General features: G+C 37.7%; 54 protein-coding genes and 1 pseudogene (1 of these 55 cut by a window edge). 27 read left to right on the top strand and 28 right to left on the bottom strand.

All coding sequences use genetic code 11. The features are described 5' to 3' along the window. Positions 1-13: 13 nt before the first annotated feature. Both KGF86_RS14975 and KGF86_RS14970 read right to left on the bottom strand, forming a co-directional pair. Positions 14-1477, bottom strand: coding sequence for an ABC transporter permease (locus tag KGF86_RS14975; protein WP_211742348.1), 1464 nt, complete (start codon positions 1475-1477; stop codon positions 14-16). A 366-nt stretch (positions 1478-1843) separates the two neighbouring features. Then, entirely contained in the window at positions 1844-2329 is a 486-nt protein-coding gene (locus KGF86_RS14970; protein WP_211742347.1) for a DUF456 domain-containing protein, read from the bottom strand. 245 nt (positions 2330-2574) lie between these two features. Here KGF86_RS14970 and KGF86_RS14965 point away from each other — a divergent pair, with 245 nt between their 5' ends. Together KGF86_RS14965 and KGF86_RS14960 are read left to right on the top strand one after the other, a co-directional pair. Next, positions 2575-3147, top strand: a complete 573-nt coding sequence (locus KGF86_RS14965; protein ID WP_186869637.1) for a M15 family metallopeptidase — start codon at positions 2575-2577, stop codon at positions 3145-3147. A gap of 100 nt (positions 3148-3247) precedes the next feature. Then, positions 3248-4219 carry a ring-cleaving dioxygenase gene (locus tag KGF86_RS14960; protein ID WP_211742346.1) on the top strand — a complete coding sequence of 324 codons (972 nt, stop codon included), beginning with the start codon at positions 3248-3250 and terminating at the stop codon, positions 4217-4219. Between the two features lie 298 nt (positions 4220-4517). Here KGF86_RS14960 and ytzI read toward each other — a convergent pair whose 3' ends face one another. Continuing rightward, positions 4518-4694 (bottom strand): YtzI protein, encoded by a 177-nt coding sequence (gene ytzI, locus KGF86_RS14955; RefSeq protein WP_186869635.1) that lies wholly within the window; start codon positions 4692-4694, stop codon positions 4518-4520. Positions 4695-5057: 363 nt separating this feature from the next. Between ytzI and ehuB the strand changes: the two genes are divergently transcribed. The 4 genes from ehuB to ehuA are packed head-to-tail and all read left to right on the top strand — an operon-like array spanning position 5058 to position 8189. Next, entirely contained in the window at positions 5058-5918 is an 861-nt protein-coding gene (gene ehuB, locus KGF86_RS14950) for an ectoine/hydroxyectoine ABC transporter substrate-binding protein EhuB (protein ID WP_211742345.1), read from the top strand. 50 nt (positions 5919-5968) lie between these two features. After that, positions 5969-6661 (top strand): ectoine/hydroxyectoine ABC transporter permease subunit EhuC, encoded by a 693-nt coding sequence (ehuC, locus tag KGF86_RS14945; protein WP_186869633.1) that lies wholly within the window; start codon positions 5969-5971, stop codon positions 6659-6661. Next, positions 6658-7371 carry an ectoine/hydroxyectoine ABC transporter permease subunit EhuD gene (gene ehuD / locus KGF86_RS14940; RefSeq protein WP_211742344.1) on the top strand — a complete coding sequence of 238 codons (714 nt, stop codon included), beginning with the start codon at positions 6658-6660 and terminating at the stop codon, positions 7369-7371. Before ehuC ends, ehuD begins: the two co-directional genes overlap by 4 nt. After that, a complete protein-coding gene (ehuA, locus tag KGF86_RS14935) occupies positions 7371-8189 on the top strand; it encodes an ectoine/hydroxyectoine ABC transporter ATP-binding protein EhuA (RefSeq protein ID WP_246521598.1) in 819 nt (272 codons plus the stop codon). The genes ehuD and ehuA overlap by 1 nt, the downstream gene beginning before the upstream one ends. A gap of 49 nt (positions 8190-8238) precedes the next feature. Here ehuA and murB read toward each other — a convergent pair whose 3' ends face one another. From murB to KGF86_RS14920, 3 genes are all read right to left on the bottom strand, one after another. Beyond that, the gene (gene murB / locus KGF86_RS14930; RefSeq protein WP_425516497.1) at positions 8239-9153 is read right to left on the bottom strand and encodes a UDP-N-acetylmuramate dehydrogenase; all 915 of its coding nucleotides are present in this window, start codon (positions 9151-9153) and stop codon (positions 8239-8241) included. A 227-nt stretch (positions 9154-9380) separates the two neighbouring features. Then, positions 9381-9746 (bottom strand): YbaN family protein, encoded by a 366-nt coding sequence (locus KGF86_RS14925; RefSeq protein WP_186869630.1) that lies wholly within the window; start codon positions 9744-9746, stop codon positions 9381-9383. A gap of 72 nt (positions 9747-9818) precedes the next feature. Then, positions 9819-10637 carry a histidinol-phosphatase HisJ family protein gene (locus KGF86_RS14920; RefSeq protein ID WP_211742342.1) on the bottom strand — a complete coding sequence of 273 codons (819 nt, stop codon included), beginning with the start codon at positions 10635-10637 and terminating at the stop codon, positions 9819-9821. Between the two features lie 115 nt (positions 10638-10752). Between KGF86_RS14920 and hisZ the strand changes: the two are divergent. The 10 genes and pseudogenes from hisZ to KGF86_RS14865 all read left to right on the top strand — a co-directional run bounded on the left by hisZ (position 10753) and on the right by KGF86_RS14865 (position 24134). Then, positions 10753-11979 (top strand): annotated as a pseudogene (gene hisZ, locus KGF86_RS19395) (ATP phosphoribosyltransferase regulatory subunit). After that, the gene (gene hisG, locus KGF86_RS14905; protein ID WP_186869627.1) at positions 11967-12593 is read left to right on the top strand and encodes an ATP phosphoribosyltransferase; all 627 of its coding nucleotides are present in this window, start codon (positions 11967-11969) and stop codon (positions 12591-12593) included. The pseudogene hisZ and the gene hisG overlap by 13 nt, the downstream one beginning before the upstream one ends. A gap of 1 nt (position 12594) precedes the next feature. Beyond that, a complete protein-coding gene (gene hisD / locus KGF86_RS14900) occupies positions 12595-13878 on the top strand; it encodes a histidinol dehydrogenase (protein ID WP_211742339.1) in 1284 nt (427 codons plus the stop codon). Further along, a complete protein-coding gene (gene hisB, locus KGF86_RS14895) occupies positions 13875-14459 on the top strand; it encodes an imidazoleglycerol-phosphate dehydratase HisB (RefSeq protein WP_186869625.1) in 585 nt (194 codons plus the stop codon). Before hisD ends, hisB begins: the two co-directional genes overlap by 4 nt. A gap of 14 nt (positions 14460-14473) precedes the next feature. Beyond that, positions 14474-15079: an imidazole glycerol phosphate synthase subunit HisH gene (gene hisH, locus KGF86_RS14890; RefSeq protein WP_211742338.1), complete on the top strand. Its 606-nt coding sequence runs from the start codon at positions 14474-14476 to the stop codon at positions 15077-15079. Further along, a complete protein-coding gene (gene hisA / locus KGF86_RS14885) occupies positions 15076-15798 on the top strand; it encodes a 1-(5-phosphoribosyl)-5-[(5-phosphoribosylamino)methylideneamino]imidazole-4-carboxamide isomerase (RefSeq protein ID WP_186869623.1) in 723 nt (240 codons plus the stop codon). The genes hisH and hisA overlap by 4 nt, the downstream gene beginning before the upstream one ends. Continuing rightward, on the top strand, positions 15788-16552 hold the full coding sequence (gene hisF, locus KGF86_RS14880) for an imidazole glycerol phosphate synthase subunit HisF (protein WP_211742337.1): 765 nt from the start codon (positions 15788-15790) through the stop codon (positions 16550-16552). The genes hisA and hisF overlap by 11 nt, the downstream gene beginning before the upstream one ends. Then, the gene (gene hisIE / locus KGF86_RS14875) at positions 16552-17184 is read left to right on the top strand and encodes a bifunctional phosphoribosyl-AMP cyclohydrolase/phosphoribosyl-ATP diphosphatase HisIE (protein ID WP_186869621.1); all 633 of its coding nucleotides are present in this window, start codon (positions 16552-16554) and stop codon (positions 17182-17184) included. Before hisF ends, hisIE begins: the two co-directional genes overlap by 1 nt. Before the next feature lies 1 nt (position 17185). After that, positions 17186-18259 carry a histidinol-phosphate transaminase gene (gene hisC, locus KGF86_RS14870; protein WP_211742336.1) on the top strand — a complete coding sequence of 358 codons (1074 nt, stop codon included), beginning with the start codon at positions 17186-17188 and terminating at the stop codon, positions 18257-18259. A gap of 400 nt (positions 18260-18659) precedes the next feature. Next, on the top strand, positions 18660-24134 hold the full coding sequence (locus KGF86_RS14865; RefSeq protein WP_211742335.1) for a DUF8202 domain-containing protein: 5475 nt from the start codon (positions 18660-18662) through the stop codon (positions 24132-24134). 314 nt (positions 24135-24448) lie between these two features. Here KGF86_RS14865 and KGF86_RS14860 read toward each other — a convergent pair whose 3' ends face one another. The 8 genes from KGF86_RS14860 to fni form a co-directional block, all read right to left on the bottom strand. Next, positions 24449-25135, bottom strand: a complete 687-nt coding sequence (locus tag KGF86_RS14860; RefSeq protein WP_211742334.1) for a SurA N-terminal domain-containing protein — start codon at positions 25133-25135, stop codon at positions 24449-24451. A 166-nt stretch (positions 25136-25301) separates the two neighbouring features. Then, entirely contained in the window at positions 25302-26243 is a 942-nt protein-coding gene (locus KGF86_RS14855; RefSeq protein WP_186869617.1) for a siderophore ABC transporter substrate-binding protein, read from the bottom strand. A gap of 380 nt (positions 26244-26623) precedes the next feature. After that, the gene (locus tag KGF86_RS14850) at positions 26624-27379 is read right to left on the bottom strand and encodes an iron ABC transporter ATP-binding protein (RefSeq protein ID WP_186869616.1); all 756 of its coding nucleotides are present in this window, start codon (positions 27377-27379) and stop codon (positions 26624-26626) included. Then, positions 27373-28323 (bottom strand): iron chelate uptake ABC transporter family permease subunit, encoded by a 951-nt coding sequence (locus KGF86_RS14845; protein WP_211742333.1) that lies wholly within the window; start codon positions 28321-28323, stop codon positions 27373-27375. The genes KGF86_RS14850 and KGF86_RS14845 overlap by 7 nt, the downstream gene beginning before the upstream one ends. Next, positions 28313-29266: an ABC transporter permease gene (locus KGF86_RS14840; protein ID WP_186869614.1), complete on the bottom strand. Its 954-nt coding sequence runs from the start codon at positions 29264-29266 to the stop codon at positions 28313-28315. The genes KGF86_RS14845 and KGF86_RS14840 overlap by 11 nt, the downstream gene beginning before the upstream one ends. 193 nt (positions 29267-29459) lie before the next feature. Continuing rightward, positions 29460-30179, bottom strand: a complete 720-nt coding sequence (locus KGF86_RS14835; RefSeq protein ID WP_211742332.1) for a DsbA family oxidoreductase — start codon at positions 30177-30179, stop codon at positions 29460-29462. 77 nt (positions 30180-30256) lie between these two features. Further along, positions 30257-31099: an MBL fold metallo-hydrolase gene (locus KGF86_RS14830; RefSeq protein WP_186869612.1), complete on the bottom strand. Its 843-nt coding sequence runs from the start codon at positions 31097-31099 to the stop codon at positions 30257-30259. A gap of 233 nt (positions 31100-31332) precedes the next feature. Beyond that, positions 31333-32391 carry a type 2 isopentenyl-diphosphate Delta-isomerase gene (gene fni, locus KGF86_RS14825; RefSeq protein ID WP_186869611.1) on the bottom strand — a complete coding sequence of 353 codons (1059 nt, stop codon included), beginning with the start codon at positions 32389-32391 and terminating at the stop codon, positions 31333-31335. A 139-nt stretch (positions 32392-32530) separates the two neighbouring features. Between fni and KGF86_RS14820 the strand changes: the two genes are divergently transcribed. Together KGF86_RS14820 and KGF86_RS14815 are read left to right on the top strand one after the other, a co-directional pair. Continuing rightward, entirely contained in the window at positions 32531-33070 is a 540-nt protein-coding gene (locus tag KGF86_RS14820) for an HD domain-containing protein (RefSeq protein ID WP_211742331.1), read from the top strand. Positions 33071-33172: 102 nt separating this feature from the next. Beyond that, positions 33173-33796, top strand: a complete 624-nt coding sequence (locus KGF86_RS14815; RefSeq protein WP_186869609.1) for a hypothetical protein — start codon at positions 33173-33175, stop codon at positions 33794-33796. A gap of 49 nt (positions 33797-33845) precedes the next feature. Here KGF86_RS14815 and rsgA read toward each other — a convergent pair whose 3' ends face one another. Further along, positions 33846-34904 carry a ribosome small subunit-dependent GTPase A gene (rsgA, locus tag KGF86_RS14810; RefSeq protein ID WP_186869608.1) on the bottom strand — a complete coding sequence of 353 codons (1059 nt, stop codon included), beginning with the start codon at positions 34902-34904 and terminating at the stop codon, positions 33846-33848. Between the two features lie 340 nt (positions 34905-35244). After that, complete coding sequence (locus tag KGF86_RS14805) at positions 35245-36069, bottom strand: aldo/keto reductase (RefSeq protein ID WP_186869607.1); 825 nt, start codon at positions 36067-36069, stop codon at positions 35245-35247. A gap of 147 nt (positions 36070-36216) precedes the next feature. On the opposite strand from KGF86_RS14805, the gene KGF86_RS14800 reads away from it, so the two are divergent. The 3 genes from KGF86_RS14800 to KGF86_RS14790 all read left to right on the top strand — a co-directional run bounded on the left by KGF86_RS14800 (position 36217) and on the right by KGF86_RS14790 (position 39478). Beyond that, entirely contained in the window at positions 36217-37002 is a 786-nt protein-coding gene (locus KGF86_RS14800) for a helix-turn-helix domain-containing protein (RefSeq protein ID WP_211742330.1), read from the top strand. Between the two features lie 99 nt (positions 37003-37101). Continuing rightward, positions 37102-38001 (top strand): DUF899 family protein, encoded by a 900-nt coding sequence (locus KGF86_RS14795; protein ID WP_211742329.1) that lies wholly within the window; start codon positions 37102-37104, stop codon positions 37999-38001. Positions 38002-38041: 40 nt separating this feature from the next. Continuing rightward, entirely contained in the window at positions 38042-39478 is a 1437-nt protein-coding gene (locus tag KGF86_RS14790; RefSeq protein WP_211742328.1) for an amidase, read from the top strand. A 549-nt stretch (positions 39479-40027) separates the two neighbouring features. Here KGF86_RS14790 and KGF86_RS14785 read toward each other — a convergent pair. After that, the gene (locus KGF86_RS14785) at positions 40028-40537 is read right to left on the bottom strand and encodes a GNAT family N-acetyltransferase (RefSeq protein WP_186869602.1); all 510 of its coding nucleotides are present in this window, start codon (positions 40535-40537) and stop codon (positions 40028-40030) included. A 310-nt stretch (positions 40538-40847) separates the two neighbouring features. On the opposite strand from KGF86_RS14785, the gene KGF86_RS14780 reads away from it, so the two are divergent. Beyond that, on the top strand, positions 40848-42629 hold the full coding sequence (locus KGF86_RS14780; RefSeq protein WP_211742327.1) for a methyl-accepting chemotaxis protein: 1782 nt from the start codon (positions 40848-40850) through the stop codon (positions 42627-42629). 43 nt (positions 42630-42672) lie between these two features. On the opposite strand, the gene KGF86_RS14775 is transcribed toward KGF86_RS14780, so the two are convergent. Then, complete coding sequence (locus tag KGF86_RS14775) at positions 42673-43245, bottom strand: DNA-3-methyladenine glycosylase I (RefSeq protein ID WP_186869708.1); 573 nt, start codon at positions 43243-43245, stop codon at positions 42673-42675. Beyond that, a complete protein-coding gene (locus KGF86_RS14770) occupies positions 43229-44080 on the bottom strand; it encodes a sulfurtransferase (RefSeq protein WP_211742326.1) in 852 nt (283 codons plus the stop codon). Before KGF86_RS14770 ends, KGF86_RS14775 begins: the two co-directional genes overlap by 17 nt. Positions 44081-44234: 154 nt before the next feature. Between KGF86_RS14770 and pepT the strand changes: the two genes are divergently transcribed. Continuing rightward, on the top strand, positions 44235-45464 hold the full coding sequence (pepT, locus tag KGF86_RS14765) for a peptidase T (RefSeq protein ID WP_186869599.1): 1230 nt from the start codon (positions 44235-44237) through the stop codon (positions 45462-45464). 543 nt (positions 45465-46007) lie between these two features. Here pepT and KGF86_RS14760 read toward each other — a convergent pair. Continuing rightward, complete coding sequence (locus KGF86_RS14760; protein ID WP_186869598.1) at positions 46008-47192, bottom strand: MFS transporter; 1185 nt, start codon at positions 47190-47192, stop codon at positions 46008-46010. 63 nt (positions 47193-47255) lie between these two features. Next, positions 47256-48272 (bottom strand): serine hydrolase domain-containing protein, encoded by a 1017-nt coding sequence (locus tag KGF86_RS14755; protein WP_211742325.1) that lies wholly within the window; start codon positions 48270-48272, stop codon positions 47256-47258. 181 nt (positions 48273-48453) lie between these two features. Between KGF86_RS14755 and KGF86_RS14750 the strand changes: the two genes are divergently transcribed. Then, positions 48454-49521: a D-alanyl-D-alanine carboxypeptidase family protein gene (locus tag KGF86_RS14750; RefSeq protein WP_211742324.1), complete on the top strand. Its 1068-nt coding sequence runs from the start codon at positions 48454-48456 to the stop codon at positions 49519-49521. Between the two features lie 46 nt (positions 49522-49567). Here the strand turns inward: KGF86_RS14750 and KGF86_RS14745 are convergent, their stop codons facing one another. The 3 genes from KGF86_RS14745 to KGF86_RS14735 all read right to left on the bottom strand — a co-directional run bounded on the left by KGF86_RS14745 (position 49568) and on the right by KGF86_RS14735 (position 51229). Next, positions 49568-50110, bottom strand: a complete 543-nt coding sequence (locus tag KGF86_RS14745; RefSeq protein WP_186869595.1) for a histidine phosphatase family protein — start codon at positions 50108-50110, stop codon at positions 49568-49570. A 14-nt stretch (positions 50111-50124) separates the two neighbouring features. Beyond that, the gene (locus KGF86_RS14740) at positions 50125-50586 is read right to left on the bottom strand and encodes an SRPBCC family protein (protein WP_211742323.1); all 462 of its coding nucleotides are present in this window, start codon (positions 50584-50586) and stop codon (positions 50125-50127) included. A 190-nt stretch (positions 50587-50776) separates the two neighbouring features. Then, positions 50777-51229 carry a DUF2269 family protein gene (locus KGF86_RS14735; RefSeq protein ID WP_211742322.1) on the bottom strand — a complete coding sequence of 151 codons (453 nt, stop codon included), beginning with the start codon at positions 51227-51229 and terminating at the stop codon, positions 50777-50779. A gap of 194 nt (positions 51230-51423) precedes the next feature. Between KGF86_RS14735 and KGF86_RS14730 the strand changes: the two genes are divergently transcribed. Beyond that, positions 51424-51987: a nitroreductase family protein gene (locus KGF86_RS14730; RefSeq protein ID WP_211742372.1), complete on the top strand. Its 564-nt coding sequence runs from the start codon at positions 51424-51426 to the stop codon at positions 51985-51987. A 259-nt stretch (positions 51988-52246) separates the two neighbouring features. On the opposite strand, the gene ddlA is transcribed toward KGF86_RS14730, so the two are convergent. Next, entirely contained in the window at positions 52247-53347 is a 1101-nt protein-coding gene (gene ddlA / locus KGF86_RS14725) for a D-alanine--D-alanine ligase (protein ID WP_186869591.1), read from the bottom strand. Positions 53348-53543: 196 nt separating this feature from the next. Between ddlA and KGF86_RS14720 the strand changes: the two genes are divergently transcribed. Next, positions 53544-54107 carry a hypothetical protein gene (locus KGF86_RS14720; RefSeq protein WP_186869590.1) on the top strand — a complete coding sequence of 188 codons (564 nt, stop codon included), beginning with the start codon at positions 53544-53546 and terminating at the stop codon, positions 54105-54107. Here KGF86_RS14720 and KGF86_RS14715 read toward each other — a convergent pair. Further along, positions 54083-55177, bottom strand: a complete 1095-nt coding sequence (locus KGF86_RS14715) for a D-alanyl-D-alanine carboxypeptidase family protein (protein ID WP_246521594.1) — start codon at positions 55175-55177, stop codon at positions 54083-54085. The genes KGF86_RS14720 and KGF86_RS14715 overlap by 25 nt on opposite strands. Positions 55178-55569: 392 nt before the next feature. On the opposite strand from KGF86_RS14715, the gene KGF86_RS14710 reads away from it, so the two are divergent. Continuing rightward, the gene (locus KGF86_RS14710; protein ID WP_186869589.1) at positions 55570-56094 is read left to right on the top strand and encodes a CotY/CotZ family spore coat protein; all 525 of its coding nucleotides are present in this window, start codon (positions 55570-55572) and stop codon (positions 56092-56094) included. A gap of 93 nt (positions 56095-56187) precedes the next feature. Here KGF86_RS14710 and KGF86_RS14705 read toward each other — a convergent pair whose 3' ends face one another. Both KGF86_RS14705 and KGF86_RS14700 read right to left on the bottom strand, forming a co-directional pair. Further along, positions 56188-57519 carry an ABC transporter permease gene (locus KGF86_RS14705; protein WP_186869588.1) on the bottom strand — a complete coding sequence of 444 codons (1332 nt, stop codon included), beginning with the start codon at positions 57517-57519 and terminating at the stop codon, positions 56188-56190. After that, positions 57516-57671, bottom strand: partial view of an ABC transporter ATP-binding protein gene (locus KGF86_RS14700; RefSeq protein WP_211742321.1) — the 3' end only. The gene runs 537 nt beyond the window's last position; 156 of the gene's 693 nt are visible here — the last part of the coding sequence; the start codon falls outside the window, past its right edge — the gene reads right to left on this strand; its stop codon occupies positions 57516-57518. Before KGF86_RS14700 ends, KGF86_RS14705 begins: the two co-directional genes overlap by 4 nt.

The raw sequence follows: 57671 nt of genomic DNA, 5'->3' as shown, positions 1-57671 counted from the left end.
TCTCACCCCTCTATTACATCAGTATTTTCTTCGGATTAAGTCTAACAATATATATTAACGGGATAACTGTTGAAATTAAAATCGTCAATAGGCCGATTCCATAGAATGCTAGAATGTAGCTGGAATTAAGGGTAACCTCATAAGAGGCTAACACATCATCTGTTGTCAAATCCGATTCAAACATGCCACCATAATAAATATAATCGTTATAATGATCATCAGTATCTGCTTTCACCATCGCATCGGATACTTGTGCAGCTAAGAAGTTTCCGCTGAATAAGGATATCGTAATACCAATGACCGCAACAACCATTACTTCAATTAGAATTTGCCCAACTACACGGCCCCGTCGTTCTCCTAACGATAAGTAAATACCTAACTCGCGCTTTCGGTCTCTTAAGAATAGTAGGACTACTAAACCTGTGATAAGCACCGTTGCAACTACTGCAGCTATTAGAACATATTTTGATAGATTGGACATGGACTTCACTGGACCTGCAATGCTGTCATAGTGATCCGTAGCACTGACTATAGTATAAAATTCTGGCAGTAAAGGAAGGGCCTCTTCCTCAAATGCCTCCTTATCTTCAGGACTGTTTAAAACAAATAGTGGTGTATAATATTCGAAGACTTCCTCTTCCCCTTGCATCATTTCTGCATACTCTTCATCCGTTTTCAAATACTCTTCCCACTGGTAGACCATTTCACTACGGACAATCTCATTTGGAACATACACGGTATTTTGATAGTCGATATCCATCCAGTCGAACATACCATCTGAATCTACCTCTACATCTTCTTTAACAGATTGAGATTCAAATAATCCAATTATTTCTAATACGACATCACGAGAAGTAACTAACTCCTCCACACCTGTCTCATCATCATATGTATAGACCGCATTAGATAACGTAAAGGTATCTCCGACATGAAGATTATTTTTTTCTGCTAATTTTGTTGATATAATGGCAACAGCTGTACCTTTATCCACTTCTTCTTGGGTAAAGACACGACCATCAACTAACTTGCCCTTCTGCTCTTCAAAATCAAGGACAGGGGCATAGTTAATTCCTTTCAGCGTAAAATCCATGCTAGGTCCATATTGGACAAGTTCCTCTTCCATATCTCCCTTATAACTTTCTATACTTTCAGATCCTAGCATGGTTGACATACTATAATCATAATATTTTACATAGGATAACTCCCCAATTTGTTTAATCAAATCAACGCCTATGTTTTCCATCTCTACATTCATCATTTCTTCTTCGCTTAGCTTGTCATATTCTTCCCAATCATATTCAATTGTAGCAGAAGCTCCAAGCCTATCTTTAATGTTATTCTCGACATTACCAGTAGCTTGTTGAATAGAAATTGCACCAGATATTAGGTTTCCTAAAATAAATATAACGGCTAATAAAATTAATGATTTACCTTTCTTTCTCGTAATACCTAAAAATCCACGTTTAATAAAATTCATTACAAACCCCCTCACAAAAAAATATACTTTTGATTTTTATAGATTCTATTACACTATTAATATTATTTAGAATGGTTACCTTCTATCCAAGCGCATCCCTGGATAAAACCTCTCACCTCATTTTTTAATGATGTAGTATTTTTGTAACATAATTGTATTATATTGGTAACAAGTCAGAAAAACAACAAAAATTTTGTGAAATTCCCGTAATTCACCCAACTAAATAGAGCCATGAAAAAATAGGCTATCTCAGATAATCTCCTCTAAAATAGCCCACTGTCTATTTAACTATTTCCCTTTCTTAATGCCGCTACAATATTATCCTTCTTTATTTTAGAAGTTGACTAAATCAATGCAGCTTATCCACTAAAAAATAATCGTAAAAACAAATATAATAATCATCACCATCTGGATAATTACTTTTGCAACTGTTCCGCCTAAGAAGCCAAGCAAGGAGCCAATGGAAGCCATAAATGCCTCTTTCAGCGTTCTTTTTTGCATCATTTCAATCACAAGAACTGCGATAAATGGAATAATAATAATTCCAAATGGAGGTATAATAAAAGACCCTACAATAACAGCTATCGCAGCAGCACGTTCCCCCCATTTACTGCCTCCAAACTTCTTGACAAAGTAACTATTGGCAACAATATCTGCTACAAATAATAGAACGGTTAATATTGCTACTGCAATCCAGAAAAGCCATCCTAATTCATCACTATTGATTCCGAACTGATACAATAAAAACCCAATCCAAATTAATAGTACAGAAGGAATAATCGGATAAATAACACCAATAAAGCTAACGATGAATAATACCACTATTAAAATCCAAAGAATCACATCTAACATGGACTATCCCCCTACCATTATTTTTCTTTCATTCTAAGCATGTTGGAAAGCTTTTTTCTTTATTCGTATGAATACGTTTATAGTTTCCCTAATGGTTCCAAACACTTACTATAGAAGTAGTACTACACCATCAATACAATAAGTCCAAAACATAGATCAACTAGTGAGCAAATCACTTAAATTCATTCTAATATAAGTCAATGAAATTGGATAGCTAGTTTATACCACGATAAAGGAGATTGTAAATGAGAACGTTGGGGCGAGTTACGATTACATTCGGAATCATTGTAATTGCATTAGGTTTAGTTGGGTATTTACTTTATCACTATTTAGGCTTTAGTCGTTATGAATTTCACGGAAAAAATGCTCCCATCCCAACAGAGCTCCACCCTATAGTCGACGAAAAGGCAAAGCAATTAGTAGAACAAGCCAAACAACAAGGAATAACCATTATCATTACCGAATCCATTCGCTCATTTGACAGGCAAAATGAACTTTATGCCCAAGGGCGTACGAAAGAAGGAAATATCGTAACATACGCTCAGGCTGGGGAATCCTACCATAACTACGGACTCGCAATTGATTTTGCGATAATGGATTCAGATGGTAATTTAACATGGGATATACAGTATGATGGGAATAATAATACGATTCCCGATTGGGACGAAGTGGTAGCCATTGCCAAGGAGTTAGGCTTCGAATGGGGTGGAGATTGGACAAGATTTAAAGACTATCCTCACCTACAAATGACATTCGGACTATCCATTCAACAGTTAAAGCTTGGAATTAGGCCAAAGAATGAGATGCCTACGGAGTGATGTTATCCCTAAAATTCCTTATTATATAGACATTACATCCATATTCTAGTAAAATAAAAATATCTCGAATTCGAGATAAATTCACATGGAGGTTATGAATATGTATTTAAAAGGTATCCATCATGTATCGGCAATTACTGCTAACGCGAGTAAGAACTATGATTTCTATACCAAAGTACTTGGGATGCGCCTGGTGAAAAAGTCCGTTAACCAAGACGACCCGTCGGTATATCATTTATTCTATGCAGATGAAGTAGGTAGACCAGGAACAGACCTAACCTTTTTTGAAATTCCCAATGCTGGTAGGACACATCCTGGAAACAATAGTATTACAGGGACCTCTTTACGTGTGCCTAATAATAGAGCATTAGCCTATTGGATCAATAGATTTAATCAATATCAGGTAGAACATGATGGAATAACGGAAGAAAATGGACGTCAAGTTATCCATTTCCGTGACCATGAACATCAACGTTTAACCCTCGTTTCCGATGAGAATAACCAAGGAGTTGCTGGTGGGAAACCTTGGAAACAAAGTCATGCGTCAGTAGAAAATGGAATAATTGGGCTAGGACCCGTTAAACTAACCGTTCCTAATGCAGAACCAACTATTGCTGTCTTAACGGAAGTACTTTCCTTTAAACAGGTAGCAAGCTATCCCTCACCTATTAAAGACCAAGAGGACATCCTTGTATTTGTGACTGGTGAAGGTGGAACAGGGGCAGAAGTCCATTTAGAAGTTAGACAAGACTTACCTCGAGAAAGACCTGGTCGTGGAAGTGTTCATCATGTTGCGTTTCGTGTAGAAAATGATGAAGAACTAGAAAAATGGCGACAAATCTTGATCGAAAATCGCTTACCGAACTCGGGGATTGTGGATCGATATTATTTTAAAGCACTATATTTTAGAGAACCTAATCGCATCTTATTCGAACTATCTACTGATGGACCTGGCTTTGCTACCGATGAAGATGTGGACCATCTCGGTGAACAACTGGCCCTTCCACCATTCTTCGAGGATAGACGAGACGAAATTGAATCAAAATTAAAACCATTAGATACTACTAACTAAACGTAATGTTAACTTGTAAAATACACCCACAAGATAGCACGTAACCTGCTTCGGAAAGACCGGTAATAGTGAATCCTCTATACACGAGAATACTCCCAACAAGGCATATCGGTGACTCTGTGAGGTCTTTCCGAACAGGGGCATGCTAATCATAGCACAATCTCCCCTTCCAAGCTGGCAATAAACACGATTTAGGTTCTCAAGTACCCTCTAAAATCAGTTTCTGTCAAAAGATCTAATCTACTTGTCCAAAATAAAAAAGAGCATAAAACCGAACCTGATTTTACACTCCACTCTATTAGCTATGATCACGAGAAGATGAATTTCCTTGATTACGCTCCGCTTCTTCTTCTACATTCGATGGAAGCGGGTCCACTTTATGTTTATAACTATATCCCTTATCCAATGTTAGAATCGATAGATATAAAACAATTCCCGTTATAAGAATACATATAACCGCCACAACCCAAATCACTTTTTACGCCTCCTTTACGTCCAAACTCTGTTGCATCTATTCTAACATAGTTTCGGAAAGAGTAAGTTACAAATTATGGACTGTTTTGTCGAATTTTAAGGATTCTTTAGGATTATTCAACATGAACTAGTATCTTTAAGAATCAAAGAGCTCTTCCGCTTTTACATATTTTTAATCAGATTAAATTTAAATTATCAGAACATATCCAATTTGAGTCCAATTCTATATATCGATAACATGTTAATTGTAGCTATTTACTGAGAAAAATCTTAGTTCCTTGTTCTTCTTTTTACATAAGATCCATTCCACAATACATCCGACTATTCGTTGGAGTATTCAATTTATAGGAGGTTTTATTAATTTATGAAGAAAGTATGGTTAATTTCAGTCCTGTTCATCACGATAGCGCTCTTAGTAGCATGTGGTTCAGATGGAGGAGATAAACTAGCCAAGCTTCAAGACGAAGGTAAAGTCACCATCGGATTTGCCAATGAAAAGCCCTATGCTTATGAGGAAGATGGTGAATTAAAAGGGGCGGCAGTTGATATTGCAAAAGCAGTATTTGCTGAACTTGGTGTAGAAGAAGTGGAATCCGAATTACTAGAGTTTGGGCAGTTAATCTCCGGGATTAACGCTGGACAGTTTGACGTTATTACTGCTGGAATGGCTATCCAACCAGACCGTTGTGAAAATGTTGCGTTTGGAGAGCCAGAGATGATGTATGGGGAAGGATTAATTGTCCAACAAGGGAACCCTCTTAATTTAGAAAGCTATGAGGATATTGCCAATAACCCAGATACTATTATCGCGGTCATGCAAGGAGCAACAGAAAATGAATTCCTAATAGATTCTGGTGTTGATCCAAGTCAGATCCTTTCCGTACCCGATATTCCAGCATCTATTGCCGCTGTCCAATCAGGGCGTGCAGATGCTACTACTGGAACAGAAATGACGATTAAAGATGCATTAGCTTCTGCAAACACAGATGAATTAGAATTCGTAGAAACATTTGAACAACCAGACGTTGAAGGTGTTCCTAGCTATGGGGCAGCAGCATTTAATCAAGAAGACACAGCATTAGTTGAGGCTTATAATGAAGTACTTGCTGATTTAAAAGCTGATGGTACAGTTGCTGAGCTACTTGAGAAAAATGGCTTCAGCGAGCAGATGAACATGGTTCCAGGGGATATTACAACTGAAAAAATCTGCAACGGTGAAATCTAGAAATTTATCTACAGGGCTCCATAGGGTTTCCCCACTCAGGGGTCAATCCTATGGAGTTTTTATATGGAGGAGTGATTAAAATTAATGCCATTATAGAAGTTTTCCCAGTATTGATAAGGGGTATCCATATTACCATTACAGTATTTATCTTATCTGTAATTTTCGCTTATCTATTTGCCTTTATTGCCGGCTTTTCCCGATTATCCAACAATAGAATGGTTCGAGGAATTACTGGTTTCTATGTAGAGATTTTCCGTGGTACCTCCTTAATTGTACAGTTATTTTGGCTATACTATGCTATTCCAATGCTATTTAATATTGGAATTGATAATAAGCTTATGGCGGGAGTATTAGCAATATCGCTTAACTATGGGGCCTATATGTCTGAAATTGTTCGTGGATCTATTTTAGCAGTGGATAAAGGGCAAACAGAGGCTTCTATCGCCCTTAATCTCTCGCGTATTCAACGTATAAGAGTTATTATTTTCCCTCAGGCACTGCGAATGATGTTACCGGAGTTCGGCAATTATTCCATTCAAATGCTCAAAGCTACATCCCTTGTTTCCTTGATCGGGATGACAGATATTCTATATCACGGTAATATTCTAAGAAGCACTGATCTATCTCAAGCACCAACCGTTTACTTCTTGTTATTAGTATTCTATTTTATTATGGCACTGCCACTAATTCTCCTTACTCGTAAATGGGAACAGATATCCAAGAGAGGAGTGGCTAGTACATGAATATAAATTGGAAATGGGATATGTTTTTTGAAGCCTTTCCTTTTATCTTACAAGGAATAGGAGTTACAATAGGATTAACATTTGCTTGCTTTTTATTTGCTTTACTATTTGGTTTCGTGTGGGTCTTTCTGAGGAGGATAAAATTCAAACCAGTCAACTGGCTCGTCACATGGACGATGGAATTCATTCGTTCCACCCCACCTTTAATTCAGTTATTCTTTATCTATTATGCATGGCCAATGATGCCTGGAGTTGGCGTATCACTATCCTCATTCGAAAGTGCTATAATTGGTTTAGGTATCCATTTTAGTACATATATTGGCGAAGTCTATCGTTCCGGAATAGAGGGTGTTGATAAGGGACAGTGGGAAGCATCTACCGCGCTCAACTTTTCAACGAGACAAAAGTGGACGAAAATCATTCTCCCACAAGCCATCCCACCTACCATTCCAATGATAGGAAACTATCTCATTATTATGTTTAAAGAAGTTCCACTTGCATCAACCATTGGGGTAGTGGGCATCTTAGCCTTAGCACAAACTTACGGAGCTTCTAACTTCCGAATGCTTGAGGCTTATACGATAGTAGCACTGATATTCCTCGTGCTAAGCTATCCTTCTGCAATTTTAATCAATAAACTAGAAAAGAGGATGAACCGGCGCTTTGATAAGAAAGCAGCGATTCAAGAAAACAAAGGAGCGGTTATTTAATGGTTGATTCCGTAATAGAGAATGAAAGTCGATTAATTTTTCCAGCTGATACTAAGCCAATAGTGGAATATAAGAATGTCCATAAATCCTTTGGAGATGTAGAAGTATTAAAAGGGTTAAACTTAGAAATTTATCCAGGGGAAAAAGTCGCGCTAATCGGTCCAAGTGGTTCTGGAAAAACAACGATTATTCGCATGCTAATGACATTAGAACAACCAACATCTGGAGAAATCATATTTGACGGCAAAAATCTATGGCATATGGAAAAGAAAGGGAAGCTTGTTCCAGCAAATGAAAAGCATTTACGAGAAGTCCGTGGGGATATTGGGATGGTGTTCCAGCACTTTAACTTGTTCCCTCATATGACGATTTTACAAAACTGTATGACAGCGCCTATTCATGTGAAAAAGGAATCCAAAGAGACGGCAAGGAAGCGTTCCATTGAAATGCTTGAGAAGGTTGGGTTAGGTGATAAATTAGACAATTATCCAAGTCAGCTATCTGGTGGTCAAAAGCAACGTGTTGCAATGGCTCGTGCCTTAGTAATGCGTCCTAAAATAATGCTGTTTGATGAAGTAACTTCTGCCTTAGACCCAGAATTAGTTGGCGAAGTGTTAGAGGTTATCCGTGATATTGCGAAAGAAGGAGAAATGGCGATGGTGCTTGTTACCCATGAGATGGATTTTGCACTGGATGTCGCAGACCGTGTCATCTTCTTAGATAATGGCGTTGTCGCGGAGCAAGGAACACCAAGTGAGGTTCTAGAGGAATCACATAATGAACGCTTGCAGCAGTTCTTACATCGTTTTAGGAGTTAATTGCTAGAAGCATAAAAGCTGTACGTGTAATGACCCACGTACAGCTTTTTTATTCTAAATCCTCACCGATAATTCTTACTTCACGTTCTAAACTAACGCCAAACTTTTCCTTCACGGTAGCCTGAACATGACGGATTAAACGAATATATTCGTCAGCAGTTGCATTGTCTTTATTAACAATAAAACCTGCATGCTTTAAAGAAACCTGTGCACCACCTATTTGTGTACCTTGTAGTCCACTATCTTGAATTAGCTTCCCAGCAAAGTAACCAGGAGGGCGCTTAAATACACTTCCACAGGATGGATATTCAAGTGGTTGCTTCGACTCGCGTTTGAAGGTTAAGTCATCCATTACCGCCTTTATTTCATCATAATCCCCTATCTCTAAGGCAAAGGTGGCTTCTAGTACAATATAGCCGTTATCAGCAATGTTACTAGTACGGTATGCTAAATCTAACGCTTTAGCAGGTAATGTTAGTACCTCACCATACCGATCTACGACAACCGCACTTTCTAAACAGTCCTTTATTTCTCCACCATAAGCACCAGCATTCATATATAATGCCCCACCTACAGAGCCTGGGATACCACAAGCAAATTCTAACCCGGTCAAGCGTTGGTTTAGAGCTTCTCGAGACGTATCAATAATACGTGCACCACTCTGTGCAACAACCTTTGTCCCAACGGTTTTAATCTCGTTTAATTTATATAAATTCATGACGATTCCGCGGATACCGCCATCTTTTACAATTAAATTAGAACCATTTCCTAGTAACGTAAATGGTACTTCTTCCTTATTCGCAAGCTTAACAATCTCACTTACTTCTTCATATGTTTCTGGTGTAACGAGCCAATCGGCTGCTCCACCAAGGCGTGTATAAGTATGTTTTTTTAAAGGCTCATTAACCAATACATTCTTCTCTGATGTAATGTTAATTAGCTTTTCATATACATGATGATTGATCACTACAAATCATTCCTTTAATCAAAGTCCAATTAGATAAACTCACATTATCAACATATGTGCGTTATTCTTATGCAAGTTGGAAAGATTACCCGAACTTCCCTATCTGCAAAAAAATCATCTTTAATCATTGTAAGTTATTTTTCGTTTTCATGCCACTTAATTGCGAATGCACTATTTTTATATGCCCTTTCCATTAATTGCATGCCAACTATTCGTAATGAGCCTTAAATTAACGTCTTCTGCTTTAAAATATACCAAGTAAAAAAAGCGGCAACACCAGCTAGAATAAGCTTCACTGCGATAAGTGGAACGACAAAAAAGATGGTAAATAGCATAGAAGTCCACAACAATATTACACCAGTAATCTTCGCAGATAAAGGAATTCCCTTACCCTCTCGGTAGTTTTTAATATATGGGCCTAGGTGCTTTTGTGTGATTAACCATTCATATAGCCTATCTGAGCAACGCACAAAGCACGTTGCGGCAAGAAGCAATAAAGGTGTCGTTGGGATTAGTGGGACTATGATACCGATAATTGCTAATCCTAGAGATATTAATCCAATAATAAGTAAACACATTCTTCTTATCATCTGTTAAACACCCACTATATTAGTAGTTACTGCTTAACACCATCCTATCATTTTAATCCTTTACTTCTTGCGCTACTTGGAAATATTATGTGACATCTTCCCCCGTTGCTCGATCCTGTGAAAGCTTGGTTCCCCTTTATCAAAGGTCGTTATATAGTTGAAGCCTAATGATGACAATATTTCTAAAGAGGCCTTAAATTCATACCCTAATGTATCGGCTCTATGAGAGTCAGAACCAAGAGTTATGATCTCCCCTCCCAATTCACGATACAGCTGTAAAATATCATTACTCGGCATTCCGCTATCCAATCCATATCGAAAGCCAGATGTATTTAACTCTATCCCCTTCCCCTTTGCTATAACTAATTTTAGAATTTCCGCAATTACTTCATGGAAATCGCTATTACTCCCCTGTTTGTATCGTTTTACTAAATCAAGATGGCCAAGAACAGAGAAATTGTCAAAATGCTGAATACAGTACAATAATTGCTCATAATAGGTCATATAAGCTTCCTCTATTGTTCTATTTTGAAAAAATTTACCAGAATGCAAATCCGTACGATCTGTTGTATGCATAGAACAAATTACAAAGTCAAAGTCCTCCTGCCTAACTAACTCCTTATACCGGTCTAAAAGCTGTGGCTCGACCCCAATTTCTATCCCTTTCTTAATAGTAATCCACTTCTGATAGCTTTCCTGCATTTGTTTTATACTGCAATCGTATGACACTAAATCAAACTCAAAGACGAATGATGGATCTGGATAATCATAATCTATATGCTCGGTAAAACAAATTTCCTTTAACCCCATCTCAATCCCTTTCTTAATAGTTTCCTCCATCGGCGTTGTACAATCCGCCGAATAATCACTATGTACGTGATAATCAAACATTAAGATTCCTCCCCATGACTTGACATTTACTTCCTTACCTTATAGAATACAATATAACTTTAGTTAGATAAAGTGATAAAGTGATAAATTAATAAAGTTTTAAAAGGAGTCTGTTATGGAACCCTATCCAAAACCATTTTTAAACATACAGGAATATGATGTGCAAGAATCCTTCATTCAAGTATTAAAGAATCGCTTTAAGCAGTATGGCTTTAACCAAGTTAAAGCACCTGCCTTTGAAACGTATGATCTCTATTCATCTGTTCAAGGTACGATTGCGCTAGATGACATGATTAAGTTCATTTCACCTGATGGAAAGGTTCTAGTATTGCGGCCTGATGTTACCATTCCAATTACACAATTAGCCATATCACAAAATGACGAATTCGAAAAAGAAGCACGCTACTCATACATACTTGATGTCTTTAGAACTTCTTTTCAAGCCAAATATGGTTATGTCAAAACACAAGCAGGTGTAGAGCTACTTGGAAATCCTCACGCCGAAGCAGATATGGAAGTAATTTCTCTTGCTATTGATTGTTTACTAGATTTAGAGTTTACCAATTTCAAGATAGAAATGGGGCATGCGGGGGTCGTAAATGAGATACTCCGAATGCTATCTCTTTCCAAGGAACAAGAGGATCAATTTAAGCAGCTCATCATCTCGAAGAACTTTACTGGTCTAGAGGAGTTCTTATCTAGGCTCGACATAGAACCATCCATGAAAGAGTGATTGCTAACGATCCCTCTTCTATACGGTAAACCAGATGAGGTGTTGAATAAGGCTTTATCACTCTCCCTCACGAATAAGATGACGAGTGCACTGCATCGATTAAAAGAGGTGTTTTCTATGCTAACCGAATATGGTTTTCGTGATTATATCGTCATCGATTTAGGACTGATTAGCAGCATGAGCTATTATTCCGATATCACCTTTCAGGGATATATTGAAAATATTGGCAAGCCCGTCTTATTTGGTGGAAGATATGACAATCTAGCTGAACAATTTGCCAGCCCAATACCAGCTATCGGATTTGCTTATGATGTTGACACCCTTCTCTCTGCAAGATCCAATCCGCTTCCAGTAAGAGAGCAAGTAGTCATTCGATTTGATGAGCAAAACATATCGGTGGCCATGCAATTAACTAAGCGGTTAAGAGCGTTACACTATCGAACCATTCTATCAAATAGAAATGAAGGAGCTAGTGGCACGTACGTCATTACCATTACAGAATCTGATAAAACGGTCATGTACGAAGGAGAGACCGAGCCATTTAACAGCGAGGAACAACTTCTACTACTATTACAATCGCTAAAGGAGGAGAATACATGCAACCGATAACGCTAGCTCTAGCAAAAGGTAGGACGATAAAAGGCACTATTCAATTACTCCATAAAGCTGGCTATAATTTTACAGACTTACAAGAGAATAGTAGAAAGCTCGTCTTCTTTGATTCGAAACAGGAAGTGCAACTGATCTTCGTAAAGGCTGTGGATGTCCCAACTTATGTGGAAAAAGGAGCGGCTGATCTTGGAATTGTTGGAAAGGATAATATTTTGGAATCCGCCAAAGATGTCTATGAAATGCTAGATTTAAAGGAAGGGAAATGTAAATTCGTCATTGCCGGTAAGGAATCCGCTACCCTAAACAAAAATCGACTAGTAGTAGCATCCAAATATCCATATATCGCAAATAGTCATTTTCAAAAAAAGGGTATCCAAGTAGAGACCATTAAATTAAATGGCTCTGTTGAGCTAGCCCCACTAATTGGTATGGCAGATGTCATTGTCGATATTGTAGAAACAGGTAGAACATTAAAAGAGAATGGACTTATCGTTTTAGAAGAGCTAGATGAAATAAGCACTAGATTAATTACGAACAAGGCTAGCTTTGCAACGAAAACGACTAGAATAGAGACGTTCATTCGCAATCTACAACAGGCTTTGGAGGGATAAGATGAAGATTATATCTGCAAATCAATTTATGATGCATAACCGTCACAACCTAGACCTCACCCAACAAGGGGTAGCGCTAGACGATACAGTTAAATCCATTATAGATAAAGTTAGAAAAGAAGGTGACAACGCCGTAAAAGAATTTACCGAGCTATTTGATGATGCCGTAATTGATAAGTTAACCGTTTCAGATTCAGAAATGGAGAAGGCAAAGAATATGGTAGGAGATCAGTTCGTAGAATCGCTACAGCTCGCTGCTAAAAATATTGAGGCCTTCCATCGAAACCAACAAGAAACATCGTGGTTTACGGACAACCCAAATGGCATCACATTAGGACAAAAGGTTACACCGATTGAGAAGGTAGGAATTTATATCCCAGGTGGAAAAGCGAATTACCCTTCTTCTGTTTTAATGAATGCAATCCCTGCCAAAATTGCTGGCGTAAGCTCCATTAGTATAGCAACTCCCCCAAGGCCAAATGGAAGCATTAATCCATATGTCTTAGTAGCTGCCTCTCTTATTGGAGTTAATCGGATATATAAAATGGGTGGTGCACAAGCCATTGCAGCACTTAGTTATGGAACAGAAACAGTCGAAAAGGTCTATAAAATCGTCGGACCAGGAAATACCTATGTGGCACGTGCTAAAAAATGGGTCTATGGTGATGTGGCTATTGATATGATTGCTGGTCCAAGTGAAATTTGTATCATTGCTGATGAATCTGCAAACCCTTCTTATGTTGCTGCTGACTTACTATCACAGGCAGAGCATGATGAGGAAGCAAGCGCTATTTGCATTACGACTAGCTCCACATTAGCTAATGAGATTGCCGCTGAGGTAACCAAACAATTGAGCGAATTAGAACGTCGTGAAATCGCACAGAAATCCATTCAAAATAAAGGGTGCATCATTCTTGCTAATTCTGAAAAACAAGCATTTGATTTAGCTAATCAAATAGCCCCTGAGCACTTACAGCTTATGGTATCCAATCCTTCAGCTAAACTCAGCCTAATAAAAAATGCTGGAGCCATATTCTTAGGGCCGTTTTCACCGGAACCACTTGGGGACTATCTCGCTGGTCCTAATCATACCTTGCCAACGAGTGGGACGGCGAAGTTTTCCTCACCACTTGGCGTGTATGACTTTATCAAGCGATCGAGTATTATCAGCTATTCTAAACAAGCATTACTAGAAGTAGCAGACACGATTGATTGTCTAGCTAGAACAGAAGGACTAAAAGGACATGCCATGTCTATCCAAATACGAAGGGACAGTGTTTTATGAGAAAGAGCTCATTATCGCGAAAAACAATGGAGACATCTATTCAATTAGAGCTATCTCTTGATGGAAACGGAACAGCCAGCATATGTACAGGAGTCGGGTTCTTCGACCATATGCTTACTCTATTCGCCAAGCATGGATTATTCGATTTATCCCTCGTATGTGATGGTGACTTAGAAGTCGATCAGCATCACACCGTGGAGGATATTGGTATTGTGTTAGGAACGGCATTTAACCGTTGTATTGGGGATAAAGAAGGTATTAATCGTTATGCGTCTGTCACAACACCAATGGATGAAGCACTGACTACTGTAACGATAGATATTAGTGGAAGACCTTATTTGGTTTATAACGTAGAAGGATTAAAGGAAAAGGTCGGTAATTTTGATACAGAGCTTGTAGAAGAATTTTTCCAAGCTTTCGTTAATCAAGCACAGATTAACCTACATATTAATCTACTTTACGGAAGCAATACACACCATATATTAGAATCAATTTTTAAAGCCTTTGGTCGCGCATTGGACACGGCCAGTATCAAAAATCCAAGAATTGTTGGGGTACCCTCTACGAAGGGAATGCTTTAATAAGGAGGGTTCATATGATAGCCATTATTGATTACGGGGCGGGAAATATTAAAAGTCTTCAATTTACACTATCCCAGCTAAACCTAGAAAATACGCTTACACAAGACGAAGCGCTTATCAGAAACAGCCAAGCTATTATACTACCAGGTGTCGGATCGTTCCAAGATGCCATGAAGGAATTAAAGAGAGCTGGCCTAGACAAGATTATCCGCGAAGAGGCAAGCACAGGAAAGCCTATTCTTGGTATCTGTTTAGGTATGCAGTTATTCTACCAAACGAGTGATGAAGGTGGACATTCTGACGGACTTGGATTATTAGAAGGACATATCGAAAGAATTCCTTCTTCTGTTAAGGTACCACATATGGGCTGGAATACACTTCAGCTAAGAAAGGGAGATGATATTACGATGAATCTCCCTGACAATGCGTACGTATATTTCGTCCATTCCTATTTTGCCAATAAGGTAGATGGTAATGATGTTATTGGTAGCTGCACATACGGAACGGAAATACCTGTACTTGTACAAAAAGACAATATCATTGGCATGCAATTTCACCCAGAAAAAAGCAGTGAAGTTGGCTTACAGCTTTTAAACAATTTTAAGGAGATGTACCTATGATTCTATTTCCAGCAATCGATTTATTAAATGGCAACTGTGTGCGGCTAACACAAGGGGATTATGCGAAAGAGCAAATCTATAGTGGCAATCCGAACGAGATTGCCAACCAATGGATTTCCCAAGGAGCAGAAGCATTACATATCGTCGACTTAAATGGTGCAAAAACAGGTAAATCAACCAACCAAGCAATCATTCAACAGATCACTTCCAATACGAATGTTCCAGTCCAGGTTGGGGGTGGTATCCGAAGTATCGAGCAAATCGAAGACTATTTAGCTATAGGTGTTGATCGCATCATACTCGGTACCGCAGCCATACAGAACCTCCCTCTTATTCGTCATGCCGTGAGCACCTTTAAAGAAAAAGTCGCTGTTTCCATTGATGCCCGTAATGGCTATGTTGCGACGGAAGGATGGCGAAAAACAAGTAATGTATTAGCCGTAGATTTAGGAAGGCAGCTTGAGGCAATTGGTGTTCAAACGATTATCTATACAGATATTTTAAAGGATGGTATGTTACAAGGTCCCAACTTCAGCGAAATTGAAACCATCCAAAAGGCAACCTCTATGCGTGTGATTGCCTCAGGAGGAATTTCGAATGTGGAGGATGTCATAAAACTAAAAGAAATGGATGTCTATGGCACCATTATCGGAAAGGCTTTATATGATAATAGTCTGAATTTAGTAGAGCTACTGGAGGTAACAGCAGATGTTGGCTAAACGAATTATCCCTTGCCTTGATGTCGATAAAGGAAGGGTCGTAAAGGGCAAGAAATTTCAAGATATTAAGGATGTTGCAGATCCAGTTGAACTGGCAATGCGCTATAACAATGAAGGCGCAGACGAATTAGTCTTTTATGATATTACAGCATCGAACGAAGAACGTAATATTTTTTTAGATATGGTAGAAAGGGTTGCTGCAACGATTAATATCCCATTTATGGTCGGTGGCGGTATTAGAACCATTGATGATATTTATCGAGTCCTCCATTCAGGAGCTGATAAAGTATCCATTAATAGTGCCGCCATCACGAACCCTACACTTATAGAGACAGCTGCTGCTAAATTCGGCACCCAATGTATTGTGCTATCCATTGATGCTAAAGAAACCGAACCTGGGAAATGGCATGTCTATCAAAATGGTGGCCGAACTAATACCGGAATAGACGCACTAGAATGGGCCATTCAGGGAGAGCAATTAGGTGCTGGTGAGCTTGTTATTAATTCTATCGATGTAGATGGGATAAAAAACGGTTATAACCTAACCCTTACCAAGGCAATAGCTGATCAGGTTAATGTACCGATTGTTGCTAGTGGTGGAGCTGGAAGCCCTGTACATTTTCAACAAGTGTTACGTGATAATATCGCAGACGCAGCACTTGCTGCTTCGGTTTTTCACTATGATCTAATTAATATAGCGTCCCTGAAACAGTATTTAACTCAACAAAATATCCCAATAAGGAGTGTTTCTTAATGGATCCATTAGATATAGAGAAATTATTTGTAAAAAGCAGCTTAATCCCTGCCATTATCCAGGATCAATCCTCTGGAAACGTCTTAATGTTAGCTTATATGAATCAAGAGTCCTTACAAAAAACAATCGAAACCAAAGAAACATGGTTTTACTCAAGGAGTAGAGAAGCACTTTGGAATAAAGGAGCAACATCAGGAAATAAACAAATTGTCCATCAGATTACGTATGATTGTGATGCCGATAGTCTCCTCATCACCGTAGATTCTAAAGGACCAGCTTGTCATACTGGAGAGGAGACTTGTTTTCACCATACGTTATATCAAGGAAAAGATCCTTCGTTTCCGATTATTCAAAAAGTAGCTTCCCTGATTAAAAGCCGGAAGCAGGAAGCCAATACAGATTCCTATACAGCGTATTTATTCCGCGAAGGCATCGATAAAATTCTCAAGAAAGTAGGAGAAGAAACTAGTGAAGTGATAATTGGAGCAAAAAACCAAGATAACGAAGAAACAATTTGGGAGATAGCCGATCTTACCTACCATATATTAGTTCTAATGGAGCAAATAGGCATTACAGAATCTGATATTAAAGAAGAACTAAACAAAAGGCATCTTGCTAAAGAGGGGAAATAGAATGAGTAAGTATTGGAGTTCCATAGTGAATCGTACAGATCCTTATGTTCCTGGTGAACAAATAAATGATTCCTCCTTGATCAAGCTAAACACAAATGAAAATCCGTATCCACCTCCTGAATCGGTTATAAAAGCCATACAGGATGAAATTGGGGAGTCCCTGAAGTTATATCCTTCACCAACTGTTGATGAATTAAGGGAAGCCATTGCTAAAGCATATGATGTAAGAAAAGAAAATATATTTGTAGGAAATGGCTCGGATGAGGTGCTTGCCTTTTCCTTTATGGCCTTTTTTGAACCAGGAGTAACAATACGTTTCCCAGCTATTACGTATAGCTTTTACACTGTTTATGCTAAGCTCTTTAACATACCTTATGAAGAGGTTAGATTAAATCAGGACTTTACATTAAATACGCATTCCTTATTCCATTCAGAAGGCGGGGTAATTTTCCCTAACCCGAATGCACCTACAGGCATACTATTACCTATCGAGCAAGTAGAGGAAGTCCTCTTACATAACCAGGAAAAAGTCGTCATCATTGATGAAGCATATAGTGATTTTGCAAAGGAGTCAGCTGTACCACTTATACAGAAATATCCTAATTTGCTTGTGATACAAACGACTTCAAAATCTAGGTCACTGGCAGGACTTAGAGTTGGCTATGCAATCGGAAGCCCAGAATTAATAGAAGGCCTAAATAAAATAAAAAACTCCTTTAACTCGTATACGATAGATCGACTTGCTATGGCAGGCGCAATAGCTGCTATGAATGCAGACTCTTACTACAAAAAGACAACAGCCAAAGTGATTGAAACGCGGGAATGGCTTAGTAAAGAACTATCTCAACTAGGATTTCACGTATTACCTTCTCAAGCTAACTTCATCTTTATTTCTCATCCAAATAAGAAAGCGAAATCGTTATATGCTCAGCTAAAGGAGAACGGTATATTAGTTAGACACTTCTCAAAGGCAGCTATTGAAAATTTCATTAGAATAACGATAGGCACAAAACAAGATATGATTACATTGTTAGAGAGACTGAAAATCATCTTGAAAGAAAAAAGTACATGGTAAAAAGGACCATGTACTTTTTTCTTTCAAAATAATTCTAAACAAATTACCCCATCTATCTTCCTCCACTCTTGATTTTAAGAAATCAAAAGTGATCTTTTAACACCTTTTTATTGCCATCCACAATAGCTAAAGAAGCCACCTTCTGTTAGCTTTCCCAATAATTTAACAATGTATAGATTTTGTATAGGGGAGGTTAGTATGATAACGCTGAGGTATTTTGTAAATTAAAGGGGGTTGGAGGGCAATTACACTATTAGAAATGATATTTCTAGTGTGAATATAACGAGTGGTCGGAATTTGTCTATATATCTCTATATATGTAGAAATGTGCAATACTTTTTTTTATTTAATTAGTTTTAATGAAGCTACACAAATAAATCTTTGAAAGGGAGGAACTAAAATGCAAAGCTACGATATTACTTTTCGGAAGATAGGAATTATGTACTTAATTTTTTTACTAGTTTTCACGGGGATAGGAGGAAACATAGGAATTCCTGTCAGCTATGCCGCTGAAGAAGGCACCTACGTCTCAAGCGATGGCGATGACACCACAGGTGATGGAACTCGAGAAAATCCTTATGCTACCTTACAGAAAGCTTTTCAAGCAGCTAATGATCAAGGAACTATCTTTATCATGGACGATATTACATTAATGCATCCATTCCCTACTTTGAAAGTGGCTAAGAGCGTTACAATCACCACAGCCTCTGAAGCCACAAATACTGCTGTGATTAAGCGTGGAGCGGTAGGTGGTACTGGAACAGGAACACTTTTTGATTTGGAAAACTCTCACCTTACATTGAGAAATATTGTTATTGACGGTAGCTTTGGGGAAGGTCCGTCTCAGGGAAGAATAATAAATGTTAATGCCAATGCAAAATTGACCATTGAGGATGGTACGATTTTACAAAATAATTATTCTGAGTACCCAGGTAGTGCAGTCATCCTCAATGGTGCGAATGCAGTTCTAGAAATGACGGGTGGAGAAATTACCGGTAATAGTCATAGGACTTTTGGTGCGGTACTGATCAATTTTTCTCAGACAAGAGTTATTATGACTGGAGGCAAAATCACGGGCAATAATGGCGGAGGAGTCCATGTGCGAAATAATGTTACTGGCGATTTTATCTTATCCGGAGATGCGGTCATTACAGATAATACAATAGAGGGATTGGAGCGAAATGTCTTTTTGGATGGCCCTAATTCTCTTACGCTAAGCAGTAATTTTACCGGGAAAGCAGGTATTACTGCGACAAACAGGATGACAAAGGGAAGTACATTTGGCTTAGCAAACGAAGGAACTTTCACGGGGCTAGAGAATCTGTTTGCCGACAATGACTCATCTCTATTTGCTGTGTATGGTGGAGGTAATGCATTAGAATGGAACTCGATTGATAAAACGCTGTTGCAAGAGAAAGTAGATGAGATTAATGGCGAAGATCTAAACGAATTGAATTACACAACTGAAAGCTGGCAAGCATTACTAGAGGCGCTTAACATGGCTCAAGAAGCGTTGGATAACGGCGAATCTACTCAGGAAGAAGTAGATCAAGCCCTTGCCAACCTGGAAGCAGCAAGAAATAACTTACAAGTTCCCCATGTTACGCCAGGTGGAGTTGGAGATGGACTTACATCTTGGGTAGATGTAGGGAAAAGTTCAGTAAGGGATAATAGTGATAGAGTAACCAAATTGCAGGATTTAGCATTTGATAGAACTTGGGATGTGGTTGGAACTTCTGCACAGCCTTACAATGCCTCGAATATTAACTTTAATCCAGGGCTTACTCTTGATAGCACTGTAGGCTATTACGCCACTTCCAGGTTTGGTCAGAATGATACAGCTAGGGAAATTTTCTCAGTCCAGATTAGTAGAAATCATACTGGTTTTCCATGGGAATTTGGTAGTAATCACTTGGGATCACAGTATGGTCTTAACAAATCACAAATTAGGACATCATTTTTCTCTACAAGTAATAGAACGGTTAATTTACCCGATAAGTATAATTTGCTAGAAAGTCGCGTATTAAATATTAGAAGCTCAAATGAAGAATGGTCCCTTTCTCTAGACGGTAATCAGCTCGCATCGTTCGATAATAATGCTGTGCAATGGTCTTACCCAAATTTAAGTACCTACTACATCGGAGCTGGTCATAATAGTCGTTATAACGGTTCAATTTCAGAAGTTATTTTATTCAATAGGGTACTAACTTCAGTTGAACGACAGCAAGTAAATAGTTACCTTGCGATTAAGTATGGGTTGACTTTAGAAACCGATTATTTGGACAGTAATGAAGGAATTATGTGGTCTGCTGCTGCTAACGAAGATTATAGTAATCGCATTACCGGATTAGGACGCGATGATAATGGTGCCCTATATCAAAAACAGTCTGTCTCTAATGAGAAAGATTCTATTGTAACCATTGCACTTGGAGACACTATTCAGAACTCCAATGAGGAGAATGGAAACACTATATGGAATGATAAATCATTCTTTCTATTTGGAGATGACGGAGCAAGTACTGAATTTATCAATCCAATCGACAAGACTGATGAATCATTAAAACGGATGGAACGGGTTTATAAAGTTCAAAAAACAAATTGGCAGGATACGAATTCTGCCGGTGAGGATTCAAAAATCACGTTACAGATTGAAAAGGTACAAGGTGCTGATGAGTGGCCACTTTATGTCATTGTTAGCTCGGATGATCACTTTGGTGCTGAGGATTCATTTTATCTCATTGAAGATGGTAAAGTCACCATTGACACCAAGAATTTTGGTCCTGTTTCCTATTTCACTATAGCTGCAACTGTACCACAAATTGAAGGGGGTTCCCTAGAGCAGACGGAAACAGAAGGTACTCGTATCGCTTTAACTTTTGACCATGAAGTTAATCTTTCAAGCTTAGATGGTTTTACCATCACTGTTAACGGCGAAGAAGTGGCTATTAATGAAGTTACTTTTGAGGTTGACCCTAATAATCAAAAACAGCTAGTTCTTACGCTACCAGACGGAACTCATGTGACAGATAAAGAAGTTAAAGTACTATATGATGGAAAAGGGAATTTAAAAGGGACAAACAGTGTACCTGTAGACGGATTTGAGCAGATTGTAACAGATGAATTTGCTTCCTCATTACAAATCACGAAACCTAGTGAGATTGCTAAAACAAGCAAACCAATTATAGAAGGTACTGCAAGTCCAGAAGCAACAATATCAATTGTTATTAAAGATTCTGAAGGTAACATAGTAGAAGATGCTGGAGGCACTACAACGGTGGATGAAGATGGAAATTGGTACTTCACTCCGAATATTGATTTAGAAGATGGACCGTATACCGTTGAAGTGACCGCTTTAAAAGATGGTAGAACTGCCACAAAAGCAAAGGAATTTATAATAGAATCAGTCGACAAAACTGCATTGGAAAGTAAAGTCGAGGAGATTAAAAATCTTGATGCAGCAGACTATACCGAAGAAAGCTGGCAAGAACTAGACAAAGCTCTGAGCAAAGCACGAGAAGTATTGGACAACGATGAAGCTATACAAGAAGAAGTCGATATAGCATTAGAGCAGTTAAATAATGCCTATGAAAGTTTAACCAAGTGGGTACCAGAGTTACTATCTGTTGAGGTTAATGTACAGGATAAAATCGAGTTGATCTTTGATAAATCAATTGATTTAGATAATATAGATGGATTTACTGTTGAGGTCAATGGTCTAGAAATTAGCATAACTGATTTTGAAATAAACGGAGAAACTCTTACATTGCTGTTAGATGGAAAAGTAGAAGAAGGAAATAGCGTAAAAGTAATCTATAAGAAGGAAGAAGGGAACTTAAGGGGCACAAACGGTGAGCCAGTCGCTAGCTTTGAAAAGGAAGCAACAAATAATGTTCCAGTCAATAAAACAAGCTTGCAATCAAAAGTAGAAGAAATTAACACAGAAAATCTTCAAGATAAAGACTATACGGAAGAAAGCTGGCAAGAATTACAGTCTAAATTACGAGAAGCGCAAGAAGTATTAGAGAATCCAGATGCATCTCAAGCGGATGTTAATGAAGCTTTAGATAAACTAGAACTAGCGTATAATTCTCTGACCAAATGGGTACCAGAGTTAGAAACAACAAAGGCTAATGAACTAGATAAAATTGAATTTACGTTTGATAATCCAATTGTATTAGATAATTTAGATGGATTCACCATTGAAGTGAATGGTCAACATGTGGTAGTAACCGACTTTAAAGTAAACGGAGATAAATTAACCTTACTACTACCAGAAGCAGTAGAAGGCGGTTCCGCTGTAAGAGTAACCTATGACGCGGATACAGGTAACATAAGAGGCACAAATGGTGAACCAGTAAAAAGCTTCGAAAAAGAATTGACGGTAGTTGACAAATCTGCATTAGAAGCAGAAATCGACTTGCGAGAAACACTGAATGAGAAGGATTATTCTCTAGATAGTTGGGAAGCATATGAAACTGCATTACAAAATGCGAAGTCTGTATTTGATAATCCTGAGGCAACTCAGGCAGAAGTGGACGCAGCTCTTAAAACTTTAGAAGAAGCTTATCTCAATTTATCGGTCGACAAATCTAAGCTACAAGCTAAAGTGGAAGGAGCCGATAGTTTAGTAGAATCGCACTATAGTACGGATAGCTGGGCCACTTACCAAGAAGCTTTAGAAAAAGCTGAAGCAGTTTTAGCGGATCCAAATGCGACTCAGACAGAAGTGGATGCAGCTCTTAAAACTTTAGAAGAAGCTTATCTCAATTTATCAGTCGATAAATCTAAGTTACAAGCTACAGTGGAAGAAGCTGATAGTTTAGTAGACTCACACTACAGTACGGATAGCTGGACCGCTTACCAAGAAGCTTTAGAAAAAGCTGAAGCAGTTTTAGCGGATCCAAATGCGACTCAGACAGAAGTGGATACAGCTCTTAAAACTTTAGAAGAAGCTTATCTCAATTTATCAGTCGATAAATCTAAGTTACAAGCTAAAGTGGAAGGAGCCGATAGTTTAGTAGAATCGCACTATAGTACGGATAGCTGGGCCACTTACCAAGAAGCTTTAGAAAAAGCTGAAGTAGTTTTAACGGATCCAAATGCGACTCAGACAGAAGTGGATGCAGCTCTTAAAACTTTAGAAGAAGCTTATCTCAATTTATCAGTCGATAAATCTAAGTTACAAGCTAAAGTGGAAGAAGCTGATAGTTTAGTAGAACCGCATTACAGTACGGATAGCTGGACCGCTTACCAAGAAGCTTTAGAAAAAGCTGAAGCAGTTTTAGCGGATCCGAATGCGACTCAAGCAGAAGTGGATGCTGAATTAGCGAAGTTAACCGAGGCTTACTATAACTTAACAGTTAATAAAAAGGGTCTACAAGAAAGAGTAAATGAAGCAAAATCGTTAACACCTAGCGATTACAGCGAAAAAAGCTGGAATGTTTTCGAAAAAGCTCTAATAGAAGCAGAAAAGGTGTTAAATGACTCAAATGCAACTCAAGATCAAATCAACGATGCCTATACTAAATTAGTAGAAGCTTATCTAGGATTAACTGTTGACAAGCAAGCACTAAAAGAGCAAGTAGAATTAGGAGACAAATTGGATGCTTCCGACTATAGTAAACAAAGTTGGGCAGCCTATCAAAAAGCATTGAAACAAGCAAAAGACGTTCTTGCTAATCCAAACGCGACTCAAGCAGAAGTGAATGAGGCATTAGATCAATTATTGAATACTAAGAATAACTTAAAAGAAATAACAGTTGAAAATAAATTACCTCAAACCTCAACTAATTTATACGAATGGTTGTTATTAGGAATATCATTATTATTAGTTGGATTTGTTCTTATTATTACTCAAAGAAAAACAAAGGCATAAAAAGTCGAAATAAATAAGCTGACCCAAGGCCCCTAGTTATATGGCCTTTGGGTCGCTTTTTCTACAAACTAAAATCTCCCAGAAACTAAGAACATTATTTATATGACGTATTTTATTTGTAAGATGAATCTTAAATTAAAAAAGTAACAAATAAAGTCTACTTTTCCTTACAATAATAACTTATGGTTAATGCCTATTTGACTTCAAATAATAAAAAATGGACAGATCAATTCTGTCCATTGGGCAAAGATCCTGAAACTGCTTGCGTATATTCTTTTACTTATACAAGATTATGTGCAGGCTGTTTCATGTATTTAAATATGCTTCTCAATATTCGCATCATCCATTAATTCTTCTACTTTAGCCTGTAAAGCATCTGCTTCACGTTGTTGCGTTAGCTGCTGTTCAATGATTGGTTCTGCTTGCTCGAACTCCATGATATTTTCCATATCTTTCTTTAATTGATCATACGTCTCTTTTATATCATCTTCTGTTACTTCAGCAATCTCAATTTCTTCCTCAATAAATTGACTTAAAATTTGTGAAAAACGAATTTGTTCTTTTAAGGAATCCTCTGTTAAGTTATAGGTTTCTAAATAAGCCTCAAATTGCTCTTCATTTTCTGATTTTAACGTATCCAACTCTTCTTGTACGTTTTCCTCCGAAACTTCTATTCCTAGTCTTTCTGCTTCTTGCTTAATTAACTCTTGGGCAATAATCTCATTAAGCGTAATTTCCTTAATGTTTTCTTTATCTTCTATATCTTGTCCAAATTGAGAGGCACGAATTTTTGTTTGTAAATAAATCGTATTATAGTGATCACCTGATACTTCTGTATCATTAATGCTAATAACTACATCGTCATCTGCTACCTTTTCATCTTCTTCCATCGTAATATCCTGAGGCTGTACGGTCTCTTGTGCTTTCTCTTCCTTATCACCACACGCAGCTAATATAGCGATTAAACCTATCATCATGAAGCTTAATATTAATTTTTTCATGTTATACCTCATTTCCTAAGTAGTAGTTCTATTCAAACATAATTTGGACTATGAATGCAAGAAACTGCACCATTCTTATACGAAAGATCTTGAAGTATTGCCTATTACAGGGACACATAGATCATGAAAAAAGCAATCCCAATTTTATTAGGATTGCTTTTTTCTCTTATTCTAAGCTATCACTGATTTCGTTCACCATTTCCTCAACTGAGACCAATCCGCCTCCAGATAAGTACCAGAAATCAGGATTTAAATAAACAATATTATCATTTTGGTATGCTTTTGTATTCTCAACTAATTTATTTTCTACAAGTTGTTTCGCTGTACTATTACCTTCAACTGCTGCACTACGGTCAATAACATACAGCATATCCGGATCTTTCTCCACTACATATTCAAAGGATACATTCATACCATGTGTAGAAGCTTCAATGTTTTCATCAACTGGCTTAATACCGAATACATCATGAATTAAACCAAATCTTGAATTAGCACCATAGGCACTAATCTTATCATCATTCGCCAAGATAATTAAACCATTCACATCGCTAGCTTTTGCTTTTTCTTGTAAGCTTGCGATCGAATCTTCAATTGCTGCTAGTTGCGTTTGTACTTCGTCTTCTTTATCCCATATTTTTCCGATTATATCGAGGTTTTCTTTAAATGAATCCATGTAACGAGTCGTATCTACACCAAGATAAATAGTTGGTGCTAGTTCCGATAATTGGTCATAAAGTTCTGCCTGACGACCAGAAATAATAATTAGGTCTGGATCAATTTCTGCAAGCTTATCAAAGTCCGGCTCTTTCAAAGAACCAACATTTTCATAGTCATTACTCTCATACTTCGATAGATATTCAGGAATAGATCCTCCTTGAGGTACTCCCAACACATTAATACCTAGCTTGTCTAAGCTATCTAAAGTACCAAAGTCAAATACTACTACTTTCTCCGGATTTACTGGTACATCCGTTGTATCCAGCTCATGCTTAATACTAATCTTTTCTGCTTCAGCAGATTGCTTCGATCCTGTATCCTCTGAATCACCACATGCTGCTAATACGGTAAACAATATACTAATACTAAATAGTATTAAAATTTTCTTCATAAGGTATTTCTCCTTTTATGTTTATATTTATTAAGCTAATGTTGTATTACTTAGAATAGGGAAGAATTATGTCCCCCAAAAAGATACTGTTTCTATTTTTTTACCGCTTCATTATGTAATACGTGTCTTCCAATAATTGGCAGATGAGCCACTAGCGGAAATTGGAGCGCTCTACAATTTCCCAAAATAGAATCATTGGAATGAAACACGAAATCCGGGCATAATCATTTACCAACCAAAAAATATAAGGTATGATGAATTTGTGAGTTCCCTTTATAGTGGTTTGGTGATAAATGTTACCCTTCCATTATGAAGGGCTTTTTTATTTGGCGTAAAAAGATTCTCTCTATTCTTTTCACACAACATTAGATCTTAACCAATTAGTAATAGACACAGATTCGCTTATCGCCAACTTCTTGGATTTCAATATCCATGTCATATAGTTCCTTCAGAACACATGCGTCAATAACATCACACGCACGTCCCTGTTTCACAATCTTCCCATCCTTAAGTGCGACAATATTGTCTGAATAGCAGGATGCGAAGTTGATATCATGAATTACAATTAGAATCGTTTTTCCTAATTCATCAACTAACCTTCTTAAAATCTTCATGATTTGTGTTGAATGGCGCATATCTAGATTATTCAGTGGTTCATCCAGGAAGATATATTCTGTATCCTGAGCAATAACCATAGCAATATGAGCTCGCTGTCTTTGACCACCACTAAGTTCATCTAAATATTTATTTTCTAATTCCATAAGCTCCATATAGTTAAGAGCTTCGTCAATTTTCTCTTCATCTTCCTTCGTTAGTTTTCCTTTTGAATACGGAAATCTACCAAAAGAAACTAATTCGCGAACCGTTAACTTCAGATTAATGCTGTTCGATTGCTTTAATACAGATATTTTCTTTGCCAGCTCATTACTATCTGTTTTTAAAACATCTTGACCATCGATTTGAATGTTTCCGGAATCTTTTGCTATCAATCGAGTAATTATCGAAATCAAGGTACTTTTACCAGCACCGTTAGGGCCGATAAACGATGTCATCGTACCCTTTTCAATTTTCAGGGTAACATCATCGACGACCTTTTTACGGTTGTATGTCTTCAACAGATTTTTAACCTCTACCATGATCGATTCTCCTTTAACAAAAGATATAGAAAGTACGCGCCACCAATAAAGTTAATAATGACACTAATAGTTGTTTGGAAGGTAAATATCTTTTCGACAATAAATTGCCCTCCAACAAGTGCAATAATACTAATGAATACAGACGCTAGTAAAATATATAAATGACGGTATGTCTTCAAGAATTCATATGTTATATTGACTACTAATAGTCCTAAGAATGTTATCGGGCCAATTAATGCAGTTGCAACGGCTGTTAGAATGGAAACAATGATTAGAAGCCGTTTAATGACATAATCATAGCTTACCCCTAAATTAACCGCATCATCTTTTCCAAGCGCTATAACATCTAAATATTTATAGAACCTTATAAAGTACAGTAATACGAGAACAATGATTCCAATAGAGATGTAAACTAAATCTTTGTTAACGTTATTAATACTTGCAAATCCTCTATCCTGGGCTACCATAAATTCATTTGGATCAATCAAAACCTCAAAGAATGATGTAAAGCTATTAAAGAACGTCCCCAAAATCATTCCAATTAGTAGGAGAAAGTATATATTATTTTTCTCTCCCTTAAAAAGGAACTGGTAAAGTAATAATGAGAATACAATCATTGCTGCAATAGAAACTAGGTAGTTAATACTGCTGTTCATCATAATAAGAGAATTAGATCCAAAGACAAAAATAATAAAGGTTTGGATTAGCATATATAATGAATCTAATCCTAGTACGCTTGGTGTGAGTATTCGGTTGTTTGTAATCGTCATAAATACCGTTGTGGCAAACGCAATAGCTCCACCCGTTAACACGATTGCTAGGACTTTTATAATTCTTCTTGGCAATATGTAACCTACATTGCCTTTTAAATCATAGAGAACATACAATACGGTTAATGCGATTGCTACGATAGCGAGAATGATTGTTTTTTTCCTATAGGCCATATTTCTTTCTCCTTAATAATAGGTAGATAAATATCGCACTACCTATTACACCAACCGTTAGGCTAATTGGAATTTCATATGGATAAATAATCGTTCGACCAACAATGTCACAGATCAGTACAAAGATGGCACCAAGAAATGCCGTGTGTAGTAGTGTTTTCTTTAAATGATCACCTTGATAGATCGCCACGATATTCGGAATAATTAATCCTAGAAATGGTATCACACCAACGGTTAGTACGACAGATGCTGTTACAAGTGCCACAACAACCAATCCAATATTGACTACTTGCCGATAATTAAGCCCTAGATTCTTTGAGAAATCCTCACCCATACCGGCTATAGTGAATTTATTTGCGTAAAGGAACGCTAACACTAAAATCGGAATACTAATATAAATAGCCTCATAATTCCCACTCATAATCATGGAAAAATCGCCTTGCATCCAAGAAGACATGTTTTGTATCAAATCATTCTTATACGCAAGAAACGTAGCCATGGAGCTGATAATATTCCCAAACATTAACCCAACTAACGGAATAAAAATAGCATCCTTAAATTTGATTCGGTCTAGTAGCTTCATGAAGATGAATGTGCCAATTAATGCAAAAGCAAAGGATACTAGAATTCTTTGTAGTGGACTAGCCGCAGTGAATACTAATAATGAAACTAGAACACCTAATCTAGCAGAATCCAATGTACCTGCAGTAGTTGGAGAAACAAACTTGTTTCTACTAAGCTGTTGCATAATAAGCCCTGCAACACTCATACTCATACCCGCAATTAAGATACTTACTAACCTTGGCAGTCTACTAACTAATAGAATTTGAGCCTGATCTTCTGTCAGACTAAACAAGTCTAGTGGTGTAACATCGGAAACTCCGATGAAAACCGATACAATAGACAAAACAATAAGCACGATAACCAAGTAACGTAATTTCATATGAAAAATCCTTTAATAATAATCATTATTATATTTAATTAATTCTAAATAAGAATGAGATTCATTATCAATTAAAAACCTCTATGTCGAGTATAGCACATATGGATAATCCGTCAATAAAAATAGAGCTACATTTTTCAACATTATATAGAAAAAAAGCCTGCTAGTTCTTTAGCAAGCTATAAAACAAATATTAGTCTTCTACTTCACAACCCTCGCCTGTGCAATAAGAAGTCTTAGACTCTTTTGGGTTGATATTTTGTAAGGTCGGTTGTTTACTTTCTTCTTCCCATACTTTTTCTAATACTTCTTGAAACACCTCTTTAGGTTGGGCACCAGAAATAGCATATTTTTCATTAAAAACAAAGAATGGTACTCCACTAACCCCAATTTTCTCTGCAAGTTCTTCATCATCGCGTACACGTTTTGCATAGCGATTGGTTAATAGCAACTCCTCGACCTCTTCCAGATCCAATCCAACTTCGGTTGCGAGCCTTTTCAATGTAGAATAATCACTAATTAATTCACCATCAGTAAAATACGCATGCAATAGTTTTTCGGTTATTTCTGTACCTAAATGCTTCGTGTCCGCATACTTAGCCAGTCGATGGGCATCAAATGTGTTCGCATGTTGCATCGTTTCAAAATTATAGGTTAAGCCAACAGACGCTGCTTGTTTACCTACATTTTCATTTAATTGCTTAGCTTGTTCTATAGGCATCCCTTTCTTCGCTGCTAGAAATTCATGAATACTTAACTCTGTCTTAGCATCCGCATCCGGATACAACTCGTAGCTTCTAAATACTATTTGCACATTCTCACGGTATTCAAACTCATGTAAAGCTAACTCCAGCCTTCGCTTTCCTATATAACAAAAAGGACAGACAAAATCTGACCAAATTTCTATCTTCATTTATTACCGCACCTCTTTCCACTTACCAGTATTTTAGCACAACATTATTTTACATCGTAATGTTGTGCTTATCGTACTTAAATGTATTTCCCATAATCCGGCACAGCAACCTGATCAAAATTCTTCACGAGCTCATGTAATCCCTCTGTTAATTCATCTCCTTGTAGAGACACACCATGACCAGGGATAACCATTCTAGGGTGTAGTGATTGTAATCTTTCGACTGAGGTTTTAGCAGACAGCCAATCCGTTGTTAAATAGCGAGGTGGTCCACATACCTCAGGCTTTTGGGTAAGTACCTTATAAAAGGAATCCTGTCTAACACTAACAAATGCATCACCAGAAATTAACAGGCCATCTCGTTCACGAAAGAGTGATACATGACCAGGGCTATGTCCAGGAGTGTGAATCCATTTCCATTCCTCTAGTCCAGGTAGCTGACCGTCTTTTGGTAATGGTTTCAAGTAGGGTTTAATATTGATTGGTTCATTCGGGTATATGGCAGATAGTTTAGCAAGCATTCCACCTTCTACTGTAGAATCCGGTTCTGGATAGCTTAGCTCCCCAGTCAAATACGGAAATTCCGCTTCATGTGCATATACAGGAACATTCCAGCCATCTAATAAATCCACTAACCCTCCTACATGGTCAAAATGGCCATGGGTTAAAATTATGGCTTCCGGTTGACTACCCTCACCAAACCGTTCTGCTGCTTGATTGATAATTTCCGGTGCGGATTTAGGCATTCCAGCATCAATTAAATACCATTTCCTATCGCCGGGATTGCCAAGGAAAATAATGTTTACAATTTGGTTGGTATAATAATAAACATCTGTCGCCATCTCATGACCAATCCTACTCTGTAGCGATGTCATCGGAATATACTTAGAGTCACTGCTTTCAAAAATATCCTTATCCATTCAAAAGCTCCTTTTATCTAGTTTAAGATTAGTATTTGTTCGAGAGCTAGAACTATATAGGAAATTGATGGAAAAGGGGAAATTCCTGAAAATGAGTAGTGAAATCCTGAAGTTAACTTATCAAATCCGGAAGATAGGTGGTCAAATCCTGAAAGAACGTCGCCAAATCCCGAAGAATATGTCAACCTTCCCTTTCAACATATAAAAAAACAAGACTAAACGATCATAATCGCTCAGTCTTGCTCTTCCAGTAAAGATTTACCCATAATTGTAACTCGGTTCGTGTTCTTAAGCGCATTTAGGTTCTTAACTCCGATTCCGAACATCGTAATCTTTAGTTCAAATTCTATTTGTTCCATTACTTTAACAACTGCTTCAACTGAATCCGTTGCCGCTTGTAGGAGAGATCTAGCAAATCCGATCATATCTGCACCAATCGTAATTGCTTTTGCAGCATCAAGCCCTGTTTTCATTCCGCCACTAGCAACTAATGGGACTTCAGCTAATTCACTTCGTACAGAAACGATACAATCCTTCGTCGGAATCCCCCAGTTATTAAATGCCTCTGCTGCCGCCTTACGTAATGGGTCTTTCGAACGAAGCTTTTCTACCTGACTCCAGGAGGTTCCTCCAGCACCTGCGACATCCACGAATGCTACCCCAGCATCATACAATTTCTTAGCAACGGTGCCATCTATCCCAAAACCTACTTCCTTTACACCAACAGGGACTGTTAGCGATTTACATACTGCTTCTATTTTTGGAAGTAAATGTTCAAAGTTTAAATCCCCTTCATCTTGTATCACTTCTTGTAGTGTATTTAAATGAAGATATAGCGCATCAGCTTCTGTCATGTCTACAATCCTTTGGGCATGCTCTACACCATATCCATAGTTAAGCTGTACTGCTCCAAGATTTGCTATCAACGGTACAGTTGGCGCTTGCTTTCGTATTAAAAAGGACTCCTGATGCTTATCACTTTCTAACAATGCCCTAGTAGATCCAAGTGCAATTGCCCATCCCCTTTGTTCTGCTGCTAGTGCTAAGTTCTGATTTATTTCAGTGGCTAGCTCCGAACCACCTGTCATTGAGCTTACAAGAAACGGTGCACTTATTTCCTTTTGTAAAAAGGACGTATTAATTTCTATATTAGAGAAGTTAATTTCCGGTAAAGCATTATGTATAAAAGAAATTCCTTCTAATCCGGTAGATTTATTAACACCTTCGACTTGATCGGTGAGACATAATCGAATGTGTTCTGTTTTGCGTTTATTAATACCTTGTTCAGCCATATCCACACTTCCAATCCACGTTATCTATTTACAGTTTACTTGTTTCTTACTTTGAATGAAAGTAAAGTGATGATGATGTAAAATGCTCCTTTGATTCTTTATAATGAAGAAAAAGGGATCTTGAAAGGAGATATATTCATTGAAAGAGAAAGCGAGAGAATTCGCGACACTTGCCCATGCAGGACAAAAACGGAAAAATTCTAATGCCGACTATATTACTCACCCGATTCGGGTTGCAGAAAGACTTGAAAAAGAAGGCTTCTCTGATGAATTAGTTTGTGCAGGTTACCTTCACGATGTTGTAGAAGACACGATTTATGAAATAGAGGATATTGAAAAGCATTTTGGTAAAAGGGTAGCCGAAATCGTGGCTGCTCATACAGAGAATAAATCAAAGTCATGGAAAGAACGTAAGCAGCATACGATTGATACGATAAAGCATGCTGATAAAGAGATTAAATATTTGATAGTCGCTGATAAACTAGATAATTTACAAGGGTTAGAAAAAGACCTCATGGAACAAGGACTAAAAGTGTGGGACAGCTTTAATGCAGGGATAGATGAGCAAAAATGGTATAACGAATCCATTGTCCAAAATATGCGTTACGGTCTAGCTAATCATGAAATCCCACATTATTTCCAGGAATATGAGCAATTAGTCGGCCGCTTTTTTCAATAACATCCAACTTTTTCCCTACCAAGTAATGGTAATATAGAATCATTCTTCCATAAACCGACCAATTCCGACTAAATGTTTCGTATTATGGAGATATAACAATTTATGGAGGCTAAATTTATTATGGAAAATGAAGTAAAAACGGATAGTGTAGTAAATGAACAGAAAAAGAAACCAAAGTCGGGACAAGTCGATAATTACTTTCAATATGTCTTAAATACATTAAAAGATCCTGACTCCATTCTTACCGAAGAAGCAAAGGGAAAACATCAATTTGGACTTATTACGATTATTGCATTTCTTGTTCTAATTTTTCTTAGTAATTTCTTGAGTTTTTTCGAATACTTGGATGTGGCAAGATATTTTGGATTTAGTGATTACTTTAACTACTTCCATCGTACTATATCTTATGCAATTGCTCTTGCCCTTTTAATTTTAGTGTACCAAAATGTCGCTAGTAAAAAGGGGCTTAAATATGATTGGAACTTTTTCTTTGAAAAATTAGGAGCCTGGTTGGTTTTACCAAGTATATTTTTGCTCCTATCCATACCATTCGATCTCTTAAATATTACCATTCACTCATGGATTAGTTCCTTAGCAACTATTTTCTTAAATATAGCTGTATTCATGATTTCATATCTTTATGTTGCTCGTCATGATATCAAAACAGCTGTACTTTTCCTAACTGGATTCTATGTTGTGTACCGATTAATTTTACTTATTCTGTAGGAAAAAATTACAAGGGCGTTGGCTACTTAGCCAACGCCCTTTATCACGATTACCGAGCTCTATATTTATAAGAGTCTTTTTGCTGTTTGCTAATTTTCTTCCATTTACTCTTTTCTTCTAATTTCGCCTTTTGATTCTGTTTTCGTTTTTCAAAGGCAATTTCTCGCTGAAGCTTCAAATAACTGGCATATCGTTCTTCTGAAAGTTCTCCCGTTCCCAAAGCCTCTTGAATACGGCAACCTGGCTCTGTTTTATGTGCGCAATCGGAGAAGCGACATTCTTTTTCTAAGACTTCAACATCCTGAAATGTCGTCTCCATTGCAGATTCCCCATCCCAAAGCTGAATCTCGCGCATACCAGGAGTATCAATTAACATCGCACCATTAGGCAGCATAAACATTTCTCTGTGTGTCGTAGTATGACGACCTTTACTATCATCTTCACGGATACCTTTGGTTTCTTGAACCTCATATCCGACGATAGCATTAATCAACGTAGACTTTCCAACACCGGAAGAACCTAATAAGGCACCTGTTTTTCCTGTTGTTAAATGGTTCATCAATTCCTCTATACCATCACCTGTTAGGCTGCTTATAGCAAGAATTGGTACTCCGATTGCCACTTCTTTAACAGAAGAAATAGCCTCTTCGATTTCATCTTCTGATGCCTGATCTTTCTTCGTTAATAACACGATAGGCATTGCACCACTATCATAAGCTAGCAAAATATAACGTTCTATTCTTCTTACATTCAAATCATGGTTCAGTGAATTTACTATAAAAGCGATATCAATATTTGCTGCCACAATCTGAGGGTCTGTTCGTTCACCGGCAGCTTGCCTAACAAATTGACTTGCTCTAGGTAAGACACGTTTGATTACTGCTTTTCTCTCTTCTGATAACTTTTGAACCTCTACCCAATCCCCAACTGCAGGAAAATCTAATGGACTTGTTGATTCATTTAAAAATCTCCCACTTAAATGGGCTTGATAGTCTAGTTCACCGTCAGAAGCTCGAAAGCTATTTTTCTGCACGGTAAGTATACGAGCCACGTTCTCTTGATCTACATTAAATTCATTTTTCCAACCTAGCGTTTCTAGATTATGCAATATAAAATTCCTCCTTGAAATAGACGGAGGATACGAGCATTACACCGACCGTTCCTCCAATTTAAAAGTTTTACTAAGATTTCGTTTAGGCATTTTCATTTCTCTCATAAAACATCACTCCTTTTAAAATGGATGAACCAAGTTATTTCTTTTTTAGTTTACTACATTATCTATAAAATAGTTACTATTATTTTAAAAATCTTATAATTTAAAATCCAACTACTTTATCTTACTTTCATAAGAGAAAACTATACTAGTATACAGCTGAGGCTATTACATGGTCCGTTCTGCTGAAAAAAAATAGAGATGCAAGGATGGTCTCCCTGCATCTCGTTCTTAATTATTTTACATGAAATTCAGCTGGATCTGCTCCGCTTCGAAAATCTTTATTTAAATCAGCAATTTTGTTCATATCAGCTTCACTTAACTCAAAATCAAACACATTAAAGTTTTCTTCAATTCGGGAAGGCGTTACAGACTTCGGAATCACGATATTATCATATTGTAGGTGCCAACGAAGAATAACTTGGGCTGGTGTTTTTCCATGTGCTTCCGCAATTCCCTTAATTACTTCATTTTCTAACACTTCTTTACCATTCATTAGTGGGCTCCAAGCCTCTACGAAGATATCATGCTCCTTACAGAAAGCCTTTAATTCTGCTTGCTGTAAATACGGATGGCATTCTACTTGGTTCAGAACTGGAACGACTTCACACTCATCTAAGAGACGTTGCAAGTGCTCAATATGGAAGTTACATACACCGATTGATTTCACTTTACCATCTTTGTATAACTTTTCTAATGCCTTATATGTTTCCACATATAAATCATCATTTGGCATTGGCCAGTGAATCAAATATAAATCCACATAATCAAGGCCTAATCTTTCTAGACTAGCTTCAAATGCTTTTATTGTACTATCATAGCCTTGATCGGAGTTCCACACTTTTGTTGTAATAAATAATTCCTCACGTGGAACACCTGCTTCAGCAATTGCTCGACCTACGCCTGCTTCATTTTGGTAGATCATTGCTGTATCAATAGAGCGATATCCGACTTTAATAGCTTCTTTTACAGCTTTTTCCGCTTCATCGTCTGATACCTTCCAAACCCCAAATCCGAGTTTCGGCATTTGTAAACCATTGTTTAATGTTACATAATCCATACTCATCGCTCCTTTATGTAGAAATATATACCATTTTAACATAACCAATTTTCCTAGAAAAATATCCTGATTTCAAAAAAGGATTTCATGAAATAATGTCGAATTTTTATTTAAAAGTGAAAAGATCTCATGGTAAGGTGACAATGGATGACGAACGAGAAAAAGAGAATAATCCTACAAGCAATCGAATATATGAATAATCATTTAGATGAGGAAATAACCTCAGAAAAATTAGCAAATCATGTCGGTTATAGCCCATTCCATTTCAGCAGAGTATTTAAAGAGGTTACAGGTGTTCCACCTCGTCATTATCTTTCTGCACTACGGATTGAAGCAGGAAAGGAAGCGCTAGTAAATCCTTCTGACTCCATCATCAAAGCTGTACTTGGTGCTGGATTTCGTAGTGCTGGATCTTTTAGCTCTAAGTTTAAACAATATGTTGGTTTATCACCAAAACAGTTTCAGAAAAATATAAAGCCACTCCATCGCTTCATGAACGAATACGACGTCTCAACTAATCTACTACCATTAGAAGCGTTAGAACCATCTGTTACATGTAGAATCATAGTACCACCTTCTTTTAACGGGCTTATCTTTATTGGACTTTTTTCTAAACCAATACCTGATCAAGCTCCCATTATCGGAACCGCCATAAACCATCAGCAGACAAGCTGTACATTCTCAAACGTCCCAAAGGGAAAATATTATGTCCTTGCTGTAGCGATAGCCAAAAGTTTAAATCCATTAAACTATTTCTTATTGTCCAATGCGTTAAGAGGGATTGCAGAAAAACCTGTCGATACAGAACATCATCGTACTTCCTTTACAGAGGTCACCTTAAGAGAAGCCCTTCCATATGATCCACCCATTTTAATTAATTTGCCTAAACTTCTCTTTGATACAACAAAAGCAAACCAGGAGAAAAATAAATGATTACTTCATGATAATGTTGTAGAAACACTTTTACTTTGTCATAGAAGACTGGTAATTAAATTGAAATTGTAGAATTTAAAGAGAAGGAGTAGATGTATAATGGAAACATTAGACTTACAATCAGAGATTAAAGCATTGGAAAAGGAAATTCATGAAAAAAAGATTAAATTAATGGAACTAAGAAAAACAGTTCCTCGACATGAAGTGAAAGACTATCAATTCCTTGATTCCTTAAACCGAAAAGTTAGCTTACTAGAATTATTTGGTGAGAAGGATGAACTGATTGTTATTCAAAACATGGGGAAATCATGCTCTTACTGTACCATGTGGGCAGATGGCTTTAATGGTATATACCATCATATAATCGATAAAGCAGCCTTTGTCGTAGCTACTCCTGATTCACCAGAGATTCAGAATGCTTATGCTGCAGAGCGTCAATGGCAATTTCCAATGGTGTCAACAAAGGATACGACCTTTAAGGAAGACTTAGGCTTTGTTAAAGATGGCTATCAATACCCAGGGGTTTCTACGTTCCAAAAGGATGAAGAACGAAGAATCTATCATATTGCTGATGCACCGTTTGGACCTGGGGATGAGTTTTGCTCTGTATGGTATCTATTCGACCTACTTCCTTCTGGTCAAAAAGGGTATCATCCAAAAAGGAAAATTAATAAACGATCCAATTTTGATTTAACGAATAATATCGCCATCCAAGTAAATAGCCAACCAGAAGCCATAGCGTTTTATACAAATGTTTTGGGCATGGAAAAGGTCTACTCATCTAATTCCGAAACACAACTAACTTTTGGTGGATGGAATTTTTACCTGGAGGAGAATGAAGAAAATAAAGTCTTTTTCGAGTTAGCCGTTAAAGACTTCGAAAAAACGAAAGAACTTCTTGTATCAAATGGCTGTTCCATCACTAAAAATTATAATGAGAAAAGCCTATTGATGACCGATCCATATGGGTTACATTTTCACATTTTCGAACAAGTGTAATCTTTTTTAAAACTACTAGCGAGACTATAGGAGGATACCGATGACAAAACCTATTACGGAAGCAACTGTATTAGAATTACAAGAGGCAATGGAAAATGGCAGCTTAACAGCTAAAGAAATTACATTCGCTTTTTTAGAACAAATTGCTAAGTACAATCAAGATGGTCCTAAGTTAAACGCCATTATTGAGATAAACCCTGATGCCCTGTATATTGCAGAAGCACTTGATTTGGAGCGAAGGGAAAGAGGTAGCCGGGGCCTATTACACGGTATCCCTGTTTTAATTAAAGATAATATTGATACCGCAGACAACATGCACACAACTGCAGGTTCGATTGCTTTAGCTGACCATTTTGCAAAAGAGGACGCTTTTCTCGTGAAGCAATTAAGAAAAGCTGGGGCAATCATCCTGGGTAAAACGAATTTAACCGAATGGGCAAACTTCATGACGGTAGGGATGCCGAATGGATATAGTTCAAGAGGGGGACAGGTTTTAAATCCATATGGTCCAGGGGAATTTGATACAGGTGGCTCTAGTGCTGGTACTGGTGCTGCTATTGCTGCTAACTTTGCTCCATTAGGTATAGGAACTGAAACGAGTGGCTCCATTCTAAGCCCAGCAAGCAGTAATTCTATCGTTGGAATCAAACCGACAGTTGGATTAATTAGTCGGACAGGGATTATTCCAATATCCAGTTCTCAAGACACTGCGGGCCCAATGACAAGAACAGTCACAGATGCTGCATTACTACTTGGAGCATTAACAGCTTTCGATATAGAAGACCCAGCAACAGCAACCAATCCAAATCGCCTTCAAGATTATACCGCTTATTTAAATAAGGATGGATTAAAAGCTAAACGGATCGGTGTATCTCGAGCTTATCTGGAAGGACTGCCAGAGGAAGAACTCCGATTAGTGGAAAAGGCACTAGAAGATATACAGACACTTGGCGCAACCGTTATTGACCAAGTAGACTTACCAACAAATTTCCCTCCTATAACGGTCATGCTTCACGAATTTAAAAACGGCCTGAACGCCTACTTGAAAAATGTTAATCCGAGTTTACCAGTGCATAATTTACTGGATATTATCCAATACAACCAAAAACATGCAGAGACTGCACTGAAATATGGTCAAAAGCTTTTACTTGAATCTGAGGAAAAAACCGGAAGATTAATCGAAACAGAATATATAAAAGATCGCTTAGAGGATCTTAGACTTTCACAAGCAGATGGCATTGATAAAGCGCTGACCGAACACGGCTTGGATGCATTAATATTCGCAAATGAAAATGGATCAGGAATTGCGGCCAAGGCAGGCTACCCATCCATCACCGTTCCATGCGGCTATACCGATGCCGGCAAGCCAGTTGGTATTACTTTTACAAGCAAAGCCTATACGGAGACAGAACTGATAGAACTTGCCTTTGCCTATGAGCAAGCAACGAATCATCAAAAATCACCACAGTTGAATTAAAATATGAAAAGCAATCCTATATTGGGTTGCTTTTATACTTGTCCCCAAAGAGTTACGTTATCTGGCTCAATCTTCTCCCCTCGTTTAGTTTTGTATTGGGAATAGAGAGGTTCCTCTTCTGTTACCTTTTTCTTTCCAGCAATACATTTGGGGTATAGAGAACACCCCTCTGTTACCTTTTCTCCTCGCTCAATCGAAATTGGGCACTGACTGCATCTCTCTGTTACCTTTTGACACTCACCCAACCGAAAATGGGCACTGACACTCTTCCTCCGTTACCTTTTTCTCCTCGCTCAATCGAAAATGGGCACTGACTGCATCTCTCTGTTACCTTTTTCGCCTCGCTCAACCAAAAAAGGGCACTGACTGCATCCCTCTGTTGCCTTTTTCTCCTCGCTCAACCGAAAATGGGCACTGATACTCCACTCTGTTACCTTTTTCTCCTCGCTCAACCGAAAATGAGCACTGACTGCTCCTCTCTGTTACCTTTTTACCATTCTCTAATGGTAAAAAAAATAAGACTACTATCCATTCTAAGTAGTCTCACATCTATTCTTCATTCCATACAATTTCTCCACATTCTTCTTCATGGTCAATTTTTACGTCAAAATTATGCTTTTCATAGAAATGCTGTAATCTGTCGACATGGTCAAAATCTCGCTTCACTAAATCACCAGTTATATACTGTACATTTTCTTTCTTCGCCATTTCTTTTAAGTGATCCATTAGCACTGATCCATATCCTTTGTTTTCCTCGCCTTTAATAGCAGCAATATGAATCGTACTGTCATCCTTTATTTCCGCTTGAAGTGCAGAGTTCCAACTTCCACGGTAAGGACGCTTACAGCTGTGTAGCATAAGTTGCCATGTATCCTGTTCGCGGTCAGCATAAACAACTACCCATTCATCCTGTGGTGTTTGGTCTATGCTAATTACTTCTGCCTTTTTAGCAATTTCTTTTATATTATGTTGCATGCGAAATAACTGTAATTCCAAATTATCTAGTTCTTCCTGCAGTTCTTCCTTATCTTTTTCTTCTTGTAAAAATGCAGATTTCATTATCCATCTCCACCTCCTGTTTTGTCATAACATGTAAAGAACACACAGTCTGCTATTTTACTAGAAAAGCTAATCGAATTCAACACGCAAAAAATTGTCGAATATTTTCTAATAATACTTTAGAATTAGAAAATACAACCGATATAATGATATAAGAAAAGGGCGCACAGTTTTTACATACATAAATCGAGTGGAGTAGTAGGAGAAGAAATCAGTCTTAACAAATTAGTCTTTGGATTCCATAGGCTAGATATCAATACGATATAATTTCTTCTTTATATTGGAACATATCTATAATTGGGGGATATATATGAAAAAAAATAAAAAGATAAAACTACCAAAAATAAAAAAAGAGAAAAAACAACATAAGCCAAAAACTAATAAGAAAACTCTTTTTAACTTCCAAAACGTTAACATTAGTCGTAAGTATTTATTAGTATTTTTAACTACAGTGGTTCTTTTCTTATTCTCAAGTGTATTAATATACCTACAACTCCAAAAGAGTTCTGCCGATGTGGAAGCAATCGACGAGTATAGTGCTCGTGTCAATGATATGGCAGACTTATCCGCATTGATTCAAGTGAAGGATGTTCAAATTGCGGATTATTTGCTTTCTGGTAGAAACCGATTTGCTGACGCCTTTAAAGAATATGAAGCTCAGTTTGAAGAGTTAAAAGCAAAAATTGAACCTTCCTTAGTTACAACTGAACAAAAAGAATTATTCCAACAAATCTCCGATAACGATAAGAAAATAAATGAAATGTTCTACGGGGATATTACAGACGCTATAAATAATAATCAAGAATACATGGCGATGTCGATTAGAACACGTTCATCCGAGCTTCGTTCCGAAACGGTAGAACTTGTCGAACAACTAATGGAAACTGTCATCGCTGACCAACAAGAAGTGGTAACAAGTTCTAAAGGTGGAATTAAAGCTAGTACCAACACCTTAATCATAGCAAACATAATAGCAATTATTCTTGGTGTTGTTCTGTTAGTACTAGTAAGTAAACGAATCGCTACCAACTTACAAAAAGTGGTTGACCTGACAACAGAAGTAGCAAATGGTAACCTACAAGCTAAATCAGTTGATTATAACGGAAAAGATGAAATTGGACAGCTTGCTACTGCCGTTAACCAAATGAAGGATAATATTCAAGGGATACTTTATAAAGTTGCATCAGCTGCCAATACTCTTTCGACTAGAAGTGAAGAATTATCCCAATCAGCGGATGAAGTGAAAGAAGGTAATGAACAAATTGCTTCCACGATGGAAGAGTTATCTTCTGGATCTGAGAATCAAGCAAATAGCGCATCAAACCTTGCTGAACAGATGAATGATTTCGTTCAAAAGGTACGAGTATCAGAACAGAACGGTCAGCAAATTTCCGGTACATCTCAAGATGTTCTTGTCTTAACGAACGAAGGACAAGAATTAATGAAGTCATCTGTTGTTCAAATGAAGCAAATTGATTCCATTGTATCTGAAGCAGTAGAAAAGGTTAGAGGTCTTGATCAGCAATCAACAGCCATTTCAAAACTAGTATCGGTAATTAAAGATATTGCTGATCAAACAAACCTTCTTTCCCTTAACGCAGCAATTGAGGCTGCAAGAGCTGGAGAACATGGTAAAGGTTTTGCCGTTGTTGCAGAAGAAGTTAGAAAGCTGTCAGAGCAGGTTGCTAGTTCCGTAGGGGAAATTACTACTATCGTAAGCAAAATCCAAAGTGAAACAGCACATGTTGTTACCTCATTAAACAGTGGCTATACCGAGGTAAAAGAAGGTACTGCTCAAATTGAAGAAACAGGAAATAACTTTACAACGATTCATAACTCGGTGACAGATATGGTTAACAAAATCACGGATATCTCGGCAAACCTACGAGAAATTGCTAATAATAGTAGTGATATGAATAATTTAATTGAGGAAATCGCGGCAGTATCGGAGGAATCTGCAGCCGGTGTGGAACAAGCAGCAGCATCTGCACAACAAACATCAACTTCCATGGAGGAAGTTTCCCATAGCGCAGAAGAATTAGAAAAAATTGCTGAACAATTAAATAATGAACTAAAAGTGTTTAAACTATAAAAGGAAAAGCTACTTTCCAATAAAGAGAAAGTAGCTTTTCCTTTTATCCTTCATACAAATAACAATCCACTGTATGATCATGAACCATGCCTGTTGCTTGCATATAGGCATAACAAATTGTAGGTCCAACAAACTTAAATCCTCTACGCTTTAAATCCTTACTCATCGCTTGAGACTCCCTCGTCTCCGCAGGTACTTGGTTCGAGCTCTCCCATCTGTTTTTCAATGGTTCTCCTCCAACGAAGCTCCAAATATAAGAATCAAAGCTACCGAATTCCTTCTGTATAGCAAGAAAAGCCTTAGCATTTGAAATGACGGAACGGATCTTCCCTTCATGTCGAATAATCCCTTCATTTTCTCGTAATGACTGGATTTTTGCTTCATCATAAGCAGCAATAACCGTTGGATTAAATTGATCAAATGCCTGTCGGTAATTCTCCCGTCTGCGTAGAATCGTAATCCAACTTAGACCAGCCTGTGCCCCTTCTAACGTAAGCATTTCAAATAGCTTTTGATCATCATGTACAGGTCTTCCCCATTCATAATCGTGATAATCGCGATATAATTCATCGTTCTCGGGTGCCCATGCACATCGCCTTTTACTCATCTGTTTCATCCTTTGTTTCAATATTATGTTCCTCATAAGAAATCCAATCACTATAACTACCAGGATAAAGCTTTACATGTTTAAAACCCGCCATTTTAAGCGCCATAATATTTGGAGTCGCTGACACCCCTGAGCCACAGGAAACGATAATTTCTTTATTCTTATCTAACTTAGCGAATTGCTTTTCTAACGATTGCCTATTCTTCCAGTTACCATTTTCATCTAAAACATCCATCCAAAAATAATTCTTCGCACCTGGAATATGTCCGGCCTTTTGATATAATGGCTCTGTTTTTCCTAGATAGCGGTCCTCACTTCTAGAATCGATAAGGGCAGCCTGTTTATTATCTTTTATCCCTCTTACAAAGGCTATATCTACTACCTGATCTGGTCGAACATTAGGAATAAATATTTTCTGTTTCTTTACAGGGATATCAGCAGTGACAGGTTGTCCAGCTTGAACCCAAGCTTCAAATCCTCCATCCAATACATAAACATCTTGATGACCAAGGTAATGTAAGAGCCACCAAAATCGCGGTGCAAACATATCATTTCCTTTATCATACACTACGACAGTCGTATCTTGATCAATACCATTCTTTCCTAATTTATCTGCTAGTGTGGTTATATCAGGAAGTGGATGGTTCCCACCATGTTCACCGGCCTCACTAGAAAGGTCCCGTTCTAAATCAAAATATACGGCCCCTGGTACATGTGACTCCTCATAAGCCTTTCTTCCTACTGTTGGATCCCCTAATTGAAAACGTGCATCGACCAAAACTATATCCTCAAGATTAGCTGTTAATTTATGTATTAGTTCTTCCACTTTCATAATATAGGTCATGAATTGTCCTCCTTATTATTCTCCATACTATATCATTCGCCACAATCTTATTATTTTCCTTTCTAGTACAACTTTTTAAATTTCCTAATTATTTCGAGTTACGGTATAATTATTTCATATTTAATCTACTATTCACAATAAGGAGAGACTGAGAATGAAGGAAGATATCATTAAACGATTTACTACATATGTAAAGATTGATACACAATCCAATGAAGATAGTGAAACAACACCATCCACACCAGGACAATTAGAATTAGCCAACTTACTTGTTAACGAGCTAAACGAAATCGGAATGCAGGAAGTGACCATTGATGAGAATGGTTATGTATTCGCAACACTTCCTTCGAACACGGATAAGGAAGTACCAACTATAGGCTTCCTTGCCCATTTGGATACAGCAACTGATTTTACTGGTAAACATGTTAATCCACAACTCATTGAAAACTTTGACGGCAATGACATTGTACTGAACAGCGAACGAAATGTTGTGTTATCCGAAAAAGAATTCCCTGAACTACCTAGCTATAAAGGACATACACTAATCACAACAGATGGTACAACCTTACTAGGTGCTGATAACAAAGCAGGTATCGCTGAAATTATGACAGCAATGGACTATCTGATCAAGCATCCAGAAATTAAACATGGCAAAATCCGTGTTGCCTTCACACCGGACGAAGAAATTGGTCGTGGCCCTCATAAATTTGATGTCCAAGCCTTTAACGCTGACTTTGCCTATACAATCGATGGTGGACCACTTGGCGAGCTTCAATATGAAAGCTTTAACGCTGCTGCCGCAAAAGTGACCTTCAAGGGAAACAGTGTACATCCTGGGACAGCAAAGAATAAAATGATCAACGCTGGTAAAATGGCAGCGGAATTTGTAAGTAAGTTTCCGGAACAAGAATCACCAGAGCAGACGGAAGGGTACGAAGGCTTCTATCATTTAATCTCCATTACTGGTGACGTTGAAAAAACACGTGTTTATTACATCATTCGTGACTTTGACCGCGACAGCTTTGAAAATAAAAAAGCAACCATGACGAAATTCGTAGAAGAAATGAAAGCAAAATACGGGGAAGATAATGTTGTACTTGATATGAAGGATCAATATTACAACATGCGTGAAAAGATTGAGCCTGTTATGGAAATTGTCGACGTAGCAAAACAAGCTATGAGAAATTTGGATATTGAGCCTGTCATCGAACCAGTACGTGGTGGAACAGATGGTTCCCAACTGTCCTACATGGGATTACCAACACCAAACATTTTCACTGGTGGCGAGAACTTCCATGGAAAATTCGAATATATTTCTGTAGATAACATGGAAAAAGCTACGAATGTAATTGTAGAAATTTGTAGACTATTTGAATCCAAATAACTTGTATTTATACCAAAAGCAGCTATCAAGAAGTAGATTTTCTCTTGATAGCTGCTTCTTTTGCATTACTCGAAGCTCTAGGAATCCTAGCCTAGGAGATGAGGCTGGGACAAAACGATAACAAAGGTAATAAAAAACGAACAATCACCACATTAGCCCCGGAAATATACGGAGACTCCTGTGGGAGGAAAGGCATCGGTGAGACCCCAGGGGAGCATTAGCTCTGAGGAGGCTCACCAGCAACCCGACGGTAAAGAAGACACTGCGAGGTCTTTTCGAGCAGCTGTCGCACTTATACTGTGATAAAGTGTAAAGAAGACACTGCGAGGTCTTTTCGAGCAGATGTCGCACTTATGCTGTGATAAAGTGTAAAGAAGACACTGCGAGGTTCTCTCGAGCAGATGTCGCATTGTACTGGAAGCAACGCAAGTATATTTCCGGGGCTGGTCTGATGCGCTAACTTTCATGTTTGGTTTATCCTATGTTAGAAAATAGTTTTGTCCCAGCCTCTATCACTCTATCCAAAATCGTTACTCCTTACCGCTATACCCGTATAAAAATCGAAAAAATGAATGCCAGAACTAATAACAAAGACAGAGCTAACAATGTAAAGAAGTAAGTAGTAAACGTCATGAATGAAATAGCAACAATTGGACCTAGCATCGCACCAATAAAAAGGATAAAGGCATAGAAGGCATTAGCAAGCGCTCTTCTATCTCCACCTAACTCTCCAATTAATACCATGATAGCAGGAAATATTAACGAGATTCCAAACACATAGATAATGCTCATCACAATAACAAAGGTTATATTACTTCCAATTCCAAGTAGTAATAAGCCCATGGTAGCTAATGACAAGCCTAACCTAAGCGTTGTCAACACGCCTATTTCCCCAACAATCCTACCGACAAAAGGTGACACGAGCATCCCGACAATGCCAATAGCTCGAACACCTAATATTTCCCTATCATTCAAGTAATAAGGCTCTCCCTTTAAGAAGCTCCCTAACAAGGTGTACATTCCCATAAATGTTAATAAGAGCATTATCGTGATGAGGTAAATGAACACAAAGTTACGTTGCTTGAAAATAAGCTTGCTATGGTAAAGGTAAAAGCTAATACCCTCTTTATGCCCTGGCTTTTTTGGACTCGGAAGTAATAGCAACACTGTTAGGAACGTAATAAAATATAAACCGCCAAAGAATAAGAAGACCATCCTCCAGCTTCCCCATTGAGAAAATGCATCCCCAAGCACTTGCCCAAAAATGCCAGAAGTTACATAGCCAAAACTGATAAAGCCAATCGTCGTAACAATTTTCTTAGATGGAATAACATCAAACGCATAAGCAAGTGCTGATGGGGCAAACGTTGACGCAACAAACCCTTGAATCCCTCTAAGTACAACAAGACTCCAGAAGCTGCTCGCCATCGCTATCAGTGGGGTTACAATCGTTAATGAAATCATGCCAAATACAATGACTTGCTTTCTACCGATTCGATCCGCTAATGGTCCAAATAATAGAAAACCAACCGCATAAAAAAAAGAAAACGAGCTGCTAGTCCATGCAGACATCGTTTTCGAGACGTCAAACGTAGTTTCAAAGATAGAAAAGAGAGGTGTCGTCACATAAGCACTGGAAACAACAATTAATGCACACCAAAATAACACAAAATTTATCCATCTGTGACGGACACGTGCTGCTTGTTCCACAAATACAGTTTCAGCCATCTTCCCCACCCCTTCATACGATCTTCTAAAAAGATATGAAGAGATATGGGAATGTGTGCTTGCCTAGTCTAACAGTTCTTCAATCGCAACCATAATCGAATAAGCACCTTCACTCTTGTTCGAAGCAATTACAACCTCTACCCCATTCGCATAGACTGCAGCATGAAAGCTTACACCAGGATCATATCCCATTACATGGTGCTTCGTAATCTCATCCGCCTGCTTATCCATCCAAATTCCATAACCATAGAACTCGTCATCTTCTCCCTCAGCTTGAACGGATAACAGTCTTTCCGTTGTGCTCTCGGTTAATAGCTTCTTACTAAACAAGGCATCAAATAAGCGTACCATATCATGGACGGTAATAAATGCTCCTCCATCAGCTCCACCTTTTATAGGGATAGAATACATATTGCTCTTCCAAGTTCCAGATGCTACATCATCTATATAGCCTATTGCTGTATTTGCTGGAAGCTGGTCAAGTGAGAAATAACCAGAATCCCTCATGCCCGCTCTTGCAAACACTTTTTGTTCCACGAAATCAGTAAAGCTCATCCCGGCTAGTTGCTCAATAACCAATCCTAGCACAATGAATCCTGCATTATTATAATGGAACTGACTCCCTGGCTGGAACATCATGTCACGATGTTGAAACATAGGAAGGAAATCCTTTAACTCACGCATCGAATACATCGGCCTTGTTTTCCACAGCTCTTCAAAATCATCCATAACCGACTCATCGAAGTAATCCGGAATACCCGAAGTATGGGATAGAAGATGATGAATTGTTATCTCATCTGAAAAATTAGAAAATTGAATATCCAAGCAATCTTTCAATCTAGTATCAAAGGTAATTTTTCCTTCGTCTACTAGAATCCCAAAGCTAATCGCTGTAAATAGCTTACACCCGGACGCGATACCGAATCTAGTATGCACCGTGTTTTTTAATTGATCCGAACGATTAGCAAAACCATATGCGGATTCATGAATAACTTCCCCGTTTTTCCGAACTAAAATTGTCCCTGAAAATCCTACCTCCGTGACTGCTTCCTTAACTTTACTATCTAATTGTTGCTTCATTCTGCCTCTTCCTTTCCATTAGAAAAAGCACAATTAAATTCCCTGCAATTATAGTATAATCTATATATACCAAAAATATCCAGTAGAACTAACGAACTATTTTTCTCATTTTATACTGTTTTCATTTTTCATCGTAGTATAATAAGTAGGGTATTCAAGTTTCAAAAGGGAGAGAACACCAATGAAAAACTACAAATCTATCTATTTATTAACCCTTATAAGCCTTTTGATATTACTTTCAGCTTGTAGTGACAGTACGCCTACAACAGGGGATACGTCTGAAAAAACAAGCGAAGAAAAGGTACAAGATAATCCTAACCCAACAAAAGAGGATGAACAGAATGCAGAAAATCCTGAGGCTAAAGAAGGATTCGTTCTCCCAACAGAGGATCTCCAAAAAGGTGATCAAAATGATAATGTTATAGGACTACAAGAAGCTCTAATCAAAATTGGGTATGAGATTCCCACTACTGGTACGTATGACAAAGAAACCGTATGGGCAATTACCGATTTACAAATACAGTCAGAAGACCTGATGATAACAGGAAAATATGATGAAGCGACAAGGCTTGTTATAGAGGATTATCAAGATCAAGAGAGTACAGTAACTTCCGGTGAAGGTTTAGCTTACTCGGAGGATAAGCCTTTAGATGAGGAAACTGTTGAACTAAGTAATCCATTTGAAGTACTTGCCTTAATTAATAAGCAACACGCATTGCCTGCAGATTATGTGCCAGCGGACCTAGTTTTCCCAGATGTACCATTTCCATTTGTAGAAGATTTACCGAAAAAGCAAATACGTCAAGTTGCTGCTGATGCACTTGAGGAATTGTTTGCCGCGGCAGAGCAAGAGGGTCTTGATTTATATGCACAATCCGGATTTCGCTCCTTTGAAACCCAGGAATATCTGTTTGCATCCTATGTGAGCAATCATGGCGAGGAAGAGGCTAATAAATTCAGTGCGCGACCTGGTGAAAGTGAACATCAATCTGGTCTTGCAATGGATGTTACAAGCCCACAAGTCAATTTTGACTTAGTTATAGAATTCGGAGATACAAAGGAAGGAAAATGGTTAAAGGATCATGCAGCGGAATATGGCTTCATCATTCGCTATCCTAAAGGAAAAGAAGACATTACAGGATATCAATATGAACCTTGGCACATACGGTATGTTGGTGTTAAAACAGCTAGCGAAATCATGGAACGTGATATAACGTTAGAAGAATACCTTGAAGAATTACAAAGTTAAAAAGAAACAGGATATCTCAAGGGACCTTATGAGATATCCTGTTTTTTTATTTCCACAGTCTAGTAATCTCTAGTTCTCCATTAGAATAGGCTATGACAAACACATCTGGATTGGTAAGATTCTCCCAATCCTTAAAACGAAAGCTAGGCTGAAAATATTTCAAAATCAATGAGGTTAGTCCCCCATGTGTAGCTAATAGAATATGCTCCTCCTCATTTTCCAGTAATTCTTTAATGACTTCAATCCCACGCCTCATAGCTTGAGCACTAGATTCTCCCCCCTCAAATACAAGGTCCAAGTCATCAAAGGTCTGTTCTAGTCTTTCTCGCCAATCATGAAAGAACGTTGTGCTTAATACACGTTCAGATAGTCGATCATCAATCTCAATTGGAATATCCTTTTCTTTAGCAAGTGGCGTGACGGAATCAATGGCACGATGATATGGACTGGAGATAATCCGCTCAACTAGAACATCCGCAAAGAATTCTACTAACTCTAGAGACTGGTTTATACCCGCTTCAGTTAATGAAGCTGTCAATTCCTGACCATTCGCTTGGCAATGTCTTACAAGATAAATCTTCTTCCCCATCGTTATCCCCCTCCTTATCGCTTTCGGACCTCTTCTTCTGCAACTTGTTTTACTCGCTCTACAAATTGCACCACTACTTTATCGCTATTTACTAATTTAAGAAGTAATTTTGTGAACCATTTTAATGGATTATTCGTTGTCGTATATCGGAAGTATGTTTTATGATCTTCCAGCTTTTTCGCTTCATATGATGTCGTAATTTCAAACATATTCGCAAGGGTAAAGGTTACTTTTAACTTCTTAAAATCCGCTTCATTCTCATATTCAATGGTTTCGACATCATATCCTTGCATCCTCTTTCCCTCACGATACTTCTGACGATACACTGCTCCAACAGCATTTTCTGTTCCTTTAACCAATGTGTTTTCGACTACATTTGGCATTATTTTTTGCATATCCTCAAGTGTCCCATCTAGAAGTTTCCATACTTGATCAATTGGTGCATGAATTTCAATATCTCTTGTCCATGTTTTCATCATTTTCCCTCTTTGTTTGCATTTTTCTCTATTTTATCATAGGAATAAAGCAAACAGGATAGGCTCGCCATTTAAAAATACGGGAGTTACATATTCTTCAGGACTTCAGCACCTAACTTCAGGATTTACCCGCTGTCTTTCAGGATTGATCCAATCATAGAAAAAAGCGCCTCCACAAGAGAGCGCTTCACTAAAAAGGCTTTATAATCATTAAGGCAATAATAACGAGAAAAATGACATTTTCAATTCTCTCTACGAAGAATAGCTTCTTTGCCATTACATCGTATTCTGCTGGTATCTTCTCCCCTTCTGCATGCTTTAAAAGCTCCTTGATTGGTTTTGATCTTGGTGAAAGTAATAACGGCCCAAAAGCTAGTGCAATAAAGAAAAGGACAAGACTAGTAATATACCATCCCTGTTGGAATAGATACGTATTGATAGTCCCCATTAAAATACCTGTAATTAGCAGCAATGTACCACCAACCATAGTGTAACGATGCATTCTGTTTCGTATTACATAAGCATGTCTTAATTCTGTTAAATTGGTTGCCTTCGATACAATCATCATCATCATGAATCCTGGCCCCATGCCTAAAATTGCTGAAAATATATGTACAAAGACTAAAACATCATAAAATGACATGATATGACCCCCAATATATATCTACCTATATCATACACTTTTTCAGCAAAAAGAGATGTGATATAAATCACTGACAAAATCCTATATGTTGATCAAGATAGGTTTGCTTTTCCTATTCAAATCATTTACTATTTAAATCAATGAAAACGATTATCAGTCGGAAGTATAATAACAACACAAAAGAGGTGTTAACGATGCAAATGATAAAGCAACAATCGGAGCTAGCAAAATTAATTCGGGAACGTCGCTCTATAAAAAAAGGATATAACAATAAAATGGTAAAGAAAGAAATCGTTACTCAATTATTAGAGGATGCTATTTGGGCACCAACACACGGGATGAGGCAGCCTTGGAGATTTATCTTTGTTGGAGAAAATCAAAAGCGTGAATTCGCCAAGAAAATAGCAAGTACTTATCCAGAAGAAAAACAAGAAAACCGAGAGAGCTATTTAAATGAGCCGAACGCTATTCTTGTTGTTATTATGGAAAAAGGAGACAACCAAAAGAAGCAAGATGAGAACTTTGGTGCCACTGCTTGTTTGATTCAAAACTTCCAACTTCTCGCATGGGAACAAGGACTTGGTGTTGTTTGGAAAACCAATCCTCATATTTACGACCCAAATGTAGAGGAAATTCTTCAGGTTCAGGAAAACGAACGGATCGTTGGATTCCTGCATATGGGATACTTTGATGAGCAACCGGAGAAAAAAGAACGGATCCCATTAAGGGAAAAATTCACCACATTTCATGTCGAATAACAGATTAGTTTTCGTTTTTATGAAAAAAATGTCTACCTAGATTGTTCCAAGTAGACAATTTTTTTAATGTATGAAAATTTTCTACTAGAAATGCATCAAATAGACAACTTTCTCCATGTGTGGTGATTTTTGTCTGATAGGTGAAACGATTAGACAATATGATACAGCTTGATCATAATTTGTCTAATCGAATCAATCTTTGGCTTTGTCTTGTCCATCAGTCAGAAAAGTCTCGCCCACTGGACGAGACTTTTCTTCATTATTCCCAGACGGTATTCTTTAGCTTAGCATCATTCTCACTGCGTTCCAATGCTAAATCAATTAAGCGACTGATTAATTCCGAGTATGGAATACCACTAATCTCCCATAGCTTCGGATACATGCTAATCTTTGTGAAGCCCGGTAGCGTATTTATTTCGTTAATGTACAATTCCCCATTTTCCGTTAAGAAAAAGTCAACTCGAGCTAATCCTTCACATTCTAATGCTTTAAACGCTTCTACTGCAGTCGTTTGCACCATTCTAACTTGCTCTTCAGTAAGCTCGGCTGGAATTGCTAATTCTGCGCCTTTTTCATCAATATATTTAGACTCATAAGAATAGAATTCAGTATTCGGTAATATTTCACCAGGAATAGACGCGATTGGATCATCATTTCCAAGTACAGCACATTCAATTTCACGACCAACAATATTTTCCTCAATGACCACCTTATGATCATATTGGAATGCAGCGTGTAAGGCCGCATAGAATTCTTCTTCATTCTTCACTTTGCTAACGCCTACAGAGGAGCCTTGGTTAGCCGGTTTAATAAACATTGGAGTCCCTAACAATTCTTTAGCGTCTTCAAAGTTTACCTTATCTTTATTTGGACGCTTCACCGTAATTCCTTTGGCTACCTTTATTCCGGCAGCATTTAGTAGTCTTTTTGCAATATCTTTATCCATACATACAGAAGAACCTAGAACACTAGGCCCGACGAAAGGAAGATTTGCCATACGAAGCATTCCTTGTAAACTGCCATCCTCCCCAAGCGTACCATGTACAATTGGGAAGATGACATCCAATTGCTCTAAGCTTACGGCATTTTCAACATGGATTAATTGATTTGTTGCAGAACCTGGTACAATCGCAACATTATCATCCGATTTATTCAACGCAATTAATTTAGGATTCTCTGAATTTAATAAATAGGAAGATTGATCATTTAAATGCCATTTCCCCTCTTTATCAATTCCAATTAATGTAACATCATATTTTTCTTTATCGATTGCATCGACAATATTTTTAGCAGACTGAAGGGAAACTTCATGCTCTGCAGATTTACCACCAAAGATAATACCTACTTTTGTCTTCTTCAATTTAGACGTCCTTTCTAATAGAAGGTAAATAAAATTCCATACAATTAAAATAGCATAGTTTAGCTTGTTTGTAATAGTACTAACGTAAAAAAATATAGAGGCACCTGACCCGCCCCTTAGGTAGCAATCATAATTCTTCCCTCAGTCGAATACATTCTAAAGGGACAATCAATCATCTTTTATAGGAGCTGGAAACATGTCATTTATATTAACTACGATATTGGTAATTTGTACATGTCAAATACTCAGTATCATTATCCTCAATGCCCTACATCGAAAGCACTTATCTAATATGCATGGAATGCTTGCATCGATGGCACTTGGAATGTTATCAGGCATCCTTTTTGGTACGGTCATTGGAATACTTCTAAATGGCGACTTATTTATGTCTACCTTTCTTGCGATTCTAATTGGACTTTCTATTGGCTTTATAGCTGGATTACCGTTCAACCTATTCGCCGTCATTGATGGTAGTATATCCGGCATAATGGGGGGTATGATGGGTGCGATGCTAGGCGAAATGATTCCAATGTTCAACCCAGATGCAACCATCAAATTATTGGCATTCTTTACGATTATGCTCTTACTTATTATGACCTACCTAACCGAAGAATCTATTAAGGGCAACCGGATGATATCAGTTCGTACCCATCCTTTTTTCTATACGATTACGATCGTCTTACTATTTTTTCTCATTAAAGATATCCCGATCATAGACATAGAGCAATATAATAATCACTCCTTCTTTGACTTCCGATAATAGAAGATGAACCAAATCGATAGTAAGACAATGCCAATAATAAGGACATCATATAGTGAGCTTGGTATCGAATTCTGTTTAAGCTCGGCTACCTTCAAATGATGGGACAAATTTATTTCCGTATCAGTAAATGATGGCCACTCCCTATCGATAAAGAATCGTTTTTTGTTATTAGCTAGTTTCCTAAACGCTTCATCCCCATCTAAATGAATAGGTGATACTTCCTTACCATCGCTTTTGAAATGATCAAATCCATAATCCAATAATGCAACCGTATCCTGATAGGCACTTTCCTGGGTTGATGCATCAAGCGTAATCACAATTAGGTCAAGATTTTTTCTACTTGCTGTAGTAGCTAACGTAAAGCCTGCTTCTGGAACATAACCCGTTTTACCACCATTTACACCAGGATATGGTGCTTCCCTAAGAAGCTTGTGATGTGTATATAATGTTGTCTGCCACTTCTTCCCTTTCCATTCTAGCTCTGTTAAGCCAAATATCTCTCGGAAATCTTCATTATTTATTGCATATTGGGTTATCATGGCAAGATCTTCCGCACTAGTAACATGCTCCGCATCAAATAACCCATGTGGATTGCTAAAATGGGTGTCCTTAACACCAATTACTTGTTTCACATATTGATTAAGATCATCGGAGAAATGTTCCACATCTCCACTGAGATGCTCGGCAATTGCTACCCCTGCATCATTAGCTGAGTTAACTAATAATCCCTTTATTAATTGCCTTAAGCTAAGCTGTTCCCCTTCTTCTAGAAACACGGATGACCCTTCTGTACGATAAGCATGTTCACTCACCGTTACTACATCATCTAAATCACCATGCTCAATAGCATAAATGGCCGTAGCAATTTTCGTTAAACTTGCTGGATATAGTTTTTTTGAAGCATTTTTCTCATATATCACGGTACTTGTAGTGGCATCTACTAAAATAGCTGCTCCACTACTAATACGTGGTGGTTGACGTTCTTCTGCTGCAGCAAGTGTAGATCCCAAAAGTAAACTATGTAGACAAAATAGTATAAACATACTCAAACAGACTCGTATTCTCATAATCTTCCCTCACTTATTGCTTGTTCACTTTCTCTATTTTAAAAGAAATTATTAACATAGATGGGAAAATCAATGAATTGTAAAGTTAATTTAAAAGTTGTTATGTCTATGTAATCTATTACCAAAAATAAAGAACCAGCTAGGTAAACTGGTTCCTTTTTTCATGGGTAGGGCTAAAATCTATTAGCTACCATGTGTAGAGTTAATTTATACATACTCCGCTAATCCTTTGTCGGTGTTGGCTTTTGACATAATGAAGCAACACATATTCTTCCTTTTGTCAGGATATCTGAATCATTTTTAATAGAAATAGACTAGTAAACAACCATGATATCTGAATTAACATAGATTATAGTGTATAAAAAATTCATATGAAAAGGAGAGATCATAGCATGAGTTGTTGTTCACATGGAAAACACTCAAGTGAATGTGTCTGTGACGTGGTTCGTAAAATTGTTCTAGCTCAAAACGAAGTAGCCGCAGCTCAAGATGATTGCTGTACTACAGGGTGCGAGAATGCAATCGAACAATTACTTTCGCCAACTACGGTTCCTGCTAATGGGCCAACGACAATTCCGTTTTTGTTATATTGTAAAGGGGATTGTGATTTGTTCTTTGCAACAGGGATTGCTCAAAACAACTCTGGATTTGACTGTGTGGAAACTCCAGTGTTTAAGGCAAAGAAATTTAAAAAAGGTTGCTGTGTTGAATTAGAATTATTAGAATTCGATACACAAGGTAGCGGGAATTTATTAGGTCATTCCAAAAAAGATTTGTGCCACTTCATCCCAAATAACGCTACTGGTGAATTCGTTGAGACTGGTATTTGTATAACCGTGGACTTGAATAACTTTACTGGAATTCAATGTCTAAACCCAGTTACACCAATTGTAGCTCCTGCTTCGAAAAGCTGTTAGAAAATATGCCTCGAGACTAGGCTTAGTAGACTCGAGGCAATCTTTTACTAAAGGATATGGTTAGAGTTCCTTCTAACCATATCCTTATCATTACTATACTTCCCTACGCATTGCTCGTAGTACGTCAATTTGAGTAGCACGTTTTGCTGGTCCTGTTCCTGACAGGATTGTAACGACTAAACAAATGGTAACCGCAATAACAACTAGACTCCACGGGATAGCAGAGAATTGTAATCCCTCAGGCATCTCTTGCGAAAATGCCATTTCCAAAATCATCGGTAATGCAATATTCACGACTATACTAATAACATATGCTACGATTGTCCCAATGAATGCACCGATGATACCGATATAACTACTTTCCAACAAGAAGATTTGTTTAATTGTCTTTGGATTGGCACCAATAGCCTTCATAATTCCAATGTCCGGAGCTCTTTCGGTAACAGCCATCGTCATCGTATTATAAATTCCAATCGAAGCAATAACTAAGGCAATTGTCCCAACAAGAATTAATCCTGCTTTTGCAATGGTGAACAGGGTATTAATTTGATTCATTTCACTAACAACCGAGTACGATGCATAATTCTCTTCATTAAGCGTATCCACGATTCCTTGTACCGCTTCAAGGTTATCCGCATAGACGTTTACTTCATCATAAGAAGTAAGAGAAGTAGTCTCTAATATCTCAGAATCCACGCCTAGCTCTCCACCTGGCGTTCCCGTATAAGCTTCCACCTGTTGGAATACTTCTTGAGAGATAAATACATCGGTATTTGTCAACCACTCTCTTCCAGGCTCCTTTAGGATACCTACAATCGTTAATGGAATCTCCTCCGCTTTGTCTTCTTCGGCACTTTTTTGAACGGACATCGTAATGGTCTTTCCAATAATACTACCAGAATAACGTAATTCCTCTTTTATTTCTCCCGTATCTTCATCGTATGGATTTTCTTCTGTTTCTAAATGTAAGTTATTCGCAAAATGATACCCGACTACTACTTCATTTGCTTTTTCAGGTAATCTTCCTTCATCTAACTCCAATCCAGCAGCTAACTCAGAAGGGAAGTGAGTCGACACTGCATTTGCACTTATTTCATAGTCATCAAGGGAATAAGTTGGATATTGTCTTAATTGCGTTTTTCTTGTTACAGATCTAACATTATCTAATTTTTCCAAGGACTGTACATCTTCCATTGTAAGAGATTGATAATTACCATCTACTTCTTTACCGTAAATATCAATTTTTGTTACAGTTTGATCCTCCAGTGTATCTTTTACAACACTTTGCTGTAGCCCATATCCAATAGAAGCTAATACGATTAAGAACGCACATCCCATCGCCGTTGCTAAAATAGTCATATAAGTACGGGCTTTATTCTTTTTAATGTTTTGTCTTATAAAGCGAAACTTGTCCTTTAATCTCATATCGTTTCCACCCCTTCCATTAAACTACCATCTTTAATCGTAATAGAACGGTGGCCGATACGAGCAACCTCTTCATCATGCGTAATAATAAGGAACGTAATACCCAATTCTTGATTAAGATTTTGAATAATGTCTAGTATTTCCGCTTCTGT

It is taken from the genome of Ornithinibacillus massiliensis, from assembly GCF_018310345.1.
Classification (GTDB): Bacteria; Bacillota; Bacilli; order Bacillales; family Amphibacillaceae; genus Ornithinibacillus; species Ornithinibacillus massiliensis.
Note: the sequence above shows the minus strand (reverse complement) of the source record. Positions and strands in the feature narration are given on the sequence as shown.

Excerpts from the sequence above, each read along its gene's own strand:
- hisIE (WP_186869621.1), top strand. The coding sequence starts at position 16,552 with ATGGATCCATTAGATATAGAGAAATTATTTGTAAAAAGCAGCTTAATC.
- KGF86_RS14975 (WP_211742348.1), bottom strand. The coding sequence starts at position 1,477 with ATGAATTTTATTAAACGTGGATTTTTAGGTATTACGAGAAAGAAAGGT.
- KGF86_RS14780 (WP_211742327.1), top strand. The coding sequence starts at position 40,848 with ATGAAAAAAAATAAAAAGATAAAACTACCAAAAATAAAAAAAGAGAAA.
- KGF86_RS14960 (WP_211742346.1), top strand. The coding sequence starts at position 3,248 with ATGTATTTAAAAGGTATCCATCATGTATCGGCAATTACTGCTAACGCG.
- fni (WP_186869611.1), bottom strand. The coding sequence starts at position 32,391 with ATGGCTGAACAAGGTATTAATAAACGCAAAACAGAACACATTCGATTA.
- KGF86_RS14850 (WP_186869616.1), bottom strand. The coding sequence starts at position 27,379 with ATGGTAGAGGTTAAAAATCTGTTGAAGACATACAACCGTAAAAAGGTC.
- KGF86_RS14865 (WP_211742335.1), top strand. The coding sequence starts at position 18,660 with ATGCAAAGCTACGATATTACTTTTCGGAAGATAGGAATTATGTACTTA.
- KGF86_RS14715 (WP_246521594.1), bottom strand. The coding sequence starts at position 55,177 with ATGAGAATACGAGTCTGTTTGAGTATGTTTATACTATTTTGTCTACAT.
- KGF86_RS14805 (WP_186869607.1), bottom strand. The coding sequence starts at position 36,069 with ATGGATTATGTAACATTAAACAATGGTTTACAAATGCCGAAACTCGGA.
- hisG (WP_186869627.1), top strand. The coding sequence starts at position 11,967 with ATGCAACCGATAACGCTAGCTCTAGCAAAAGGTAGGACGATAAAAGGC.
- KGF86_RS14770 (WP_211742326.1), bottom strand. The coding sequence starts at position 44,080 with ATGACCTATATTATGAAAGTGGAAGAACTAATACATAAATTAACAGCT.
- KGF86_RS14800 (WP_211742330.1), top strand. The coding sequence starts at position 36,217 with ATGACGAACGAGAAAAAGAGAATAATCCTACAAGCAATCGAATATATG.
- KGF86_RS14845 (WP_211742333.1), bottom strand. The coding sequence starts at position 28,323 with ATGGCCTATAGGAAAAAAACAATCATTCTCGCTATCGTAGCAATCGCA.
- KGF86_RS14920 (WP_211742342.1), bottom strand. The coding sequence starts at position 10,637 with ATGTTTGATTATCACGTACATAGTGATTATTCGGCGGATTGTACAACG.
- hisC (WP_211742336.1), top strand. The coding sequence starts at position 17,186 with ATGAGTAAGTATTGGAGTTCCATAGTGAATCGTACAGATCCTTATGTT.
- KGF86_RS14970 (WP_211742347.1), bottom strand. The coding sequence starts at position 2,329 with ATGTTAGATGTGATTCTTTGGATTTTAATAGTGGTATTATTCATCGTT.
- KGF86_RS14760 (WP_186869598.1), bottom strand. The coding sequence starts at position 47,192 with ATGGCTGAAACTGTATTTGTGGAACAAGCAGCACGTGTCCGTCACAGA.
- KGF86_RS14795 (WP_211742329.1), top strand. The coding sequence starts at position 37,102 with ATGGAAACATTAGACTTACAATCAGAGATTAAAGCATTGGAAAAGGAA.
- KGF86_RS14740 (WP_211742323.1), bottom strand. The coding sequence starts at position 50,586 with ATGAAAACATGGACAAGAGATATTGAAATTCATGCACCAATTGATCAA.
- KGF86_RS14855 (WP_186869617.1), bottom strand. The coding sequence starts at position 26,243 with ATGAAGAAAATTTTAATACTATTTAGTATTAGTATATTGTTTACCGTA.
- KGF86_RS14790 (WP_211742328.1), top strand. The coding sequence starts at position 38,042 with ATGACAAAACCTATTACGGAAGCAACTGTATTAGAATTACAAGAGGCA.
- KGF86_RS14860 (WP_211742334.1), bottom strand. The coding sequence starts at position 25,135 with ATGAAAAAATTAATATTAAGCTTCATGATGATAGGTTTAATCGCTATA.
- KGF86_RS14835 (WP_211742332.1), bottom strand. The coding sequence starts at position 30,179 with ATGAAGATAGAAATTTGGTCAGATTTTGTCTGTCCTTTTTGTTATATA.
- KGF86_RS14840 (WP_186869614.1), bottom strand. The coding sequence starts at position 29,266 with ATGAAATTACGTTACTTGGTTATCGTGCTTATTGTTTTGTCTATTGTA.
- hisD (WP_211742339.1), top strand. The coding sequence starts at position 12,595 with ATGAAGATTATATCTGCAAATCAATTTATGATGCATAACCGTCACAAC.
- KGF86_RS14720 (WP_186869590.1), top strand. The coding sequence starts at position 53,544 with ATGTCATTTATATTAACTACGATATTGGTAATTTGTACATGTCAAATA.
- hisA (WP_186869623.1), top strand. The coding sequence starts at position 15,076 with ATGATTCTATTTCCAGCAATCGATTTATTAAATGGCAACTGTGTGCGG.
- KGF86_RS14710 (WP_186869589.1), top strand. The coding sequence starts at position 55,570 with ATGAGTTGTTGTTCACATGGAAAACACTCAAGTGAATGTGTCTGTGAC.
- KGF86_RS14745 (WP_186869595.1), bottom strand. The coding sequence starts at position 50,110 with ATGGGGAAGAAGATTTATCTTGTAAGACATTGCCAAGCGAATGGTCAG.
- KGF86_RS14965 (WP_186869637.1), top strand. The coding sequence starts at position 2,575 with ATGAGAACGTTGGGGCGAGTTACGATTACATTCGGAATCATTGTAATT.
- KGF86_RS14705 (WP_186869588.1), bottom strand. The coding sequence starts at position 57,519 with ATGAGATTAAAGGACAAGTTTCGCTTTATAAGACAAAACATTAAAAAG.
- KGF86_RS14750 (WP_211742324.1), top strand. The coding sequence starts at position 48,454 with ATGAAAAACTACAAATCTATCTATTTATTAACCCTTATAAGCCTTTTG.
- KGF86_RS14830 (WP_186869612.1), bottom strand. The coding sequence starts at position 31,099 with ATGGATAAGGATATTTTTGAAAGCAGTGACTCTAAGTATATTCCGATG.
- pepT (WP_186869599.1), top strand. The coding sequence starts at position 44,235 with ATGAAGGAAGATATCATTAAACGATTTACTACATATGTAAAGATTGAT.
- KGF86_RS14730 (WP_211742372.1), top strand. The coding sequence starts at position 51,424 with ATGCAAATGATAAAGCAACAATCGGAGCTAGCAAAATTAATTCGGGAA.
- hisH (WP_211742338.1), top strand. The coding sequence starts at position 14,474 with ATGATAGCCATTATTGATTACGGGGCGGGAAATATTAAAAGTCTTCAA.
- KGF86_RS14815 (WP_186869609.1), top strand. The coding sequence starts at position 33,173 with ATGGAGGCTAAATTTATTATGGAAAATGAAGTAAAAACGGATAGTGTA.
- KGF86_RS14925 (WP_186869630.1), bottom strand. The coding sequence starts at position 9,746 with ATGATAAGAAGAATGTGTTTACTTATTATTGGATTAATATCTCTAGGA.
- KGF86_RS14755 (WP_211742325.1), bottom strand. The coding sequence starts at position 48,272 with ATGAAGCAACAATTAGATAGTAAAGTTAAGGAAGCAGTCACGGAGGTA.
- KGF86_RS14775 (WP_186869708.1), bottom strand. The coding sequence starts at position 43,245 with ATGAAACAGATGAGTAAAAGGCGATGTGCATGGGCACCCGAGAACGAT.
- KGF86_RS14735 (WP_211742322.1), bottom strand. The coding sequence starts at position 51,229 with ATGTCATTTTATGATGTTTTAGTCTTTGTACATATATTTTCAGCAATT.
- hisF (WP_211742337.1), top strand. The coding sequence starts at position 15,788 with ATGTTGGCTAAACGAATTATCCCTTGCCTTGATGTCGATAAAGGAAGG.
- ehuB (WP_211742345.1), top strand. The coding sequence starts at position 5,058 with ATGAAGAAAGTATGGTTAATTTCAGTCCTGTTCATCACGATAGCGCTC.
- ehuD (WP_211742344.1), top strand. The coding sequence starts at position 6,658 with ATGAATATAAATTGGAAATGGGATATGTTTTTTGAAGCCTTTCCTTTT.
- ehuC (WP_186869633.1), top strand. The coding sequence starts at position 5,969 with ATGGAGTTTTTATATGGAGGAGTGATTAAAATTAATGCCATTATAGAA.
- KGF86_RS14785 (WP_186869602.1), bottom strand. The coding sequence starts at position 40,537 with ATGAAATCTGCATTTTTACAAGAAGAAAAAGATAAGGAAGAACTGCAG.
- hisB (WP_186869625.1), top strand. The coding sequence starts at position 13,875 with ATGAGAAAGAGCTCATTATCGCGAAAAACAATGGAGACATCTATTCAA.
- ehuA (WP_246521598.1), top strand. The coding sequence starts at position 7,371 with ATGGTTGATTCCGTAATAGAGAATGAAAGTCGATTAATTTTTCCAGCT.